This window comes from Kitasatospora sp. NPDC127060, from assembly GCF_042724935.1.
GTDB lineage: Bacteria > Actinomycetota > Actinomycetes > Streptomycetales > Streptomycetaceae > Kitasatospora.
The window spans coordinates 1-53,890 of record NZ_JBHXEG010000040.1; the positions used below are offsets into that span (position 1 = coordinate 1).

Below are 53,890 nucleotides of genomic sequence, written 5' to 3' on the forward strand. Positions count from 1 at the left end.
CCTCCAGCTAGTTAACCGATTCTCTGATTGTGTGGGGCTGCTCTTTTTTTTTATAAGAGACGGTCGTGGCGGCCTACCGGACGCCGCCGCGGCGCCCTCCGGCGTTCGTGCGTCAGTCCTGGTCCGGGATCAGCCCGTGCTCCGTCAGGTACTCCAGCTGGGCCCGCACCGACAGCTCGGCGGCCGGCCAGAGCGCCCGGTCCACGTCGGCGTAGACCCGGGCGACCACCTCGGCGGCCGTCCGGCAACCCGCCTCCACCGCGGTCTCCACCTGGGCGAGCCGGGTGGCCCGGTGGGCCAGGTAGTAGTCGACGGCGCCGAGCGCGTCCGCGAGCACCGGGCCGTGGCCGGGCAGCACCGTCCGCACGCCGTACGCGGAGGCCATCGTGTGCAGGTGGCGCAGCGAGTCCAGGTAGTCCCCGAGCCGGCCGTCGGGGTGGGCGACCATCGTGGTGCCGCGGCCGAGCACGGTGTCCCCGGTGAGGACCGCGCCGTCGTCCGGCAGGTGGAAGGTCAGCGAGTCCGAGGTGTGGCCAGGAGTGGCGACCACCCGGAGGTCGAGGCCGCCGACGTCCAGGCGCTGACCGCCCACCAGGCCCTCGGAGCCCAGCCGGTGCGCTGGGTCCAGGGCCCGCACCTCGCTGCCGGTCAGCTCGGCGAAGCGGGCCGCGCCCTCGGAGTGGTCCGCGTGGCCGTGGGTCAGCAGGGTCAGCGCGATCCGCTTGCCGCGCTCCTCGGCCAGCTCGACCACCCGGCGCAGGTGGCCCTCGTGCAGCGGGCCCGGGTCTATCACCACCGCGAGGTCCGAGCCGGGCTCGGAGAGCAGCCAGGTGTTGGTGCCGTCCAGCGTCATCGGCGACGGGTTCGGCGCCAGCACGCACAACGCCCGGGGAGTCGCCTCGCCGCCGACCACGGCGGCGGGATCGCCCGGCAGGAATCCGCTCATGCTCCTACCTCGCTGCGCTCGATGGTTCGCTCGCTCCGCTCACTCACCGGCCGCGCTCGCCGTCACGGTGCAGGGCCCGCAGGGGCAGGGCCCGGACGAGGGCGCGCTGGGCGACCTCGGTGAACGGGACCGGACCGTCGCAGGCGGGGGAACGGCGGATCAGTCGGCGGGCGGGCAGCTCGGGGGCCGTCCGGCGAGCCACGGCGTTGTGGTCCATCGGGTGTCGGTCCTTCCTGGTCGGCGTTGCCGTGTGACGGCGGAGTGGGATGCGGAGTGGGATGCGCTCGTGGGGGTCAGGATTCCTCGGCGGGGAACTCCCCGTCGATGGTCAGTTCGTCGTACCCGGGCCAGCGGACCGTCATCCGGTCGCCGCGGACCTCGGCCCGGCCCAGCACCGGCTCCAGCACCCGGTCGGCGGCCGCGGCCAGCGCCTCGGCGGCCGACCGGACGTGCGACAGCTCGCGCAGCACCGTCACCGTCGGCGGCAGCATGCCGAACCGGCCCTCCCGGTGGCCCCGGACCGCCTCGGCGGGTGTCAGCCAGGCGACCCGGTCGGCCTCGCCGACCTCCAGGGCCGCGCGCTGGCCGGCCGGCAGGGCGGCCACGAAGAACCAGGTGTCGTAGCGCCGCGCCTCGAACTCCGGGGTGATCCAGCGGGCCCAGCCGCCCAGCAGGTCACTGCGCAGCACCAGGCCGTGGTCCCGCAGGAACTCGGCGAAGGACAGCTCGTGCGCCTCCAGCGCGGCCCGCTCCGCGGACCAGTCGCGCGGCGCGGCGACGCTCCGCGCGTCCGGACCGGCCAGCAGCACGCCGGCCTCCTCGAAGGTCTCCCGCACCGCGGCGCACACCACCGCCCGCGCCGTCCGGGCGTCCACCCCGAGCCGCTGCGCCCACTCCTCGGGCGACGGCCCGGCCCAGCCGGGCTCGACCTCGGCGTCGCGCGGGTCCACCCCGCCGCCCGGGTAGGCGTACATCCCCGCCGCGAAGGCCATCGAGGTGCGACGGCGCAGCAGGTAGGCCTCCGGCCCTTCGGCGCAGTCGCGCAGCAGCACGACCGTCGCGGCGGGCTTGGCCACCGCCGGGGTGAGCAGGCCGGAGTCGACCGCCCGGATCAGGGCGGGCCAACCGGGCGGCATCGGGAGCGTCGTTGCTCGATGGTCCATGCCCGGATGCTAAGCGCACGAAGGCGGGGTTGGACAGGCCCGACCCCGCCTTCGCGATCACACTCAGGCGTTCTTGACGCGCACCTGGATCTCGACCTCGACCGGGGCGTCCAGCGGCAGCACCGCGACGCCGACCGCGCTGCGGGCGTGCACACCGGCCTCGCCCAGCACCTTGCCGAGCAGCTCGCTGGCGCCGTTGATGACGCCGGGCTGGCCGGTGAAGTCGGGGGCGGAGGCGACGAAGCCGACGACCTTCACGACCTGCTCGATCCGGTCCAGGTCGCCGATCACCGACTTCACGGCGGCCAGGGCGTTCAGCGCGCAGGTCTGCGCGAGCTCCTTGGCCTCCTCCGGGGACACCTCGGCGCCGACCTTGCCGGTGCTCGGCAGCTTGCCGCCGACGACCGGCAGCTGGCCGGAGGTGAACACGAACTCACCGGACCGCACGGCCGGCACGTACGCGGCGACCGGGGCGGCCACCGGCGGCAGGGTCAGGCCCAGCTCGGCGAGGAGCGACTCGACCTGGCTCATGCGTTCTTCTCCCGCTTGAAGTAGGCCACCAGCTGCTCCGGGTTCGGGCCGGGCACGACCTGGACGAGCTCCCAGCCGTCCTCGCCGAAGTTGTCCAGGATCTGCTTGGTGGCGTGCACGAGCAGGGGCGCCGTCATGTATTCCCACTTGGTCATGGCCAGACTCTAGACGAGCCGTCCCGACGATCGCCGCCGCCCATCGCCCCGCGTGTGAGGTGGGACACAAAGGGGGCATGATTCAGTCCTGGTACCCCGGGTGCTCCGGGCATCGGGCGTGCTCCCTGGTTACCCTCGCGAGAGGGCATCCTCGTGCGGGGGCACCCCCCGTGGAGGGGCGTCCGCGCGGAGGGGCACCCTCATGGAGGGGCATCCCCTGCGCGATCGGGCACCCCCGGCTGGGGCACCCCCGCGGGAGGGGACGCCCATAGGGACGGAGACGGACGGAGACGCAGCGTGGCACGCACCCCCGGCCAGGCGGCCCGGCGCGACCCCGACTGGGAGGGGGTCCGGCTGCACGTGGTCAGCGGCAAGGGCGGCACCGGGAAGACCACGCTGGCCGCCGCGCTGGCCCTGGCCCTGGCCGCCGAGGGCGGGCGGGTGCTGCTGATCGAGGTCGAGGGGCGGCAGGGCATCGCCGAGCTGTTCGGGATCGCCGCGCTCCCGTACGAGGAGCGCCGGATCGCCTCTGTCTCCCGCCCCCAGTTGGGGCTGCCGGCCGGGGAGGGCGGGCCCGGCGAGGTCCTCGCGCTGGCGATCGACACCGAGCAGGCGCTGCTCGAGTACCTGGAAATGTTCTACAAGCTCGGCCGGGCCGGCAAGGCGCTGCAGAAGGTCGGCTTCGTCGACTTCGCCACCACCATCGCCCCCGGCGTGCGGGACGTCCTGCTCACCGGCAAGGCCTGCGAGGCGGCCCGCCGCAAGGGCCCGGACGGGCGGCGCCGGTACGACGCGGTGGTGATGGACGCCCCGCCGACCGGGCGGATCGCCCGGTTCCTGAACGTCAACTCCGAGGTCGCCGGGCTGGCCCGGATCGGCCCGATACACACCCAGGCGCAGGCGGTGATGCGGGTGCTGCGGTCCCCGGAGACCGCCGTGCACCTGGTCACCCTGCTGGAGGAGATGCCGGTGCAGGAGACGGTCGACGGCATCGCGGAGCTGCGCGAGGCGAAGCTGCCGGTGGGCGGGGTGATGGTCAACATGGTCCGACCGCCGTTGCTGGACGCAGCCGCGGTCGCCGCCGTGGACGGGGACCACCGGGAGGAGGTGGCCCTGGCCCTCGGCGAGGCCGGGCTGGGGGGCCGCTCGCGCAAGGCGGAGACGGTCCGGACGGCGGTGGAGCCACTGCTCGACCCGCTGCTGGAGCAGGCCAGGGAGCACGCCGAGCGGGTCGAGCTGGAGCGCGAACAGCGCGCCGACCTGCAGCAGTTGCGGCTCCCGACGTACGAACTCCCGTTGCTGGGCGAGGGCGTGGACCTCGGCGGGCTGTACCGGCTGGCGGGCGAACTGAAGCGGCAGGGGGCGGCGTGACTCCGGCGAACGGCGGTACGGCTTCAGCGAACGGCGGGACTTCGGCGAAGGGCGGTACGGCTTCGGCGAACGGCGGGGTGCGGGGCACCGGCAGCCGGCTCGCGGTGGACGAGCTGATCGACAGCCCGAAGACCAGGATCATCGTCTGCTGCGGCTCCGGCGGCGTCGGCAAGACCACCACCGCCGCGGCGATCGGCCTGCGGGCCGCCGAACGCGGCCGCAAGGTCGTGGTGCTGACCATCGACCCGGCCCGACGGCTCGCCCAGTCGATGGGCCTGACCGAGCTGGACAACACCCCCCGGGTGGTCAAGGACGTCGCGGGGGACGGCCGGCTCCACGCCATGATGCTCGACATGAAGCGGACCTTCGACGAGGTCGTGCTGGCCCACGCCGAGCCCGAACGGGCCAAGGCGATCATGGAGAACCCCTTCTACCAGTCCCTGTCGGCCGGCTTCGCGGGCACCCAGGAGTACATGGCGATGGAGAAGCTCGGACAGCTGCGCGCCGCCGAGGAGTGGGACCTCATCGTCGTGGACACTCCGCCGTCCCGCTCGGCACTGGACTTCCTGGACGCCCCCAACCGGCTCGGGTCCTTCCTGGACGGCCGGGTGATCCGCATCCTGACCGCGCCGGCCAAGGTCGGCGGCCGCAGCGCGATGCGCTTCCTCAACGCCGGGATGGGCCTGCTCACCGGCGCCCTGGGCAAGATCTTCGGCGCCCAGCTGCTCACCGACGTGCAGACCTTCGTCAGCGCGATGGACTCGATGTTCGGCGGTTTCCGGGAGCGCGCCGACCGCACCTACCAGCTACTGAAGGCGCCCGGCACGGCGTTCCTGGTGGTGGCGGCGCCGGAGCGGGACGCGCTGCGCGAGGCGGCATACTTCGTCGACCGGCTCGCCGCGGACCGGATGCCGCTGGCCGGGCTGGTGCTCAACCGGGTGCACAGCACGGGAGCGCCGCAGCTCACCGCGGAGCGGGCACTGGCGGCCGCCGAGGCGCTGGAGGAGAACGGCTCGGAGCACTCCTCGCCCGAGGCGGAGCTGCTCGCGGCCGGGCTGCTGCGGCTGCACGCCGAGCGGATGCAGATCATGGGGCGCGAGCGGCGCACCCGGGACCGCTTCGTCTCGGTGTACCCGGACGTGCCGATCGTGGAGGTGGCGGCGCTGCCCGGCGACGTGCACGACCTGGACGGTCTGCGGGCCATCGGGGACCGGCTCAACGGCGCGGTGTAGTCCCGGCCGGAGCGGCGCGGCCGGGCTCAGCCCGCCTGGGCGTAGTCCGTCAGTATCACGCCGGTCGCGAGCGACTCCTCGTACTCGGTGCGGGCCGTCTCCAGCAGCCTCCGCCAGGACATGACCGTCGGGCGGCGGCGCAGCAGCGCACGGCGCTCGCGCTCCGTCATCCCGCCCCAGACCCCGAACTCCACCCGGTTGTCCAGCGCGTCCGCGAGGCACTCCGTCCGGACGGGGCAGCCGCTGCACACCGCCTTCGCCCGGTTCTGTGCGGCCCCCTGGACGAACAGTTCGTCCGGATCGCTCGTGCGGCAGGCGGCCTGCGCACTCCAGTCGTCAACCCAGCCCATGCCGGCGCCGTCCTCTCCCGATGATTCGAGGCTCCCCCACGGCGGCAACGGCATATTCACCGTTGCCAGTTGAGGACGTTACGGAAGAAGGAGAACTTGCAACAGCCCCTTCGGGCTCAATCTCGAATGACCCAATCGGACTATGGGTATCGGTCATCTCACTCGTTGGAGTGATCGCAGGTCGCGGGCCTTGCCAGCCGCGAAGTCCCCACTCTCGCCACACGCGTCGTCACGGAGCGCAACCATTCACCCGAACACAACTGGCCTCGACCGCCTCAAAACCCGCACAAGGGCGGGCAATTCGGGCAACTCTCCGCACCCACAAGAGTGAACGATGTTGACGCACCGAAGCTGTCGCAAGCTTGTGACAAGCCTAGGCGAACACCTGCCCCGATGTGCGGGAATCGGGGACGTAGGGTTCTCCTCATGGCACCGAAGCGCCCACAGGCATCCCAGCCCCCAGGCAGTCCCGGAGCTCCGCGCCGGAAGAGCAGCGGATCACCGATGGACCACGTCGGCAACGGCGTGAAGTTCCTGGGCGTCAGCGTGCTCTCCGGAGTCCTGCTGGCGGGCCTCGCCCTGCCGGCCGTCGGCGCCATGGGGCTGACCGCCAAGGACACGGCGGAGAGCTTCCAGAACATCCCCGACGATTTCAAGACGCCGCCGCTCACCCAGGCCACCCAGATCTTCGACGCCAAGGGCGGGCTGATCGCCAAGGTCTACGAGCGCGACCGCACCGTCCTCACCGCCGACCAGATGTCGCCGTACATGCGGAAGGCCCAGGTCGACATCGAGGACGCCCGGTTCTACGAGCACGGCGCCGTCGACCTCAAGGGCATCCTGCGCGCGGTCGGCAAGAACGCCGAGAGCGGTTCCGCCTCCCAGGGCGCGTCCACGCTGACCCAGCAGTACGTGAAGAACGTCAACGTGGAGAAGGCCGGCGACGACCAGGCCGCCGTCCTGGAGGCCCAGCGCAAGACCCTGGGCCGCAAGATCCAGGAGCTCAAGGTCGCGATCAAGCTGGAGGAGGACCTGACCAAGGACCAGATCCTCACCAACTACCTCAACATCACGTTCTACGGCCACCAGGCCTACGGGATCGAGGCCGCGTCCCAGCGCTACTTCAGCAAGAGCAACAAGGACCTGACCATCGCCGAGGCCGCCACCCTGGCCGGGCTGGTCCAGAACCCGTCGCAGTACGACCCGGTGCGCTACCCCGACAACACGATCAAGCGCCGCAACGTCGTCATCGACAAGATGCTCGAGAACAAGCACATCACCGCCGACCAGGCGAAGGAGGCGAAGGCCGCCCCGCTGGGCCTGAAGTACAAGGACCCGCAGAACGGCTGCATCACCGCCCAGGCCGGCATGGGCTTCTTCTGCGACTACGTCCGCCACGTGGTCAAGCAGGACCCGGCCTTCGGCAAGACCGCCGACGACCGGAAGAAGCTGTGGGACACCGGCGGTCTGAACATCTACACCACGCTGGACCCGGACAAGCAGGCCGCCGCCCAGAACGCCGTCACCAAGAAGGTCAACGTGACCGACCAGGTGTCGGCCGCGGCGACCATGATGGAGCCCGGCACCGGCAAGATCCTGGCGATGGCCCAGACCCGCCCGTACGGCCTGGACCCGAACAAGAACCAGACCGTCGTCAACCTCAACGTCGACGCCTCGATGGGCGGCGGCAACGGCTTCCAGACCGGTTCGACCTTCAAGCCGATCCTCGCCGCGGCGGCGCTGGAGGCGGGCATGTCGAACACCCAGTCGTTCCCGTCCGAGAACAAGATCGACTACCCCCAGATGTCGACCTGCAACGGCACCTGGAAGAACACCGACAAGCCCAAGGCCACGGTGAAGAACGAGTCGACCGGCGAGGTCGGTCCGTACGAGCTCAAGCAGGCCATGGCCCTCTCGGTCAACACCTACTTCGTGGAGATGGAGCAGCAGGTCGGCCTCTGCGCGATGAAGCAGATGGCGAACAAGCTGGGCATCACCCAGTCCGCGAAGGGCGACCAGTTCCAGGAGGTGCCCTCGATGGTCCTCGGCACCCTGGAGCTCTCCCCGCTGACCATGGCGAACGTCTACGCGACCTTCGCCGCCCGCGGCAAGTACTGCACCCCGATCGCGATCAACAAGATCACCACGGTGGACGGCAAGGACCTCAAGGTCCCGCAGTCGCAGTGCAACCAGGTCTTCTCCGAGCAGACCGCGGACTCGGTCAACACCGTCCTGCTCAACGTGACCGAGAAGGGCACCGCCGCCGCCCTCGGCCTGGACGACGGCCGCAAGATCGCCGGCAAGACCGGTACCACCGACGAGAAGAAGGCCGCCTGGTTCGACGGCTACACCCCGTCGCTGGCCACCGCGGTCTGGCTCGGCGGCCCGGCCGGCGGCGTCAAGATGAAGAACATCAACATCGGCGGAAAGCACTTCGACGAGGTGTTCGGCGCCGACGGCCCCGGCCCGATCTGGCAGATGGCCATGAACCAGGCGCTCAAGGGCACGCCGCTGGAGCCCATCCAGACCACCAACATCCCGGACCCGCAGCCGGCCGCTCCCCCCGCGGGCGCCACCCCGCCGGCCGACCCCAACGCCCCGCAGCAGCCGGCCGGCCAGAACCCGCCGCCGCCCGCACCGGGCAACGGGAACGGCGGCCCCGGTGGGGTGATAGGAGGAGGGTTCACCCTCCCGCCCGGCATGATCGGCGGGGGCGGGAACGGCAACGGCGGCAAGCACGGCGGCGGCAACGGCTGACCTGACCCGTTCGGTCCTCCGAGCTCGCACGACGACGCTCGCACGGCGACGCTCGCACGGCGAAGGGGCGCCTTCCGGATCTTCCGGGGGCGCCCCTTCGGCGTGTTCACGCGTGCCGCTTCACACGTGCGGCTCAGAGCAGCGCGGCCTTCACCGCGGCAGCCACCCGGCCGCCCTCGGCCAGGCCGTCCACCTTCGGCTTCACCAGCTTCATCACGGCGCCCATCGCCTGCGGGCCGCTCGCCCCGCTCTCGGCCACGGCGGCGGCCACGATCGCGGCCAGCTCCTCGTCCGAGAGCTGCTTCGGCAGGTAGGCCGCCAGCACCTCGCCCTCGGCGCGCTCGCGCGCGGCCTGGTCGACCCGGCCGCCGGTGTCGAAGGCCTCGGCCGCCTCGCGGCGCTTCTTCGCCTCGCGGGTGATCACCTTCAGCACCTCGGCGTCGGACAGCTCGCGCTTCTGCTTGCCCGCCACCTCCTCGCTGGTGACGGCGGACAGCGTGAGCCGGATGGTGGACGAGCGCAGCTCGTCCCGGTCCTTGATGGCAGCCGTGAGGTCCTGGTGCAGCTGATCCTTGAGCGTCGTCATGGCCATGAGTCTCCCACCTGGGACGTTCCGTCGCTTGCCATTAACCTTCGACCTCCACGACCTCCACGACCTCCACTGCTCTGATCCGTAACCACTTATCCTGGTTACGTGACCGATGGAGACGGCGCAGCGGAAGCCCCGACCGGCCTGGTCCTCACCACCCCTGGCGGCAGCCGCTTCCACTTCGACGCCGGTGCCCTCTGCCTCGAACTGCTCACCACCGGCGGCCCCGGCGACCACGCCCCGTACGAGGCGCTGCACCACCCGGCCGACCTCACCGGCTGGCTCCCCCGCTCCCGGCTGCGCCTGCCCGCCGGCACCGTACGGATCACCGCCGAACACCTCGCCGACGCCCGCACCCTGCGCGACGCCCTCTGGCGCCTCGCCGCCGCCCGCGCCCGCGGCCGGACCGGCACCCCCGAGGACCACGCCACCCTCAACCGGACCGCCGCCCACCCCCCGCTCGTCCCCCGGATCGCCCCGGACGGCACCCCCGGCACCCCGCCGCCCGCCGACGGGGCCCAACTGATCTCCACCCTCGCCCGGGACGCCATCGCCCTGCTCACCGGCCCGTACGCGGACCGGATCCGGGAATGCGGCGCCAACGACTGCCGACTGATCTTCGTCGACACCTCCCGGCCCGGACGGCGCCGCTGGTGCTCCATGGAACGCTGCGGCAACCGGCACAAGGTCCGGGCCCTGCGCGCCCGGCGGGAGACCGGGCAGCCCCCGCCCGCGCCGACCCCGGAGACCGCGCCCACGGCGGCCGACCGGCCGTTCACCACCTGATCCACCGTCTGAGAGCATGGGCTGATGCGACCGCTGTACTCCGTTCCCCTCGGTGTCGCCGCCGCCGGCGCCGCCTGCCTCGCCTACTCCGTCGGGTACGAGGTCCGTGCCTTCCGGCTCCGCCGCGTCGAGGTCCCCGTCCTGCCCCACGGCGCCAAGCCCGTCCGGATCCTCCAGGTGTCCGACATCCACATGGTGAGCGGACAGGGCAAGAAGCAGCGCTGGCTGCAGAGCCTGGCCGGGCTACGCCCCGACCTGGTGGTCAACACCGGCGACAACCTCTCCGACCCCCTCGGCGTCCCGGCCACCCTCGACGCGCTCGGACCGCTCATGGACTTCCCAGGCGTATACGTCTTCGGGTCCAACGACTACTACGGCCCCGCCCGCAAGAACCCCGCCCGCTACCTCCAGGCGATGCGCAGCGGCGTCCACGGCATGAACAACCCCGACGGCACCGGCAACCGCGGCATCAGCGGCGCCGTGCACAACCCCTGGGAGAAGCTCCGCGACGGCTTCGACGCGGCCGGCTGGCTCGACCTCACCAACACCCGCGGCCGCCTCACCGTCAACGGCCTCGACCTCGAGTTCACCGGCCTCGACGACCCGCACATCCGCCGCGACCGCTACGCCGAGGTCGCCGGCGGCCCCTCCTCCGACGCCGACCTCTCCCTCGCCGTCGTCCACGCCCCCTACCTGCGCGTCCTCGACGCCTTCACCGCCGACCGCTACCCCCTGATCCTGGCCGGGCACACCCACGGCGGCCAGCTCTGCATCCCCTTCTACGGCGCCCTGGTCACCAACTGCGACCTCGACACCCGCCGCGTCAAGGGCCTCTCCACCCACCAGGCCGGCGGCCACCGCTCCTACCTCCACGTCTCCGCCGGCTGCGGCACCAACCGCTACACCCCGGTCCGCTTCGCCTGCCCCCCGGAAGCCACCCTCCTCACCCTCACCCCCACCCCCCGCTGACCCCCGCCGGACGCCCGCCCGAAACCGGATTTCGTGTCTCGGCGAGCGTCCGGTAGAGTTCTACTCGTCGCGAAGGAGACGGAGCGACAAACAGAAAGACCGGGGTGTGGCGCAGCTTGGTAGCGCGCTTCGTTCGGGACGAAGAGGCCGTGGGTTCAAATCCCGCCACCCCGACCCAGTCCAGAGGGCCTGCCGGAGAAATCCGGTAGGCCCTCTGGCGTTGTGCGTGACCAACTGAGTGACTAAGCCTCAGGGTCCTGGGAGAACAGGTCATCCATGACCGTCGCACCGGTCTGGATCACCGGGCGGATCTGCTTCCGGTAGACCTCTTCCGTGACCGCCGTGCTGGAGTGGCCGACGAGCCGGGAGATCTCCTCCAGGGGCACCCCGCTGTCCGAGAGCAGGGACACGAAGCTGTGGCGCAGCTCACGCGGCGTCCAGTCGGCGGCGTTTACGCCGTCAGCCTTGGCGATGGCGGTGCGGAAGGCCCGGCGGACGTGGGACGGGTCCAGCTCGGTGCCGACGGCGGAGTGGAAGACCAGGTTGTTCTCCTCCCACTTGTCGCCGGCGGCGAGCCGGTCCCAGCCCTGGTCCACCCAGTGATCCCAGAGCGCCTCGACGCAGCGGGCGGGGAGCGCGAGCGTCCGGCGGGACTTGCGGGTCTTGGTGTCCCCGGTGGCCCGGACTGAGCGCCATACGGCGATGTGCGGCGGGATCGGCGGCTTCATGTCGGGCTGGCCCTTGAGGAACACGTGGTCCCAGGTCAGGGCCCGAAGCTCCTCGGTGCGTCCGCCGGTGAGCAGGGACACCACGATGTAGGCGTACATAGAGGTCTTCTCCGCCGCCTTGAGGACGGCTTCGGCCTGAGCGAAGGTCAGCGCCTTCGATGGCCGGCCGGGCTGGCCGGTGGGGACGGAACAGAGCTCGACCACGTTGCGCTTCACCTTGTCCCGGGCCATGGCGCGCTTCACGGCCCGGTTGAGGCAGGAGTGGAGGCCCTGGAGGGTGCGCGTGCTGAGGGTCTTGGCCTTGGTCGCCAACCACCTGTCCACGTCTTCGGCGCTGAGGTCCCGGAGCTTGCGAGCGCCGAGAGCCGAGATCACGTGGGTGCGGCAGAGGATCGTGCAGGTCGTTACCGTCTGGTCGTCGCGGCCGGCGAGTCCATAGGTCAGCCAGTCGTTGACCGCGTTCGCCACCGTGTAGTTGGTGGGTGCGATGGCCAAGCCGTCCTCGAAGTCCCGAAGGACGTCCTTCAACTTGTTCTTGGCCTCGGTCTTGGTCTTGCCGCTCCCCCGCTTCACGATGCGCTTGCCGCTCGGGTCGAAGCCGAGGCTGGCAGTCGCGATCCAGCGCTGGCGCTTCTCATCCCAGTGGAGGCCGCCGTCTCCCCGGCTCCGGCGCTTGGTCACTGGTTCCCCCTGGCTTCGCGCTCCAGGAGCGCTACGTAATCGGTGATGGCAGCCGCAGGGATGCGGCGGGAACGGCCCTCGTTGACGGTGCGAAGGCGTCCGGTGCGGATCAGGTCGTAGATGACCGTGCGGCTCAGATTCAGCACCCCTACGGCGTCCCTGACCCGGTATAGAACCGGCTGAGCCAACGGTCCCTCGGTCGCTGTGGTCACCAGTCCCCCTCTTCTCGCGCGAGTTGTGCGCGCATCTCCTGTCGGTCGGTGGTGTGGCGTTCGTGCAGGTCCCGGGCGATGGTGGCGGCGAGCAGGGACTCGCCCGGGGAGTTTCCGGCGCCGGCGAAGGCCCAGTGGGCGACGACCAAGGTCTCGGCGTCGGGGAGGTCGTCCAGATCGGGGAGGCCGGCGGCGAGGAGGCGTTCGCGGAGTTCGGTGCGGGCTTGTTCGGCGCGGTAGTCGGCGCGGACCTGGCGGAGGGCGCCGAGGGTGGTCGAGTAGGTGGGGGACTTGCTAGAGAAGTGTCCGCGGAAGCCGAGCATGTGCGACCAGTGCGCGAGCAGGCGCCCGGGGTAGTGCTGGTCCAGGTCCCAACAGGCTTCGATCAGGCGGCGGGTGTGGGCGGGCAGGTCGTGCCGGTCGAGTTCGTGGCGTTCCAGGATGCGGCGGTCCACGGTCTCGGTGGTCTCGGCGGACTTGGTGGCGTACTTGGCGATGTAGGAGGCCACAGCCCGCTCCGTGATCTCTCCGTCGGCGAAGGCACCGATCGGGCGGACGTCGACCTGCGTGCCCCACTCCAGGACGCGGGCAGGCTGGTCACCTCCGGCGGCGACGGGGACTCCGGCGCGGCGGGCGGCGGCCCGGATCGCGGCGTCCAGCAGGGCGACGGTGGCCCATGCGGGCGGGGGCGTGTCGGGTCCGCCGGGGCCATCGACGCGGATGACGGCGTGGAAGTGGACGGCGCCGCGGCGCTGGTACTCGGCGACCTTGCCGAACGAGAGCTTCGCCTGCTCCTTGAACTCGTACTGGTACAGCCCGACCATCTTCGCCATGACCCGGAACAGGTAGATCGTGAAGCGGCGCCAGAGGTCGGGGGCGTGGTTGTTCCACAGCACCGCGTGCCCGTACTCGTAGCGGTCCGGGTCGAGCGGCGTGCCCAGCAGGGGCGAGTCGGCGGGGTGGGCGTGGCCGCAGCGGCAGGTGCCCTTGTCGGGCCGGTTGTGGACCGGGCCGAACGAGGGGGCGGTGAGGGTGGCGAAGACCCGGGGGTGGGAGCGGACCGTGGTCGGGACTCCCTTGGTGGTGTCTCCGGCGAGGCCGGCGCGGATCAGGTGGAAGGTGTCCGCGGAGTACGTGCGGGCGCAGGAGGGGCAGCGGGAGGCCCGGCGGTTGCCGCAGGCGACCTTGAGGCGTCCGCCGGGTTCGTGGTCGGTGGAGTAGCGGTGCCAGACGGCGCCGGTCGGGGCGTGGGTGAGGGTGCGGAAGCCCTTGAGGTGCATCGGGTTCGAGCAGCCGCCGGTGCGGCGGAGCTGGTCGTGGAGGCGGGGAAGGTCTCCCCGGGCGGCGAGGCGGGCCAGGTCGGCGAGGGCCAGCCGGTCCGGAATCTGGTGGAGCACGGGGTCATCTCCTGCGGGAGAGGGCCCCGGAGCCGGGCGGTCGAGCGGCTCCGGGGCGAGCGGCTCAGGACGGGTTGGTGGGCTTCTGGTGGCGGTCGATCCACTCTTCGGCGCAGACCTTGTGGACGGGCTTGCCGCGGTCGGAGCGCAGGTTGGTGGGCTTGTCGCAGACTCCGCAGGGCTCGGCCTTGGGGGCCCAGTGCTTGGAGTCACGCCAGTCGAGGAGGGCCATCGGTCAGGCCGCCTTGGCGGTGGTGGCCAGCGGGCGGGCGATGGTGCCGGCGCCGTGGCAGGTCTGGCAGGTGACCGGGACGGTGTCGCGGGAGCCGTCGCGCAGGCGGACGCCGGTGGCGATGGCGACGGAGGCGAAACCGGAGCAGTTCGGGCAGATCCGGCTCTGGGCGTGGTTGTGCTGCGGCATGATGGTGGTCTCCTTCGTGGGCTTCGGTTCGGGAAGGGGTTGCGGCCTCGGGGCGGCGGGATGCTTGGCGGCGTGTTGCCGCCCCGGGGCCGGTCTTGGAATCAGCGGCGGCGGGTCGTGCGGCCGTCGCGCTTGTGCGCGTACATGTCCCGGTCGGCGCAGGCGAGCGCGTCCGTGAGCGAGACGACCGGCAGCTCGGCGACGGGGCAGATGCCCACCGAGGCGGAGGCCGGGAGCGTGAGGCCGGCGTACGGGACCGGCTGGTTGAGGGCCGCGCGCAGTTCGGGCAGCCGCGCGGGGGCGTCCAGGGCGACGACGGCGAACTCGTCTCCGCCGAGGCGGGCGGCGATGCCGGTACGGCCGCACCAGGCGGACAGGCGGTCGGCGGTCGCGGTGAGCACGGCGTCGCCGGCGGCGTGGCCGTAGGTGTCGTTGGTGGCCTTGAAGTCGTCCAGGTCGATCAGCAGTACCGAGGCGCGGTCCGGGTGGTGCTGGGTCAGCCGGTGGGCTCGGGCGGTGAAGCCGTCGCGGGTGTGGAGCCCGGTGAGCGGGTCACGGCGGCTGGTCGCGAGGCGCTGGTTCAGCCAGGCGGCGTGGGTGGTCCATCCGATGAGCGGCACAGCGGCGGCGAAGGCCGTGGGGAGATCCATGGTGGTCCTCCGTGATGGGCGGGCGTGGATGGGGGTTGCGATCTCCGGGGCGGCGGGATGCTGGCGGCGTGTTGGCCGTCCCCGGGGAGGTCAGAGGCCGAGGCGCTGGGCGCGGGCGGCGGCCCGGTCGAGCAGCTGGTGGATGTCGGCCTGTCGGGTGGTGGGGCGGTCGTTGTACTCGTCCGGGGACCGGGCAGGGCGGCCGGTGGCGTGCAGGATCTCCATGACCTGGACGCGGGCGGTGGTGACGGTGGCCGGGGTGCCGTAGCCGTGGGCGAGGACGGCGGCCTGGGCGCCGAGGAGGCAGACGCGGCCGGCGGAGTCCCACATGGAGCCCTGGAGCCAGCCGAAGGCGCCGATGTAGCGGGAGGTGAGCCGCAGGTGGCCGGCGGCGCTCACCGGGACCGGGCGGGCCGGGCGGTGGGTGATCCGGTCGAGGAGCGTGAGCCGGGGCACCGGGTAGCCGGCGTTCCAGGGCTGGAGGGTGGAGCCGAGGGGCGAGATGTACGGGACCGCGGTGCGGGCCGGGGCAGGCAGCGAGGCCAAGTAGGCCTCGATCTCGGCGACGAGGCCGGAGCTGTCGACGGTGACCAGGGGCGGCAGGCGGACGGTGGTCTTCATGGCCAACTCTCCTTTCTCGCTTGCTACTTGTTGGTCTTGTTGACGACGGAGACGCCGTCGCGGGTGGTGTTGTCGATCAGCGGGGCGGCGGAGGTGTCGGCGAGGTAGAAGCCGAGGAGGACGAGGGCGGCGACGGCCCACCAGCGCAGTCGGAGGTGCCGGACGATGAGCCACGCGACGATCGCGAGGACGACGATGAACGGCAGCTGGATGTTCACCAGGTGGGCCTTTCAGACGAGTTCGGCGATGAGGGCCGAGGCGAGCGGGTCTTGGACGCCGAGGCGGGCGCGGAGCGTGGCGGCATCGATCGGGGTGCCGGTGCGGGTGCGGTGGTCGTCGGCGACCTTGCGGGCGTGGTCGAGCAGGAACGCCGGGACCGTGGGGGCCGGGGCCGGGACGGAGGTCATGACCGGCACGGGCACCGGGGTCGGTACCGGGGCGGGGGCCGGTTCGATCGCCGGGACAGCCGCGGGCGGTTCGACGGGCTCCGGCTCGATGAGCGGTTCGGTGATCGGCTCGGCAGCCGGGACGTAGAGCGGCTCGGCGTCCTCGGTCTCGGTGTCGTTCGGTTCGAGTTCCACCACCGGGGTTTCGTCGGCGGGTGCGGTGGTCGAGTGGGCTAGCAGGGTGCCGCCGAGGAAGGCGGCGGCGGGCCAGCCGGCGACCAGGACGCGGAGCCAGGCCGGGGCGTTGCCGAGGTCGAGCAGTCCGGCGGTGCCGACGTTGGCGCCGAGGGAGGCGGCCAGGGCGATGACGAACCAGCACCAGGCGAGTCGGCGGGCGGTGCCGGAGCGCATCCGACGCCAGGCGGCGACGAGCAGCAGGTCCACGGACACCGGGTAGGCCCAGGACTTCCATCCGGCCTGTCCGGCGGCTGCGGCCAGGTCGTGCAGGTGGGCGAAGGACAGAGCGGCGGCAATGACCGCCTGGGCCAGTACGGCATCCAGCTTGGGGAGTCGGCGCATGGCGAGCCCCGTCAGAGCTGGTTCTTGTCGAGGGCGAAGAGCAGGACCGTGCCGCCGGTCAGCTCCGGCCGGCGCTGGGTCAGGTGGGCGATCGCCAGGTTGAACACGTCGGCGCGGGTCATCCCGGGCGTCGGCGTGATGGTGTCCGAGAACGTCGCGCTGGCGGTCCCGTTGTTCGTGGTCCGCTGGATCGTGAGGACGCAGTGGTAGGTGTCCTGCTGCATTGCTGTCTCCTGGAAAGAGCGACCGGGCGGGGCACGGTGGGCGTGCCGCCCGGCCAGCGGTTGGCGTTACGCGGGGGCGGTTCCAGCGCCGAGGCAGTCGAGGCAGGTGGCCTCCTGGTCGGCGATCCGGCGGCGACGCGCGCCCCGGCCGGCGTACACGGTCTCGGTGATCTGGCCAGTGCCCTTGCAGGGCTCGCAGGGCGCGGGCTTCGGCGGCGCGGGGCGCTTGCGGGCGGCCACCGGGGTCACTCGCTGTTGCGCTGGGCGCGGTCGGCGGCGGCCCGGGCTTCGCGGGCGATCTGGGCGGCGTCGTGGTCGTCCGGGTTGGCCGCGGCGATGCGCTCCAGCAGATCGGCCTTCTCGGCGAGCAGCGGGCCGGTGTCGGCCTTGCTGTCGGGGGTGGCCTTGAGGTGACCGAGGAAGGCACCGATCTCGGAGATGGACGGCTTGCGGGACACGGGTGGATCTCCTTCGGATTGAGGCATGGCAGGGGTAGGGACTTGGCGCGAAGCGGTCGCGTCGGCCGGTGGGTGAGGTGCCGCTACTTGCCGAGCGGGACCGGGATCAGGTCCGGCGGTGCCGAGGGCATCGGCGGGATGGTGACAGGGGCAGCGACCTGCGGGCGGAAGGCCGCCAGACGGTCCAGGTCGGGCGTCAGGTGCGCGAACTCGGTGCAGCGCGCGGAGACTTCGGCGAGCGAGCGGTACGGCGTGCGGATCTCGGACCAGAGGCCGGAGGTGTCGCCGGCGACGGCCAGGCCGGGCATGTCCGGGCTGATCTTCGTAGCGGCGACGACGGCGGCGTCGGAGACATCCCCGAGCCCCATCTTCGCGGTCTCCAGGTCGTTGACCCGGTGGACGGTGCGACCGGTGAGCTGGGAGCGGAGCAGGGTCGCGCCCTTGCCCAGCTCCGAGCCGAAGCGCTGGCCCGCGATCTCCAGGAAGATGCCTGCGGCGCGGGCGAGTTGGGCCAGCCGGATGAGCGCCGTCACGAGCTGGTTCCGCCGCTCCTCGTCGGCCTTGCTGGCGACCAGGAAGAGTTCGGCGATTTCGTCCACCAGGACGACGATCGGCACCGGCCGGATCTTCTCCGGCAGGCCCCAGATGTCGGCGGTCACGTCCTCGGCAGCCACCGACCCGGGAACACCCTGGTGGTCACGGATGAGGTCGTACCGGTCGTCCATCTCGACCAGCAGCGCGAGCAGCAGCCCGAGTGCTTCGCCCTGGTCGGTGGCCAGAGCGGACAGCCGCGGTGCGAACGGGCGCTGTTCGACGCCGCGCTTGCAGTCGATGCCGACCAGGGCGACCGGCTGAGGGGCGAGTCCGTGGATCAGGTTCCGGGTGAACATGGACTTGCCGGACTGGTTGGCGCCGAGGTTCAGCCCGTTCGGAGCCTGCCGGTAGTCCCGGTGGTGAACGGTGCCATCGGCCCGTAGTGCGACCGGAACCCGCAGCAGTTCCCGGGACTTGGCTGTGGCCCGACGCGGCATGCGCACGTTGCGTAGTACGTCGAAGCCGACGATCCGCAGCTCCACCACACCGGGCTTGACCTCCGAGACGTGCACCGCGTGGACCTCCCAGGCGTGCCGCAGACGCTCGGCCGCGTTGACCATGTCCTCCGTCTGCTGACCGCGGGCGAGCCTGAAACGGACCCGCAGGCCGGTCGAACTCATCTGCATGCTGCGGATCTTCGGCATTGCGGGCTTCGCCGGCCGGTTGGTGGCGGATGAGGCCATGGCGCGCCAGAACGAAGGCTCTACGGTCAGCCCGCAGGCTTCCATGACGTTCTCGTAGTCGTGCCGGATGCGGTGGATGGTCAGCGGGATTCCGACCGTCGCCCAGTACGTCCGGGGCATCTTGGCCCTGGCGTAGAGGACGCCGGCGCCGGCAGCGGCGGCGGGGGTGCCCAACTCCAGGAGCGCGGCCGTGAGGGCGTCCACGGCGATCAGGCGTTCGCGTTGGCGAGGACCGGGGCGGCGACCGTCACGGCGTCGGCCCGGAAGGCGATCCCGGAGCGCTTCTGGCCGTTGAACTCGCTCTCCCACGGCCGGGCGATCAGCCGGGTCAGCGCCACCAGCATGCCCGGCGCCAGCCCCTCCGGGACACCCGGCTGCGGCACGGTCAGGGACAGGATGTCCGCCTCACCGTTGGCCACGAACGTGACGTCGAGGGTGACCAGCATCGCGCCGGTCTCGGCGTCCACGGCGGGCTCGCCGGTCTGACGGTTCTTGAGCTTCGGGCGGGGCGCCTGGGCGACCATCACCAGCGCGGCGGTCGTGTCGACGGGGATGAAGCGCATGTTCTGGCTCCTTCATCGGGCATCCGGGCGAGTGGACAGCCCGGTGCATCTCCTCTAGCGGAGGTGTTCTCATGCACTCATGTACATGAGCTGATGGATAGAAGAGTGCCCGACTCCTGTACATGAGTCAACACGCCGCGAGAAAGAATCTTGCGACGGGCTGAGAGAGTTGAGCTGGCGTCAGTCCCGCGCGGGGAAGCGGTAATCGAGAACGAACTGGTCAGCGGCCATGACGGTGTCGCAGACCTCCACCACGCGGCCGGCATCGGTGACGGCATCCCGGACGAGGTGGATCACGGGGGAGCCGGGACTCAGCGCCAGCGCGGCCGTCTCGGCCTTGGTGGCGAGCCGGGCCCGAACGGTCTCGGTGAACTCCGCCAAGGTGTGACCGTGCTCCTCCAGCCGTGCGTAGATCCCGCCGCCACCGGGGTTCTCGGCGAAGGTCTCCGGGATGTCCTTCACCACGTCCCACGGCAGGTAGGAGGTCGCTTCCTCGGTCGGCGTTCCGTCGCGGAAGTACCGCCGCTTACGGGCCAGCACCTTCGAGCCGACGGGCACGTTCAGCCGCTCGGCGATCTCCTCCGGGGCGTCGACCGGTCCGACGAAGAGCACGTTCACCGAGGGCTTGCCGCCGGACTGCTCCGTCTCGGCCAGGTAGGCCGCCTTGCCCGCCAGCCGGTGTGCGCGCCGGAAGCGGTCCGAGGACTTGCGCTGCACGGGCGGGCGGGAGCGGACGAAGGAGCCGCGGCCGTGGTGCGTCTCGATCAGCTGTGTCGTGCGCAGCTCCGCGACCGCCTTGCGGACCGTGCCGGACGCTACCCCGTAGCGCTCCATGAGTTCGGCTTCACTTGGGATCGCCGCGCCGGGAGCCAGGACCCCGGACCGGATCTGCGACGCCAGGTCGTCCGCGATCTGCTGGTACTTCGCCTTCGCCGTCGATGCGGCCTCGCCACTCGCCATGGTGCTGAAAGGTCTCCTATTCTCCTGTACATGAGTACCAGGTCCTCGAATCAAGTTTCAATGCCTCTCCACTCCGTGTCCGTGGCCGGAGCGGTGGTGCGTGAGGACGGCCGGATTCTCGCGATCCGGCGGGCCGACAATGGCACCTGGGAGCCGCCCGGCGGGGTGTTGGAGCTCTCGGAGACGGTCGAGGACGGCGTACGCCGCGAGGTGTACGAGGAAACCGGGATCAAGGTCTCGGTGGAGCGGCTCACCGGGGTCTACAAGAACGTGACCCGCGGCATCGTCGCCCTGGTCTTCCGGTGTCACCCCGAGGGCGGCAGCGAGCAGCTGTCGGACGAGTCGACTGCCGTTGCCTGGCTCACCCCGGAGGAGATCGCTGACCGCATGGGCGAGGTCTACGCCGTTCGTCTGCTCGACGCTGTCCGGGGCGACACGGTCCCGCACGTCCGGACGCACGACGGCCGGACGCTCATCGACATGCCGCAGGCGAGCTGAGTCAGCCGGTCTTCCTGCCGTGCTTGCCCAGCTGGCTCCAGACGTGCCGGTGGCGGGCGATGGTGAAGACCCGATCCACCCTGTTCGGGGACAGCATTGCCGGTCGGGACGGCAGCACTGAGGCGACCTGCTCACCGTCGATGACCGTCACTCCCGGCTCCGCGCCGAGCGTGATCTTCTGGGCGCCGACGACGGCGATGACGGGGTGAACGGGGACCTCGAAGCCGCACCACTCGGTGAGCAACTTGGCGGTACGGCTCGCCTCGAACTCCGAGTTCTCCAGGTACGGGAAGCCGTTTCGGTTGACCTTCACCACCTTGTCGCCGACCCACACGGTGGCACCCGGGTGGTGCTTCGAGTTGATCGTGAAGACGCCCGGCGGGCCGATCACCACATGGTCGATGTCGGACCCCGACGGCAGCGGCACCCCGTGAAGGACCTTCCAGCCGGCGGCTTTCAGCGGTTCCAGACGGGCCCCGACGATCTGCTCACCTTCCAGACCGCGAAGCGTGCTCGAATCACCGAGACGCTGGCGTGAGATCTTGGCAGCAAGCCGGACGAGCAGCCCGTACTTCTCCTCGCCCTCGCGTACCAGGCTCTCCAGCCCCGCGCCTGGGAGGTTTCGTGCCAGGTCGTCATCATCTCGCATCGGGGGTAGGAACGGGACCTCTGCCCGAGGCTGCGGCACGGATGTAGGGGCCGGCTTTGGCGGCGGATTCTTCGCTCCTCGGTGCCGAACGGTGCGCGGTGGCACATGACTACCGAAGGACCCGCACCATTCCTCGACCTTGGCCAGTGCGAGAGCCTCGAACTCTGGGACATCGACCGTGACGAGCCCGGTCTTGCAGTCCAGCCAGGCCACCGAATCCCCGCGGGCGCCAGCCTTGTTGACGTAGAGCCGTTCCTTCCCCGGCACTCGCCAAGGCTTGACCACCAGCTCCCTCATTCGTCCCCCTCCGGCACAGCCTCCCTGACCAAGGTCAGCATGCCCACGGACCGATCAGCAGGAACACGGACAGCAGGCCAGCCGAGCCAGTTCAGCCAAAGGCCAGGGCCAGCGGTCCGGGCGAGCGGGGTGTCTATGAGGTCAGGGCATGGGTGCCAGCGCGTGCAGACTCAGGCGGGCGGTGTACGGGATGGGTTAGGGATCAGGGGAGTTGGGGTGAGGGGGTGGAGTTGGAAGGTGGCTGTTACGAGTTTCGCTACTGGTTCAAGGGCGCGCACAGCGCGCCAGCGCGCGGCTCAGCCGCTCGCCGTCGCTCCTGTCTTGCGCCCCGCTTCGGCGGCGGCCGGCCGCGCACGTCGAGCGTGCGGCCGGGAGGGATGGCGAGGTTAGAGCCCGTCGCGGCTGGGGTCGGGCGGCTCCACGGTTTTACCCACCTCCCAGGCTCGGGACCCGAGTCGAGCAAGAACGGGGGGCCACTCGGCCAAATTGCGGTCAGGCCCAAAAGCCCTGACCGAGTCGCAACAGCTTACGGCCCCCCGATCATGCCCGACCCCAAACCAGGCAGGACACCGGCCAAAACCGCTCCACCGCCCGCGTGTTGTGAGCACCCCGGAGCAAACCGCTGCCCACCTTGATCAACCCACGTCTCCCGGACAAGTCGACCCGTGATCCCCTACCCTGGTCATCCACGATCTTGGAGGCGGACGTGACCAGCCAGTACGCAGAGGGAATGCTCCCCGTCGATCCGGAATCAGGCGAGAGTGAAGAAGACGTAATAGAACGCCTGACTGCCGCGCGAGCCAGCGTGTCGGCCACTGACTGGACGATCGAAACAATCGTGGCACAGATGCGAAAGGGCAGGATTGACCTAAACCCTGCATTCCAGCGACGCGCAGCATGGACCAACCCGACAAAGAGTCGATTTGTCGAATCGGCAATTCTGTCATACCCGATCCCGCAGATCGTCCTCGCGGAAAAAACCGATCGCGCCGGCCACTACTTCGTAATTGATGGAAAGCAAAGGCTCCTCGCCCTTCGCCAGTTCTACTCCGGCCAGGGGCAAGAAATTGATGCCGATTTTGAGCCCTTCAAGATCACTGGCACATCAATCCTTGGCAGTGTTCGGGGATTCGACATCAAGAGACTTGAAGATGAACGATCCGACCTGTTTGACGCCTTCGAGAATCACACCATCCGCACGGTAACAATCAAGGGATGGGAGTCCGAAGACTTCCTCTATACGCTATTCTTGCGGCTAAACACGGGAAGCGTTCCACTCTCACCCCAGGAATTGCGCCAAGCTTTGGTTCCGGGAGCCTTCGTCAATTTCGTCGACGAGCAGTCTGGCATCAGTCCCGGCCTTCAGCACCTTCTTGGAAATAAGGGCCCAGACAGGAGGATGATCGATGCCGAAATGCTCGTTCGCTACTTCGGGTTCCAGAATGAGTTCGTCCCCTATAAGGGAAACCTGAAGGATTTTCTGGACAAGACATGCATCTATCTCAACAAGAGCTGGTCATCGAAGTCTGAACTGATCAGGGGGCAACTGTCCGAGATGGAGCGCGCTATCGACGCGGCCCGACAAATCTTCAGCGACTCAGGGGCTTGTCACAAGTGGTCCGGGGTCCGCTGGGAGCGCTCGCTGAACCGCGCGGTGTTCGACGTGCAGATCCACGCCCTCGCAGACGAGCGCGTCAGGGACGCTGCACTGGGCCGAAAGCACGAGGTCTTGAAGGCGTTCAAGGATGTCTGCGTCGAAAATGACAAGTTCATTGCGGCCATCACAAGCACGACGAAGAGCATTGACGCCACCAGTAGTCGCTTTGAAATCTGGGCAAATGCGCTCGGAGCAGTGCTAGGGGTGCCGATCCCTCGGCCTGCCTGCCTCAACAGCTAGGGGGCTCGACTGTGGACCTCCTCGACGAACTGAAGAACGATATAGCCGAGCTGAAGTCTTCATTACTGCCCGATGATGTCCTTCAGGTAAAGGCTCCCGACGACCTAACTCGCCGCCAAGAGCTGCTGATCTCCTCTTTCGTAATTCTCTCACATGCGCACATTGAAGAGTTTATTGAGAACCTCTTCCTTGAATATGTCGAGAATCGAGAAAAAGAGATTACGGACGCGACCGTGCCTCACTGCTTCGTCAAACTGGCACTGCACTTCTCTCCGGACTTGATTGGTCAAGGCGCCGGAAATAAGTTCCCGACACGCCAAATCTGCACGACCGCCAAGAATCTGTATATCTCAAAGGTGATTAATACAAATCACGGACTCAAGGAATCCAATGTAGGAGCCCTCGCCAAGCCGCTCGGAGTCCACGGAGAAAAGCTTTCAAATACGTGCGAGCAGCTCTTTGTCACATTGAATACACTTGGCGGCAAACGGGGCCGCATGGCTCACACTTCATCTCGAAATCAATCTGCTAGCGAAACCGTCTATGCTAGTCAAGCTATCGTTTGGGTCGAAGATGTCATCAACCTAGCGCATCAACTCAACAACTATCTGCGCTCTGGACATTAAGCTCCGGCAGTAGCGCATCGAGCTGCGCTACACCCTGACGCCCCTGCCGGCAGCCGGACCGAGTGTCTTACTGCGCTACAACGGGTGCGCACCTTGGCGGACGGCCACGGACGGTAGGGAACCGTTCTGGCAGGTCAGCGGCGCTACCCGCCGAGGTCAGGCGGGTGCCCAGGTTGCTTCGGGACGAAGAGGCCGTGGGTTCAAATCCCGCCACCCCGACCCAGTTCAGAGGGCCCATCGGAGACATCCGATGGGCCCTCTGACGTTGTGTCCGGAAGAATCCCGGTGACCGGGACGGCGCGCCCCGGCGGTGACGCCCATCACCTGAGCGCCGAAGCCCGCGGCGGGAAGCGGCACCACTTCTCCTACCAGGAGCACCCCGCCCTCGCGCACCTGGCGTACATGACGCTCGACGATGCGGGACGACAGAGGATCTGGCGGGAACCGTGCGGCCAGGCGTTCCGCACCCGGTTCGGCGGACACTCCCGACCTGGTGGTCTGGGCGGTCGACCGCCCAGCACAGACTCCTCAAGGTCACCGGGATGAGCCGCTAGGCGGTGCCGCACGGATCGATGGCTAGCGTCGGCAGGTGGAACCGCAACGGGTCGATGCGCGTTCCGCGATACGAACGTCAACCCCTGGTACATCGGTTCTTGACGCTGAGAGGCCTGGAGCTTTGCCGAACGGAACAGTCCCCACCCCACTCGATGGCTTCGACGGCTTCGGAGCTGTGCCCGGAATAGAAGTAGGGCGCATCTTCGTCAACCGGAGCGCACTCGCCAAGGCCAAGGTGCACCGGCCTTTGCAGGCGGGCATCTGCGGCACGGCCAAGAGCGGGGCCGAGTCCATCGTCGTCTCTGGGGGCTACGAGGACGACCAGGACCACGGCGACTTCATCGTCTACACGGGGCAGGGCGGGCGCAATCCGGATACGGGCCAGCAGGTCAGCGACCAGGAGCTCACACGGGGCAACGCTGCGCTCGTCACCAGCATGACCTTGGGAAGCCCGGTGCGGGTCATCCGCGGCGCAGCAGGCGACCCCCAGTACTCACCGATGACCGGCTACCGCTACGACGGGCTCTTCCGGGTCGACGAGTGTTGGCACGAGAGCGGCCGGGCGAAGTACCGGATCTGGCGCTATCGGTTGGTACGGATCGACCCCGCCCAGGCTCCGGCTCCCAAGCTCACACTCGTGGAGCCCGTTGGCAAGACCAAGCCGACGCGTACGGAAGCGATGATCCAACGGGTGGTGCGCAGCAGCAGAGTTGCGAACTTCGTGAAGACAACGCATGACTTCACCTGTCAGGTGTGTGGGATCCGCCTCCAGACACCGATCGGCGCCTACGCCGAGGCGGCTCACATCCGCGGGCTGGGGCAGCCGCACGACGGTCCCGATGTCACGGGCAACGTGCTGTGCCTCTGTCCGAACCACCACGCCCTGTTCGACTTCGGCATGTTGAGCATCGCGGACGACCTGACGATCACTGACCTCGCAGCCGGCACCACGATCGGGAGACTCCGCGAGGCCGTGAACCATCGGATAGACCGGGATCACCTGGCCTATCACCGGGAGCACTACTCGCCGGGGTGGAAGCACTCTTCAACCGCCTCAGCAGACGATGTCGTCGACACCGAAGACTGAAGACCGACGGGACCGGGGCCTTGTCGAGGGATGCTCGGCAGGGCCCCGAGGCGTGTGCCGGGCGGATCAGAGGGTGGTGGGGAGGGCGGTGCGGGAGGTGATGCCGAGTTTCGGGTAGGCCTTGTAGAGGTGGTGGGCGACGGTGCGGGGGCTGAGGAAGAGCTGGGCGGCGATGTCGCGGTTGGTGAGGCCGGCGGCGGCGAGGCGGGCGATCTGGAGTTCCTGGGGGGTCAGGGGGTTCGGGGTGGTCAGGGGGGTCTGGGCCGGGGCGGGGGTGCCGGTGGCGGAGAGTTCGGTGCGGGCGCGGGTGGACCAAGGGTGGGCGCCGAGGCGGTCGAAGGTTTCCAGGGCGGCCGTGAGGTGGGGGCGGGCGTCGGTGCGGCGGCGGGTGCGGCGGAGCCATTCGCCGTAGAGCAGGGCGGTGCGGGCGTGCTCGAAGGGGCGGTTGGTGGTGACGTGCAGGTCGAGGGCGGCGCGGTAGGCGGGTTCGGCGAGTTCGTCGGGGCCGAGCAGGGCCTGGCAGCGCAGGCGTAGGGCTTCGGCCCAGGGCCGGTCGGCGGCGCGGGTCCAGCGGGCGAAGCGCTCGTAGGGCTCGGCGACGCGGTCCGGGGTGCCGAGCCGGACGGCGGCTTCGACCAGGTCGGGGACGGCGCGGGTGGCGCTGACGTGGTGCCGGTGGGAACCGGTGGTGAGGGCGTGCAGGCGGTCGGCGGCGCCGGCGGCGCGGCCCTGGCCGAGGTCGAGCAGGGCGAGTGCCCAGTGGGCCCAGGGGCGGCCGGCGGCGGGAGCGGCGGTCTGCGGGCCGGTGGTGGCGAGGGCGGCGGTGGCCAGTTCGGTGCAGCGTTCGGTGCGGCCGTCGAGGGCGGCCAGGTAGGCGAGCAGGGCACTGAGTTGGCTGACCCATTGGTGCTGGCCGGTGTCCTGGGCGAGGACGAGCGCCTCGGTGGCGGTGAGTTCGGCGTCGGCGTGGCGGCCGTGGAAGAGTTCGGCCTCGGCGAGGAAGAACTGCAGGGTGGGCATCACTCCGAGGGTGCCCTTGGCGCGGGCTTCGGCAACGAGTTCGCCGCCGAGGTCGACGGTCTCCTCGTCGCGGCCGAGGACGAGGGTGGCGCCGCAGAGTTGGACCAGGTCGGCGGGGCTCTCGGCGCCGGCCCGGCGAGCGGCTTCGACGGCCTCCCGGGCGGGCGGCGGCGGGGTGGCGGTCCGGCCGAGGGCGGGAAGGACCGCGGCGGGCAGGTAGCGGGCCAGCGGGGCGAGGGGGTCGCCGGCGGGCAGCGGGAGGGCGGCGAGCCGGTCGAGGACCTCGGCGACCGGCTCCTCCCCGGCGTACCAGGCGGCGTGGAAGGCCTGGACCAGCATCCGGGCGGCGTGGGCGGGTTCGACGGCCTCGGCGGCCGCGGCGGTGCCATCGGCGGCGAGGGCGAGGGCGGCGTCGGTCAGCAGCCGGTAGGCGGTCGGGTAGGAGCCGCGCCAGAAGTGCGCGGTGGCCCGGACGTGGTCCAGCAGGGCGTGCGCTAGAACGCTGTCGGTACGGGCGGCGGCCTCGTCGGCGAGCGCTTCGGCGCGCTCCAACTCGCCTTCCTCAGTGGCGGCTTCGGCGGCCAGGACGAGCCGGCGGGTGGCGGCGTCGCGGTCGGGGGTGAGCCGGGCGGCGCGTTCGTAGGCGGCCGCGCCGCCGTGACCGCCGCGTCGGCCGGCGCGGATGGCGGTGCGTTCCAGCGCGTCGGCGAGGCCGGCGTCGGGGACGGTCGCGGCGAGGGCGAGGTGCCAGGTGCGGCGGTCGCCGTCGGGCAGTGCCCCGGCGATGGCACGGTGGACGGTCAGCCGCTGGTGGTGCGGGGCTCGTTGGAGGATCGCGGAGCGCAGCAGTGGGTGACGGAAGGCGATCCGGCGGTCGGGGGTGACGGTGACCAGGCCGGATTCCTCGGCAGGGGTGAGGTGTTCGGCACCGACGCCGAGCGCGGCCGCGGCGGGCAGCAGGACGTCCAGCTCGCCGCTCTCCTCGGCGGCGGCGACCAGCAGCAGGGTCTGGGTGACCGGGGGCAGACCGGTGACCTGGCCGTGGAATGCGATCAGCAGACGACTGGTGAGCGGCAGACCGCCCGCGGCGTGGGCCTGCGGTCCGGTGGCGACGGGGAGTTCGGTGAGGGCGAGCGGGTTCCCGGCGGCCTCGGCGAGCAGTCGGTCGCGGACGGCGGCGGGCAGGTCGGGGCCGGCCCGTTCGGTCAGCAGCCGGGTGGCGTCGGTGTCGGCCAGGGCGGCCACCCGTAGTTCGGGCAGGCCGAGCCGGTGGTCAGCGGGGGCGCCGGGTTCGGTGCGGGCGGCGAGCAGCAGGGCGACGCTTTCGGCCTGGAGGCGGCGGGCGGCGAGCAGCAGGGCGTCCAGGGAGGCGCGGTCCAGCCACTGGACGTCGTCGAGCACGCACAGCAGCGGCTGATCGGCGGCGAGTTCGGCGAGCAGTCCGAGGGTGGCGAGGCCGACCAGCAGCCGGTCGGCGGGCGCTCCGCCCGGACCACCCGGACCACCCGGACCGGCCGGAGGCGCGTCGCCGAGTCCGAACGCCGCCTCCAGGGCGCGCCGTTGCGGCCCGGGCAGGGCGTCCAACCGGTCCAGTCCGGGTGCCAGCAGCAGGCTCAGCCCGGCGAAGGGCAGTTCGGCCTCGTACTCGACGCCCGCCGCCCGGATCACCCGGAACGTCCGGCCCGCTCGCGCGACGGCGTCGTCCAGCAGGGCGGTCTTGCCGATCCCCGCCTCGCCCCGGAGCAGCAGCGCTCCGCTGCGGCCGGTCCGTGCCTGTGCCAACAGCCCGTCCACGGCGGCCTGTTCGTGTTCCCTCCCGTACAGCATGCCCCCGACCCTATCGAGCTGGTCGCCGGCGTTCCGGCGCAACGGCCCACCTGAGCCGGACGGATGCCACGGCTGAGCAGGCCCGACGGTTACCGCCTACGTAGGCCGGGCGGGTACCTACGTACCCCCGTACCGATCCGTGACTGATTCGCCCGCCGGCGCCCGTCCGTACCTTTGTGAGCAGCGGGAACGAGCCGCCAACCACCCACCGGAACACGGGAGATGACCATGACCGAGATCACCGCCGCCGCCCTCCAGCAGCTCGCCGAGCGCTACCTGGCGGTCTGGAACGAGACCGACCCGGCCGCCCGTCGCAAGCTGATCGACGAGGTGTGGGCCGAGGACGGCCGCTACACCGACCCGCTGGCCGCCGTGGTCGGCCGGGACGCGATCGACGCGCTGATCGGCGCAGCCCAGGCCCAGTTCCCGGGGCTGCGGTTCACCCTCGGCCCGGTGGACGCGCACCACGACATCGCCCGGTTCACCTGGAACCTCGGGCCGGACGGCGCCGAGCCGGTGGTGATCGGCTTCGACGTGCTGGCGGCCACCCCGGAGGGCCGGATCGGCACCGTGCACGGCTTCCTGGACCGCGTGCCGGGGGTCTGAGCCCTGGACGGACGTCCGGACAAGACGGACGTCCGCGTCAGACAGACGTACGTGTCAGACGGACGGGCACATCGGAGGTGAGACGGACGTACGTGTCAGACGGACGTACGAACAACCCCGGCGTCCGAGCCCCGGCCGGACCGCTCCGGCGGGGCGCCGCACCCCCACGGCGGCGCCCCGCCCGCCCCCTGACAACCCCTGACAGCCCCTGGTAGCCCCGCAGTAGCGCCCCCTGGAGGAGAGCCCGAGATGAGCACCGCCCTGGACACCCGCCGCCGCGTCGCGGCCGCACCGGCGGCACCAGCCGCCCCAGCCGCCCCCAGGGGCCTGCTGCCGGTCGTCCTGACCGCCACCTTCATGACCGCCCTCGACACCTTCGTCGTCAACGTCGCCGTCCCTTCCGTCCAGGCCGACCTGGGCGCGGGCCCGGCGGTCGTCCAGTGGGTGATGGCCGGCTTCGGCCTGGCCCTCGCCGTCGGGCTGGTCACGGCCGGCCGGCTGGGTGACCGTTACGGTCGGCGCCGGGTGTTCGCGCTCGGCCTGGCCCTGTTCACCCTCGCCTCGGCGGGTTGCGGCCTCGCCCCCACCGCCGCCACGCTGGTCGGCGCCCGGGTCGCGCAGGGCCTGGCGGCCGCGCTGATGGGCCCGCAGGTGCTGGCGATCCTGCGGATGGCGTTCGACGGCGCCGCACAGGCCCGGGCTTTCGCCCGGTACGGGCTGACCATGGGCATCGGCGCGGTGTTCGGCCAACTGATCGGCGGGCTGCTGGTCCGTGCGGACCTCTTCGGTCTCGGCTGGCGCAGCTGCTTCCTGATCAACCTGCCGATCGGCCTGGCCGCGCTGGCGGCCGTCCGTCGCTGCCTGCCGGAGTCGCGGGCCCCGCAGCGGCCGGGGCTGGACCCGGTCGGGGTAGTGCTGGTGACCGTCGCGCTGACCACCCTGGTGCTGCCGCTGATCCAGGGCCCGGGCCTCGACTGGCCGCTGTGGACGGTGCTCTGCCTGGCCGCAGCGGCCGTCCTGCTGGTCGCGTTCGCCGTCCACCAGCACCGCGCCACCACCACCGCCGCCACCACCGGCACCACCGCCGCCACCGGCACCACCGCCGCCACCACCACCGACACCACCGCCGCCACCCCGCTGGTCGACACCCGGCTGTTCCGCAGCCGGGCCTTCGGCACCGGGCTGCTCGCCCAGCTGGCCTTCTGGCTCGGCCAGGCCTCGTTCTTCCTGGTCCTCGCCCTGCACCTGCAGCTGGGCCGGGGGTTGGACGCGCTCGGCGCCGGGCTGGTGTTCACCGCGATCGGCCTCGGCTACCTGCTCACCTCGAACGCCACCCACCGGGTCACCGCCCGGCTCGGCGAGCCCCGAACGATCACCGTCGGCGGTCTGCTGATGGCCGTCGGACTGGGCCTGCTCGCCCTCGCCGCGTACGGCGCCGCCGACGGCAGCGTGTGGTGGCTGGCGCCCGGGCTGTTCGTCGACGGCCTCGGCATGGGCCTGGTGATCGCCCCGGTCACCACCGTCGTCCTGGCGGCCGTCGAGCCGCAGCTGGCCGGTGCGGCGGCGGGGGTGGTGGCCACGGTGCAGCAGGTCGGCGGCGCCGTCGGGATCGCGCTGATCGGCCTGGTCTACTACGGCTCCGGCGACCCGACCGCGGCCTTCGGGCGCAGCGTGGCGGTGCTGGCGGTGCTGGAGCTGGTGCTGGTGGGCCTGGTCCGGCTGCTGCCGCGCCGTTCGCCGACGCCCGACCGGCTCGGGGAGTGAACACCTCACCGGCCCGCAGAGGCCAACACCTCACCGGCCCACAGGGGCCAACACCCCGCCGACCCACGAAGGCCATCGCCCCGCGGGCACCGGGGGGAACGCCGCGAGGACGAGGGGCGGGCGGGGGCGAACCCCGCCCGCCCGTTCCGTACCGTCGCCCCGATCGGGTTGGATGGTCGGATGAGCGAGGAGAAGAGCGCCGCACCGGCGTGGGAGCAGCGGTTCAGGGCGGCCCGGGTGTCGCTGCCGGACTGGGCCGAGGACGCCCCCGACCGGGCGCTGTACGTGTCCAACGCGACCGGCACCTACGAGGTCTACGCCTGGGACCGCGCCACCGGCGGCCACCGCCGGGTCACCGACCGCCCGAACGGCACCACCGACGCCGAGCTGTCTCCGGACGGCGACTGGATCTGGTGGTTCGACGACCACGACGGCGACGAGTTCGGCGTCTGGCGCCGCCAGCCCTTCGCGGGCGGCCCGGACGAGGAGGCCGTGCCCGGCCTCGCCGCCTCCTACTCGGCCGGCCTGGCGCTGGGCCGGGACGGCACGGTGGTCGTCGGCCGGTCCACCGACGAGGACGGCACCACCCTGCACCTGCGCCGCCCGGGCGCGGCCGAGCCGGTCGAGATCTACCGGCACGAGGAGTACGGCGGCGTCGGTGACCTCAGCCACGACGCCACCCTGCTCGCCATCGACCACACCGAGCACGGCGACGCGATGCACTCCGCCATCCGGGTGGTCCGGCTCACCGCGGCCGGGGTCGAGACCGTCGCCGAGCTGGACGAGGTCACCGGCCGGGACGAGCCGCGCGGCGTGGCCTGCCTGGGCTTCGCCCCGGTCGACGGCGACACCCGACTGCTGGTCGCCCACCAGCGCACCGGCCGCTGGGAGCCGATGATCTGGGACGTCGCCACCGGCGCCGAGACCGCCCTCCCGCTGCGCGACGAGCGGGGCCGTGAGCTGCCCGGCGACGTCTCCGCGCAGTGGCGCCCGGGCGCCGCGGAGCTGCTGGTCGAGCACGAGTACGAGGCGCGCAGCGAGCTGTTCACGTACTCCCTCGCGGACGGCCGGCTGACCCGCCTGGAGACCCCACGCGGCACCGTCGGCGGCGCCACCGCCCGCCCGGACGGCACCGTCGAGTACCTGTGGTCCTCGGCCGCCGATCCCTCCGCGGTCCGCTCGACGGCCGGCGCGGTCGTGCTGCGGGCGCCCGGCCCGGTGCCGCCCGGCTCCGTCCCGGTCGAGGACGTCTGGGTGGACGGGCCCGGCGGGCGGGTGCACGCCCTGGTGCAGCGCCCGCGGACCGGCCCGGGCCCGTACCCGACGGTCTTCGAGATCCACGGCGGCCCGACCCACCACGACAGCGACTCGTTCGCGGCCGGCCCGGCGGCCTGGCTGGACCACGGCTTCGCGGTGGTCCGGGTCAACTACCGTGGCTCGACCGGCTACGGCCAGGCCTGGACCGACGCGCTGCACGAGCGGATCGGCCTGATCGAGCTGGAGGACATCGCGGCCGTCCGGGAGTGGGCGGTCGCCGACGGCCTGGCCGACCCCGACCGGCTGGTGCTCACCGGCGGCAGCTGGGGCGGCTACCTGACCCTGCTCGGCCTGGGAGTGCAGCCCGACAGCTGGTCGCTGGGCGTGGCCGCGGTGCCGGTGGCGGACTACCACACCGCGTACGCCGACGAGATGGAGGCGCTGAAGTCGCTGGACCGCACGCTCTTCGGCGGCACCCCGGAGGAGGTGCCGGAGCGCTTCACCGCCTCCTCGCCGCTGACCTACGTCGAGCAGGTGCGGGTGCCGGTGTACATCAGCGCCGGGGTCAACGACCCGCGCTGCCCGATCCGGCAGATCGAGAACTACGTCGAGCGGCTGGAGCAGCTCGACAAGCCGCACGAGGTGTACCGGTACGACGCCGGGCACGGCTCGCTGGTGGTGGAGGAGCGGATCAGGCAGCTGCGGCTGGAGATCGACTTCGTCCGGCGTCACCTCGGCCTTCCGGACGGCAGCACCGGAGGCGCTGGGTGAGACGTCTGCTGACGCTCGCGGGGGCGGCGGTGGCCGGGGTGCTGGTGCTCAGCGGCTGCTCGGGCTCGCACGGTGACGAAGGGGCCTGCCCGCCACCCCCGGCTTCGATTGCGCCCAGGCTCACGTCCGCCCCCGCCCCCGCCCCCGTGCCCGTGCCCGCGTCCACGTCCTTGCCCACGCCCGCGCCCACCGGCTCGGCGACCAAGGCGAGCGCGCTGGGGGCCGGGTCGTCGGTGGTCCGGGCGGAGTTCGCGCCGGGCGCGACCGAGCCGGGTGCGGACGAGGACGTCGCCGAGCGCAGCGGGTCGCACGGCGGCTCGCACGGCGGGAGCGGCTCCACAGGGTCGTCCGGTTCCAAGGGCTCCGGGTCCAAGGGCTCGTCCGGGTCATCCGGCTCAAGCGGGTCAAGCGGGACGAGCGGGTCGAGCGGCGGCGGCACCACGCACCACCACATCGACCACTACGGCACGACGGTCGGCACCGGCGGCCGCGGTCACTGCCGCGGCGGGAGCGAGCCGGCGGGCGACGACATGGCCTCGCCGTTCGGTGACGACCCGAGCCCGGCGGCCACGTCGCACTCCCCCACCGCGCCCGCGGCGCAGTCCCCCGCCGCACCCACGGCCCAGGGGCCGGCCGCGACGCCGACCAAGCCGGCGCCCACGCCGCCTCCGGCAGGCAAGCCGGCCCGGTAGCCGGGGTCAGTCCAGGACCGGGTCCAGTCCCAGGGCCCGGTCCTGCGCCGCTTCCGCCGCCTGGCGCATCAGCCGGAACCACATGAAGATCACGAAGCCCGCGAAGACGAACCACTCCAGGGTGTAGCCCAGGTTCTGGAACGCCCGCAGGGTGAGCCCGTCGCCGCCCTGCGGCTGCACGGTCGGTACCGCGGTCAACCCGGCGGGCACCTGGTCTGCGGCCACCCAGCCGTCGTACCAGCCGTCGTACGCCAGCACGTTCAGCAGCGAGGCCCGGTTGATCATGCCGAGCTGTCCGGCGGGCAGGCCGCCCGCCACCGCGCCGTTGCTGCCCACCGCCTCGTTGGCCTGCAGCCGCCCGGTCACCGTGACCTGCCCGGTGGGCGCGGCCTCGACGGCGGAGGCGGCACCGGGGGCGGCACCGGGGGCGGCACCGGGGGCGGTCCCGGACGGGTCGCCGGCCGCCCAGCCCCGCACCACGGCGACGGCGTGTCCGTCGGCGGTGCGTAGCGGGGTGAGCACGTAGTAGCCCTGCTTGCCGTCCAACACCCGGTTGGGGACGAGGAGTTGGTGCTCGGTGTCGTAGCTCCCGGTCACCGTGACGGGCTTGCCGACGGTCTCCGTGGTCACCTGCGGGGTGGCCGGGCCGAGCAGTGCGTCGATCGGCCGGGCTTCACCCGAAGCGGTGAGCGACTGCTTGGTCTCCTGGTGGGTGGAGACGCGGTCCTCGAACCGGCCGAGCTGCCAGGAGCCCAACCAGACGCAGACCGCCACAGCCGCCACGGCCAGGGCGGTGCCGCCCAGCCAGCGCGGAGTCAGGAGGAACCGGTACACACCCCCCACGGTAACCACTCCTCACACCGGGCCGGACCACAGGGTCCGCCGCAGCGGGCCGCTCAGCCCGTCGCGGGCGCCCCGGTGGACTGGGGCGCGGAGCCGCCCGCCGGCTGCACCCCGCCCCGGTAGAGGGTGCCCCCGCAGTCGACCGGCAGCGAGGCGGTGGCGGCCACCGGACTGCCGGGGGCCGGGGTGTGGGCGATGGTGGCGGTGGCCGGCCCGCCGGTGGGCCCGCTGCTCGGGGTGGCCGTCGGGCTGGGCGCCGAGGTGGGTGCGGAGGTGGGCGAGGAGCTGGCCTGCGGGTTGCCGCTGGGCGCGGCCGAGGCGCCGCCGGCCGGGGCGGCGCCGGAGGAGCCGCGCGGGGCCTGGGTGGTCAGCGAGGCCTGGTTGACGCTGTTGGTCGGCGCGGTGGTGGCGCCGCCGGAGCTGCCGCAGCCCTGGTCCGGGATCCACGCGAACGGCACCCGGTACCCGGTCTGGGGTGCGAGCACCGGGGGTTCGGCGTCCATCGCGGGCAGGCTGACGGCCGGGTCGCCGGGGGTGTGGTCGGCGGTGCGGACCCGGTTGCGGTCGGTGCCGTTGACCCCGGTGACGGCCACCGCGCCGGGCCCGCCGAGGCGGCAGCTGTGCCCGGAGACGTTGTACACGGTGAAGGAGCCGTAGATCCGGCCCTGGGAGTCCGCCGGGCCTAGCTGCGAGGCGCCCTGCCCGAGGTCCGTCCGGGTGCACAGCGGGACGATCCCGCCGTCCGCGGTGCCGGTGGCACCGGTGGGGGTGGCGGCGCCGGGGCGGGTGGTATCCGCGCCGGGGCTGGGTGAGGCGGTGCCGGAGGCCGTCGCGGGGCCGCTGCTCTGGCCGCCGGGGCCCGGGTGCGTGCCGGTGCCGGTGGTGCCGCCGCCGACGGCGCTGCCGCCGGGGGCCGCGAGGGTGGCGCCGTCGGCGTCCGCCGAGCCGGGCCCGCCGGAGAGCCCCAGGTGGTCGCCCTCGTGCAGGACGGGCAGGGCGATCGCGACCGCCAGGGCCAGCGCCGCCGCTCCGGTCCAGGCCCCGCGCCGGGCGGCCCGCCGCCGGGGTACGGCCTGCCGGATCCGGGGCAGGGCGCCGACCCCGGGTTGGATCCCGTCCACCGCGTGGTGCATGAGCCGGCGCAGCGCCCGTTCCTCGGCGGAGAGGTCCGGGAGGTCGTCGTCGGCGGGCCACTGCCTGGTGCCGTCAGCCATGTCCGGCCTCCATCTGGATCCGGAGGGCGGCGAGTCCGCGCGAGCCGTACGCCTTCACCGAACCGAGTGAGATGCCCAGGGTCTCGGCGACCTGCGCCTCCGTCATGTCCACGAAGTAACGCAGCACCAGAACCTCCCGCTGACGGCGTTGCAGACCCTTCAGCGCGGCCTTCAGCTGGTCGCGCTCCAAGGCATCGTAGGCACCTTCTTCTGCACTGGCCATGTCAGGCATCGGCTTCTGCAGCAGGCGCAGGCCGAGGATCCGGCGTCGCAGCGTGGAGCGCGACAGGTTGACCACCGTCTGTCGCAGGTAGGCCAGGGTCTTCTCGGGCTCGCGCACCCGGCGCCGGGCGGCGTGCACCCGGATGAAGGCCTCCTGCACGACGTCCTCACAGGTGGAGAGGTCGTCCAGGAGCAGCGCGGCGAGCCGCAGCAGGGAGCGGTAGTGCGCCTGGTAGGTCTCGGTGAGCAGGTCCTCGCTGGTACCCGCGTCGGTACCGGCACCGGAGTCCGCCGCACCGGGTGCGGCCGCGGTCATCTGGTCGTCTTCCGGCCTACTCGCAACCCACGGAGTGCGCGACGGGAACACCACCACGGCTCTCGCCGGGATGCCCGCCGTTCCCCCCACCATCACGTTCGCCACGCCCGTTGGACACTCGATCCCCTGTCATGGTTGCCCAGCCCGGGGGCCATTCTTCCGCATCGGCGGAAGAGGCCTCCAGGGGATTCCCACGGGATTCCGGACAGATTGTGTCGAGGAGCGGACACAGGTCCGGACATCCTCGGGCACAAAGGGCCCTCCGGCACCGGCTGATGACGGACCCTGGACCTCCCCCGCCGTCAGCTCATCCCGTCTCAGGACCGCCCGCGGACCGCCCTCGTTCCGTCCCCGGACCGCTCCCCAGAGCGTCCCCGGACCGCCCTCAGCCAGTGCCCGACCGCTCCCGGGCCGCCCTCAGACCGCCGGAACGGTCAGCTCGCCGGCCACCAGCTCGGCGATCTGCAGCAGGTTGAGCGCGGCCCCCTTGCGCAGGTTGTCACCACAGAGGAAGAGGTCGAGCGCATCCGGTTCGTCCAGCGCCCGGCGCACCCGCCCGACCCAGACCGGGTCGGTGCCGACCACGTCGTTCGGGGTGGGGAACTCCCCGGCCGCCGGGTCGTCGTAGAGGACCACCCCGGGCGTCTCGCGCAGGATGTCCTGCGCGTGCTCCTGGCTGACCTCGCGTTCGAAGCGGGCGTGCACGGCCAGCGCGTGGGTGCGGACCACCGGGATGCGCACGCAGGTCGCGGAGACCCGCAGCGCGGGCAGACCGAGGACCTTGCGGGACTCGTCGCGCAGCCCGAGCTCCTGGGCGGACCAACCGCCCTCGCGCAGGCCGCCGGTCCAGGGCACGGCGTTGAGGGCGAGCGGGGCCGCGAACGGCCTCTCGTCGGCGATCACCGCGCGCAGGTCACCGGTCTGCCGGCCGACCTCGGTGCCGGCCACCAGCGCGGTCTGCTCGCGCAGCGCCGCGGTGCCGGCCCGGCCCTCGCCGCTGGCGGCCTGGTAGGTGGCGACCACGAGCTGCTCCAGCCCGTACTCGGCGTGCAGCGCGCCGACCGCCGCGACCAGCGCCAGCGTGGGGCCGGCCGGACTGGCCACGATGCCGCGCGGCCGGATGCGCAGCGCGGCCGCGTTGACCTCGGGGACGACCAGCGGGACGTCCCCGGCGGTACGGAAGGCGGCCGAGTCGTCGACCACCACGATGCCCTTGGCCGCCGCGATCGGCGCCCACTGGGCGGACACCTCGTCGGGGACGGCGAACACGGCGACGTCGATCCCCGCGAAGGCCTCCTCGGTCAGCGGGACGACCGGGACCGGCTCCCCGCGCACCACCGGCGTGCGGCCGGCCGAGCGCGGGGAGGCGATCAGCCGGACCTCGCCCCAGACGTCCTGCCTGAGCGAGAGCAGGCCGAGCAGCACCTCGCCGACCGCGCCGGTGGCGCCGACGACGGCGAGGTTCGGACGCCGGGTCACCGCCCGGTGCCCCCGCCCGGCTGCCGGGTCATCGACCGGTGCCGCCGTAGACGACGGCCTCGTCGCTCTCGCTGTCCAGACCGAAGGCGCTGTGCACGGCGCGGACCGCCTCCGGCACGTCGTCGGCGCGGGTGACCACCGAGATGCGGATCTCCGAGGTGGAGATCAGCTCGATGTTGACGCCCGCGGCGGACAGCGCCTCGAAGAAGTTCGCCGTGACGCCCGGATTGGAGCGCATGCCGGCGCCGACCAGCGAGATCTTGCCGATCGCGTCGTCGTAGCGCAGCGACTCGTAGCCGATGCCCTCCTTGACCCGGCCGAGCGCGTCGATGGCCTTCTGGCCCTCGGTCTTCGGCAGGGTGAAGGAGATGTCGGTCAGGCCGGTCGAGGCGGCGGAGACGTTCTGCACCACCATGTCGATGTTGACCTCGGCATCGGCGATGGCACGGAAGATGCGCGCGGCCTCGCCCGGCTTGTCGGGCACGCCGACGACCGTGACCTTGGCCTCGGAGGTGTCGTGGGCGACCCCGGAGATGATGGCCTGCTCCATCTCGCCCCCTTCGGGCTTGTTCGGGTTGTCGTTGCTGACGATCGTCCCGGGAAGACCCGAGAAGGACGAGCGTACGTGAATCGGGATGTTGTAGCGGCGGGCGTACTCCACACAGCGGTCGAGCAGCACCTTGGAACCGGACGAGGCCAGCTCCAGCATGTCCTCGTAGGCGATCCAGTCGATCTTGCGGGCCTTCTTCACCACGCGCGGGTCGGCGGTGAACACGCCGTCCACGTCGGTGTAGATCTCGCAGACCTCGGCCCTGAGCGCGGCGGCCAGCGCGACGGCGGTGGTGTCCGAGCCGCCGCGGCCCAGCGTGGTGATGTCCTTGCTGCTCTGGGACACGCCCTGGAAGCCGGCCACGATCGCGATGTTGCCCTCGTCCAGGGCGGTCCGGATGCGGCCCGGCGTCACGTCGATGATGCGCGCCTTGTTGTGGACGGAGTCGGTGATGACACCGGCCTGACTGCCCGTGAAGGACTGGGCCTCGTGCCCGAGGGATTTGATCGCCATGGCCAGCAGCGCCATGGAGATGCGCTCTCCAGCGGTCAGCAGCATGTCGAACTCACGGCCGGCAGGAAGCGGTGACACCTGCTCCGCGAGTTCGATGAGCTCGTCCGTCGTGTCGCCCATCGCGGACACCACGACGACGACCTCATGGCCGGCCTTCTTGGCGTCAACGATTCGACGGGCAACGCGCTTGATGCCTTCGGCATCCGCAACGGATGAGCCGCCGTACTTCTGCACGACAAGGCCCACGTGCGCTCCTCGACTAGTGTCGTTTTCCGGGGGCTCCAAGCCCCCGTACCCCCGGGGGAAAGGGGGGTGCGGTCCGCGCCAGTCTACCGAGCAGGGGTGCTCTGACCGGCGCTTTCCATATGATGAGACGGCCGTTTCAGCACGTGGGCGGTGGTACGGGCGGTGCCACCGGCAGGTCTGCGGGGCGTCCGGCGCCGCTCCGAAGAATCCTCGGACGAATGCCCGCTGCCGCGGCCGGATTTCTCTTCCGGGCGGATTGCTGAGGCATTCGTCACAATCGCCGAACGCCCGGGACCGTGGTCGGTCCAGGGCGTTCGGGGCGGCGGGCCTGCGGCCGTCGGGCCGCGGATCAGCGGCCGAGGCCGAGCTCGGCCGCCATCAGGTCGCCCGCCTGCTGCTCCAGCTGCTCGTCGGTGAGCCCGTCGTCGTCGATGTCCGCGCCGTCCGGCGCCGCACCGATCGGGCTGTCCAGCCGGACGTGGGCGATCAGCGACTGCAGCGCCCGCAGCACCGCCGTGCAGGTCGTGCCCCAGTTGGAGAGGTACGAGAACTGCCACCACCACAGCGCCTCGCTGACCCGGCCCTCGCGGTAGTGGGTCAGACCGTGCTGGAGCTCGCTGACCACGCCCGCCAGGTCGTCCGAGATCCGGAAGGCGTTCGGCTTCTCCGGCGGGCCGTACGGGTCGAAGACCTCGTGGTAGACGTCGATCGGCGCGAGCAGCCCGGCGAGGCGCTCACGCAGCTGCTCGCCGTCCGGCTCCGGGCCGGCGTCGGGCTCGAAGCGGTCCTCCGGGACGACGTCCTCGATGGCGCCCAGCCGGCCGCCGGCCAGCAGCAGCTGCGAGACCTCCAGGAGCAGCAGCGAGACCGCGCTGCCCGGTTCGTCGCCCTTGGCGACCTCGGTGACGGCGAGCACGAAGCTCTCCACCGAGTCGGCGATCTGCACGGCGAAGTCGTCCGGCTCGGAGCCGCGGCCGTGGGTGTGCGGGGCGTGGCCCTCCGGCTCCGGATGGGGCTGCGGGCCGTGGGGCTGCTGGTTGATCGTCCGGTCAGACATCGAGCAGTCGTCTCCCTTCGAAGGCGCGGCCGAGGGTGACCTCGTCCGCGTACTCCAAGTCCCCGCCGACGGGCAGTCCGCTCGCCAGCCGGGTCACCTTCAGGCCCATCGGCTTGCAGAGCCGGGCCAGGTAGGTGGCGGTCGCCTCCCCCTCCAGGTTGGGGTCGGTGGCCAGGATCAGCTCGGTGACCGTACCGTCCGCGAGGCGCGCGAGCAGCTCGCGGATGCGCAGGTCGTCCGGGCCGACGCCCTCGATGGGGCTGATCGCGCCGCCCAGCACGTGGTAGCGACCGCGGAACTCACGGGTGCGCTCGATGGCGACGACGTCCTTGGGCTCCTCGACCACGCAGATGACGCCGAGGTCGCGGCGCGGGTCCAGGCAGACCCGGCACTGCTCGGCCTCCGCGACGTTGCCGCAGACCGCGCAGAAGCGGACCTTGTCCTTGACCTCCAGCAGCGCGTGCGCCAGGCGGCGCACGTCGACCGGGTCGGACTGCAGCACGTGGAAGGCGATCCGCTGGGCGCTCTTGGGCCCGACGCCGGGCAGCCTGCCCAGTTCGTCGATCAGGTCCTGAACCACGCCCTCGTACACGTCGCGCCTTCCCTCGGATGGTCGGTGGTGCTCCGGTGCCATCATCCAACGAATCGGGCGTCGGACACACCGGCCGACGCCCGACTCCCATCGAAATCACATGGATCCGTCGTCTGAACTTCAGATCCATTCAGACCCAGAAGTGAACTCCAGACCTAGAACGGCAGGCCGGGGATGCCGCCGCCCATGCCCTGGGTGAGCGGACCCATCCGCTCGGCCTGCATCTTCTGGGCCGCCTGGCTGGCGTCCCGGACGGCCGCCAGGATCAGGTCGGCCAGGGTCTCGGTGTCCTCCGGGTCGACCGCGGCCGGGGCGATGGTCAGCGCCACCAGCTCACCCGAACCCGTCACCGTCGCCTCGACCAGACCGCCGCCGGCCGTACCGTTCACCTTCGCCTCGGCCAGCTCCTGCTGGGCCTTCGCGAGCTCCTGCTGCATCTTCTGCGCCTGCTTGAGCAGCTGCTGCATGTTGGGCTGACCACCACCGGGGAACACGGCTCACTCCTTGCTGTCACACGGTTCGTCGTTCGTCGCCGTCGAGCCTACGGGCCCGGGGCCCGCTCAGTTGCCGCGGTGGTGGATCTCCTCCAGCACCGTGGCGCCCAGCTCGCGGATGATCAGCTCCTGGCCGGAGAACGCCTCCTCGTTGAGGTCCGGGTCGTCCTCCTCCGGGATGTCGTCCTCCGGGGCCACCGACTGCACCGGGCGGGCCGGGGGCGCCTGCGGCGGCGGGGCCTGCACCGGCGCGGGAGCCGGGGCCCGCGGCGACGGCTGCGGCGGCGCCTGGACCGGGGCCGGAGCCTGCACCTGCACCGGGGCGGGGGCGGCCACCGGCGGCGCGACGGCCGCCGGACGCGCCGGGGCACCCCAGCCGCCACCGGCCGGGGCGGCCGCGGCCGGTGCCGCACCGGCACCGGCACCCGGGTTTCCGGACGGGTCGACGATGCACTCGATCCGCCAGTCCACGCCCAGCGCGTCGGACAGCGCCTGGCGCAGCACGTCGTCGCTGTTGCTGCCGACGAAGCTGTCCCGGGCGCCCGCGTTGATGAACGAGACCTGGAGCGTGCTGCCGTCGAACCCGGCCACCTGGCCGTTCTGGCTCAGCAGGATCCAGGTGAAGCGGCGGCGGTTCTTCACCGCCTCCAGGATCTGCGGCCACAGCTGCCGGACCTGCCCGGCGCCCTGCTGCGCGGCCGCGGACGGCTGGCCGCCGGGGGCCGGGGCCTGCTGGACCGGCGGCGGGGGCGGAGTGGGAGCGGGCTGGGCGGCAGCCTGCGGCTGAGGGGTGGGTACGGCGGTGGCGGTGGCAGCGGCAGGAGCGGGCGCGGGGGCCGGGGCACCGCCGACGGGCGGGAAGCTGCGCGGGATCGGCCAGGCGCCCGGGGCGGACCCGGCGGAGACCGGGGGCGCGGGGGCCTGTGCGGGCGCCTGTACGGAGGCGGGCGCCGCTGCGACCGGCGCGGCGACGGGCGCGGGCGCCGGGGCGGGCACCTCCGCCGGCGGGGCCATCGGGGCCGCCATCCCGGCCGGTGCCATCCCGGCCGGCGCGGCGAATCCGCCCGCGGCCGCCCGGCGCTCCAGCTTGTCCAGGCGCGCCTGCAGCGACAGCTCGTCGCTGTACGCGCCCGGCAGCATCACCCGGGCGCAGATCAGCTCCAGCTGGAGCCGCGGCGCCGCGTTGCCGCGCATCTCGGTCAGCCCGGTGTTGACGAGGTCGGCGGCCCGGCTCAGCTCGGCCGCGCCGAACGCGTCCGCCTGCGCCTGCATCACCGCGACCCGGTCGGCCGGGGCATCGATCAGCCCCTTCTCCCCCGCCTCCGGCACGGTGGCGAGGATCACCAGGTCGCGCAGCCGCTCCAGCAGGTCGGTGACGAAGCGGCGCGGGTCGTGCCCGCCCTCGACCACCCGGTCGATCACCTGGAACACCGTCGCCCCGTCGTGCGCGGCGAAGGCGTCCACCACCTCGTCCAGCAGCGCCGAGTCGGTGTACCCGAGCAGCGCCGTCGCCATCTGGTAGGTGACGCCGCCCTCGGCGGCACCGGCCAGCAGCTGGTCCATGACCGACATCGAGTCACGCACCGAGCCCGCACCGGCCCGCACCACCAGCGGGAACACCGAGTCCTCGACCTGGATGCCCTCGCGGCCGCAGACGTCCGCCAGGTAGTCGCGCAGCGTGCCCGGCGGGACCAGCCGGAACGGGTAGTGGTGGGTGCGGGACCGGATCGTCCCGATCACCTTCTCCGGCTCGGTGGTCGCGAAGATGAACTTGAGGTGCTCCGGCGGCTCCTCCACCACCTTGAGCAGCGCGTTGAACCCGGCCGAGGTCACCATGTGCGCCTCGTCCAGGATGAAGATCTTGTACCGGCTGTGCACCGGCGCGAAGAAGGCCCGCTCGCGCAGCTCGCGCGCGTCGTCCACACCACCGTGCGAGGCGGCGTCGATCTCGATCACGTCGATCGAGCCGGGCCCGCCGGTCGCGAGGTCCTGACAGGACTGGCACTCCCCGCAGGGCGTCGGCGTCGGCCCCTGTTCGCAGTTCAGGCAGCGGGCCAGGATGCGTGCGCTCGTCGTCTTGCCACAGCCACGCGGCCCGCTGAACAGGTAGGCGTGGTTGACCCTGTTGTTGCGCAGGGCCTGCTGGAGCGGAGCGGTCACGTGCTCCTGCCCGATGACCTCCGCGAAGGTCTCGGGGCGGTAGCGGCGGTACAGGGCTAGGGACACACCACCGACGATATCGGGACGGGCCGACAAACGCGGCACCCCTTCGCCCCGGGCCCGCAGGCCCCGGGAACGCGAAGACCCCCCGTGCACCCGCCAGAGCCCTCCTACCCTTGCTGCCTTCCGGCCCTGGGGGGGTTCAGAGAGATGACGCCACACGAGGGGCTGACCCCCACACTACCGGATCCCGGCCCCCACGATCCACAGGCCACCCCCGCTCTCCTGCCTGCGGGATAGCTGGTCGCGAGCACCCCGAAACATGTACTAAGCTCTCCCACGGAGGATTCGCCTAGAGGCCTAGGGCGCACGCTTGGAAAGCGTGTTGGGGGCAACCCCTCACGAGTTCGAATCTCGTATCCTCCGCCTTTGCCCAGTAGGGCAGTTGAAGGCCCGGACCGCCCAACGGTCCGGGCCTTCGTCATACGCGTGGTCTCAGTTTTGGTCTCAGTTGGTCCGACCTGTTCTCACCGCGCGGACATCGATGGCTTCACGGAGTCGGTGTGACGGTGAGCAAACCGGTGGCGCGGTCTGCGGTGAGGACGCCGAGGATGTAGCCGTCCTCGTCGACGACTGGCCAGACCGCCAGGTGCTTGATCCGCATCGTGAGCACGGCCAGGGCGAGGCCCATGGTCGGCCAGGCGAACGGGCCTCGCTGGTGCGAGGTGACGCGGATCGTGGCCAGCTCGGGGTATCAGGAGCGGGCCAGGAACGGGTGGAGCCCGGTGCGGGTGACCGCGCCCTCGCACCGGCCGTCGTGGTCGCGGACGAGCAGGTACTCGGTGTCGGCGCCGCGGAAGATGTCGTTGGCCTGGTCGACGGTGGTGTCGTCGGTTATCTGGTAGTCGCAGGGGTCCATGGCGTCGGCGACTGTGAGGCCGTGGCCGGGCCGTACCGGCTGCGGGGAGTGAGTGGTCACGGTGTTCACCGTTCCCGTCTCCGGCTGCCCGCGGGGGCGGCCGGGCTGTCCTTCACTCAGAACGAGGCCGGAACGGGTACCGGGATGCGGGACGCCCTGGATGTCCCCGACGCTACTCCGATGGCGGGCGGCCCGGAGAAGACCGCTGCGGAGTAGCGTGGGAGGCAGACAACCGAGGACATTCCGCACGCCGGCATCAGCGTCGACGTCGCCCTGGGTCTTGATGGGTCCCTCGTGGACCGGACGGGCGGCTTCGCATGATGCCGATTCCTTTCCCCTCCTCTTCCTCTTCCGGGCCGTGGACGGTGCCCGGCGCCCCTCTGTTGCCTCGCCTGGTGCTGGAGCCGACGATGTCGCGGGAGGGCGTCTTCGACGGAGCCTGGTGGCCCCGCTCGAACCATGTCCTCGCCGAACTGCCGGACCTGATCACCGCGCTCGGCGCCCACTTCGGGCGCATCGTCCGGGTCGGCCTCGACACCACGGCCTGGAACGGCGTGCCCCGATCTGTGGCGGCGAACGGCCTGACGGTCAGGATCAACTGGTTCACCGGCAGCGACGCGACGATCAGCGTCACCCGGGGATTCCAGGACCACTTCCTGCTCCTGGTGGTACCGCCCGGCACCACGTCGGCGACGGCGGCCTCGGCGATGGCCGGAGCTTCAGCAACCGGGAACCACACTCCGGCGGCAGAACTCCTGCTCGGCTGAACACCTCGGAACCACCGGGTGCCGGAGCACTGCGGCCGCCCGAAAGCTCCGGGCGGAGACCCCCGCCACCGCGACGACACCGCGTCCGGGCCGAACCCGGAGTAGCCTGGACATCACCGAAGGCACTTCGCATGCCGGCACCGGATACTGGCGTCGTCTCCGGCGAACGGCAATTCCGGACCCGACCTCGCGGGCAGGGCCCGGGGACAGGTCCTTGATCATGACCACGACCCTCGATCGTGCGACGACGCCCGCCGCCCCGGATTCCTCGGCACGGCTCGCCCTCGCGCCCAGTGGCGTGCGGCCCGGCCGTCTGGACGGTGCCTGGTGGCCCCGCTCGCGTGATCTTCTTCTCGAACTCCCTGCCCTGGCCGCCGAGATCGACGAGCGGTGGGGCCGGGTCACCCGGATCACCGTGAACCCCGCGCAGTGGCCCGTCATCCCCCGGCGGATCCCGGTCGCCGGGCACACCGTCCACGCGGGCTGGTTCACCACCGAGCAGGACGAGCACACGATCGCGGTCTTCTCGTACGCTCCGCGCCGGCTGAACCTGCTGGTCGTCCCGCCGGAGACGGGTGCCATCGATGCCGCCCGGCTGATGGCCGAAGCCGCGAGCCCCGCGAACACCACGGCCGCGAGCGGTCTCCTCGCCGTTGAGACGGGCGGGGGCGCACAGCGGCAGAGGCCCGGTTCCGACTTCCTGCCCTCGGCCGTCGTCCCCTCCGACAATGCAGGTGAGGCCGGCAGACGGGCGGATGTCGCCCGCCACCGGTCCGCCTCCTGGCCGGTGGCCACGTAGCGACGGAACGAATGGCGCCCGCTACGGCCGCGTGGCCGGGTGTGTCACTCGCGTGACCACTCGGCTTCGGCCTGGGGCGGGCCCGCGATGTCGGCCCCGTCCCAGAGGCGGATCCTGATCGCCCGGGGGCCGGGCGCGGGCCGGGAGAGCGTGCGCACGAACACGTCCCGCAGGTGGTTGGCCGCCTGCTGGGACGGCCCGTCGTACTCCAGCGGATCCTGCAGGGAGGTGCCATCCCCCCGGGACCAGCGGCCGTCGTCGTCCTGCGTCTCCAGAACCCATCGGTAGTGCCGCATCCTGGTCTCCCGTGCCGACGTTCCCGCCCAGTACTCGGCGCCGTCAGTACTCGGCGCCGCTTCGCAGGTAGTTGCCCACGACCTGGAGCCACGCCCCGGGGCCGAAGCAGACCTCGATCCGGTACGGCGTGTCCTCGAAGACCCGCAGGACTCGCAGCGCGCCGCTCGGATGCAGGTCGTACTCGAAGGTGACGCCGTCCGCGCCGTCCTCGTACTGCAGGTCCAGCGGCCCCTTCGACGGTTCCGCCGGCGCCCGGGCCTCGGCCGAGAGTTTCACGTAGACGGACATCTCCGCGTTCCGCCTTTCCTGTCTGCCCGAGGAGCCCGGCCCGCGAGCCCGGCGCTCAGGACGCTTCGCCCGGCGGCTCGGAGCCGATGCCGGTGGTGATGAGGATCTGCCGCGCGGAGTCGGTTCCGCCGGCCTCGACCGCGCGTGCCATCGCGGCCAGGGCCGCCTCGCGGCTCGCCTGCGGGGGGACGACAAGCAGGCTGAAGTGATCGTGGTCGCCCCGTGTGACGATCACCGTGTCGTCGCCGACCGGGTACCGGTCGATGTGCACCGACCGGCCGTCTACGACCAGCCGGGCCGGGACGTCGTCCCAGGCTTCAGCGTCCAGCCCGACGCTCGCCACAGGGCCGAGGTGTTCGGTCAACGCCCTGATCAGACCGGACAGTTCGGCTTCGACATCCCGTGAACGCGGCCACCACGCGCCGTCGAGCACCCCCTCGCGCGACCGGGTGGTCTCCAGGCGCAACAGGACTGTCCCCGGCTTCGCGGCCTGCCGGAACCGGTCCGGCAGAAGTCCCGGGCGCGCGGCACCGGTTTCGTCCGACATGGCTCGCCACCTGTTCCGTGGACGCACGCCGACCCCGCCGAGCGAGAGCCGACAGTCGGGGGGCGGCGGCTCGGGCCGCCCCGATATCCCCACGGTACTCCGCCCGCACCGCACCGACCCGGCGCGGTACGAGAGCCGGCCCGGCGTGGTCCCTCTCAGCGCCACTCGATCAGGAACAGGGTGGCGTCATCGCTCGTGCGGCCGCCCCGCTTCTCCCTCAGGACGTGGGAGAGCGCGCGCACCACGGCCCGCACTCCGGCCTGCGACCGCTCGACGCGGTTGACCCAGTCGATGAGCTGTTCCTCCCCGAACTGCTCCCCGCCGGGCTCGCGCTCCTCGACCAGGCCGTCGGTGAAGCACAGGACCCGGTCACCGTGCCGCAGCGCCGACTCGCTGATCACCGGCTGCTCGCCGCCGAACCCGACCGGCAGGGTGGTGGCACTCTCCAGCCGCTCGACGACGACGTGGTCGCGGATCAGCAACGGCCGGGGATGACCGGCGTTGACCCACTGAAGGTGGCCGGTCCCGGTGTCCAGCCGCATCATCTGCGCGGTGACGAAGTGGTCGGGGCCGAACTGCTCGGCGATGGCCCGGTCCATGAACGCGTAGATTTCGGCCAGCCCGATGTCGGCGCGCCGGGCATGGCGGTACGCGCCGATGGCTACGGTCGCCATGGTCGCGGCGTCCAGCCCGTGGCCCATCGCGTCGATCGTGGCGACGTGCAGCACATCGTCGTTGAGCGCGTAGTCGAAGCTGTCGCCGGCCACCTGGTAGGCAGGCTCGAGGATGCCCGCCACCGCGACCCGCGGGACGGTCATCGACAGCGGCGGCAGCAGCGACCACTGGATCTCCGCCGCCACGCTCATCGGTTCCAGGCGCCGGGCCTGGAAGATCCGGTCGGTGTAGCCGCTCTTGGTCACCAGCAGGTCCGCGACCATGCCGGCGAACCGGCGGAGCAGCCGCCGGTCGTCGTCATCGACGCGACCCAGCGTGAGGGCCAGCACCCCCACCTCGTCGCCGCCGTCCAGCAGCGGCAGGTACACCCGCACCCCGCCTGACAGCGGCGCCTCGACGGGGACACCGCTCAGAAAGGCCGCGCCGGCGGGCGAGCCGTCGATCGGCACCGGCTCCCCGCCGACCAGCCCCTGACCGGGCAGCGGCACCAGGGCCAGCTGACCGTAGTCCTGCAGCAGGAGCACCGGATCTCGGCCGCCGATCCTCGCCGCCGCTTCGGCGACCAACGGACCGATGAGCCGGGGCGGCAGCTCATGGGCCTGATCGAGCAGCGCACCCAGCAAGTACTCGCCCAAACCCTCCACCCGGCCCGGTCGGCCCTCGCCATCGCTGCTCACCGCCGCATCCTCCCTGCCACGCACCATCGGCGCGGGCGCGATCAACCCCCGAGGCCCCGGCGCGGTTCGCCGAACCGGTCCTTCCATTACGCCCGACGGCAGCGCGTTGCGCCCCCGGTCATGACCTCGGGCTGCCCCGCAGCACGGCCGACAGCGGTTGCAGTTCTGGTTGCATTCACCCCCGTCCGGCCCCGTTCAGAGATCGACTGACGGATCGCTCCGCCGCAGGTCAGGACTGACGCGGACCTCTTCGGACAGCCGGACGAACAGTTGGAAAGCGTGTTGGGGGCAACCCCTCACGAGTTCGAATCTCGTATCCTCCGCCGGCAGAAGGCCCGGACCGCATCACGTGGTCCGGGCCTTCGTCATTTCCCCTTCTCCCACAGTCGCCCCTCGACCATCTCGGCGGCCCACCGGGGCAACGGCGTGGTGCGCGACATGGAGCTTGTCCCCCAGAGTTGCCAAGCATCGTCCCGCTCCTGTGTGAGTGAGTACGCGAAGGCCCCGACCAGCATCTGCTGGCGGCCGGGGCCCATGGACTTGGCTCGTCAGGTGCTCTCGACAGGTCCGCTTCGGAGCATGCTCACTGATCCGATCAGTTGGGATCTCTCCAACTGGCCCAGCACGTCGTCGAACGTGACCGGCTCCCGTCGCCGACTACCCGCAATCTCCATGACGCAGCCGTAGACCACACGGTCGTCCAGGTCGATCGAGCGTGTCAGATAGTTCGTGTAAGTCCGTGATCTGGGAGGCTGGCCTGGGCCCGGCTGAGGGCTCTGGCCGGCCGGAACGGACAGGACATGAGCGAGAAGGAAGGGCCGGTCGTCGAGCCGGTCGATGAGCGGTTGGTGGACGAGGTCGTCGAGCGGCTGATGGACCGCGCGGACGCCTCGGGTGCGGCCCTGCTGGGCGAGGGCGGGCTGCTGACCCAGGTCACCCGGGCGGTGCTGGAGCGGGCCCTGGACGCGGAGATGACCGAGCACCTGGGCTACGAGAAGCACGATCCGGCCGGCCGTGGCTCGGGCAACAGCCGCAACGGGACGTCGCCGAAGACCGTGCTGACCGATGTCGGGGCGGTGACGGTCGCGGTGCCCAGGGACCGCAACGGCGAGTTCGAGCCCCGGCTGATCCCGAAGAACGCGCGGCGCCTGGCCGGCTTCAACGAGCGGATCCTGTCGCTGTACGCGCGCGGGATGTCGGTGCGCGACATCCGCTCCCACCTCGCCCAGATCTACGGGGTCGAGGTCAGCGCCGACCTGATCAGCAAGGTCACCGACGCTGTGACGGACGAGCTGGCCGCCTGGCAGAACCGGCCGCTGGACTCCGTGTGGCCGATCGTCTACATCGACGCCCTGTGGGTGAAGATCCGCTCCGGATCGGTGAGTTCGAAGCCCGTCTACCTGGCGGTCGGGGTGGACATGGACGGCCGCAAGGACGTCCTGGGCCTGTGGGTCGGCTCCGAGGGCGAGGGTGCCACCGCCTGGATGACGGTGCTGACCGAACTGCGCAACCGCGGCATCGAGGACGTGTGCATCGTCTGCTGCGACGGCCTGAAGGGGCTGCCGGACGCGGTGACGGCCACCTGGCCGCGGGCGACGGTGCAGACCTGCGTGATCCACCTGATCCGCGCCTCGCTGCGGCTGTCCTCGGGCAGGGACCACCCCGCACTGGTGCCGGCGCTGCGGGCGATCTACAGCGCGCCCACCGAACAGGCGGCAGAGCGGGCCTTGGACGAACTGGCCACCTCCGAGCTGGGCGAACGCTACCCGGCCGTGGTCCGCACCTGGAGGGCGGCCTGGAGCGAGTTCACGCCCTACCTCGCGTTCCCGCCCGCGATAAGGAGGGTCGTGTACTCCACGAACATGGTCGAGTCGATGAACTCCCGACTGCGGAAGGCCACCCGCAACCGCGGCCACTTCCCCTCGGAACAGGCCGCGTTGAAGGTGCTCTACCTCGCGGTGCGGGAGCAGATCACTCCCAGGGCCCGCGACATCAACCACGTCGCCGCACACTGGAAGGAGGCGCTGAACCAGTTCTCACTCTTCTTCGAGAACCGGCTCAGCATCCAATAGCTACAAGGCACTTACACGAGATCGCTTACACGCCCGGTCGATCAAGTCCATGACGAAGTCGTCGGCGGTCTTCTGCTCGATGCCCCACTCCGCCACGTACTCGGACGGGAAATCCTTGCTGTTGTCGGTGACGATCACTTGCGCGCCGGCCCTGATCGCCGCCGCGAGGACGTGACGGTCGTTCGGATCGGGGAGCTTGAGCCCGTCGATCAGAGGCTCGTAGCCGGTGACGATGCAGTCCCGCACAGCTGCGTTCATGCGGCGCCGCAGCTCCGCACGCTTCTCGTCGTCTCCGATGTCGTTGCGGCGGAGTGCGGCTTCCACCTCGTCGAGGATCTGCTCGGTCCACTTGGCTTGGACGATCCCGTGCCGAGCCAGACGGATGAGCAGATCCCGCACCGTGTTCGGGTAGAGCACGTTCGAGTCGTACAGAACGATGAAGGCCATGTCAGAGCAGCCCCAGCTCCTCATCGAGGGCCGTGAGCGAGTCGGCTGCGTCCTTACGTTCGCGGTCGTCTCTCCGCTTGTACTCCATGACATCGTTGAACTTGATGCGCCGATGGCGCCCGACCCGTTCGAAGGGGATGTCTCCCTTCTCCAGGAGACCGATCAGGTAGGGCCTGGAAACGTTGAGCATGTCGGCGGCGACCTGGGTGGACACGATGGCATTGACTGGCATGATCTGCACGCCTTGCCCGTTCGCCAGGGCGGCGAGCATGGCGGCGAACATCTCGACCGTGGGGCGCGGCAGCACAAGAGGATCGTCGGTGCCGACCTCACCGACGATGGTGATGTCTGCGGTGGCGTCCGTGTTGTGCGCGAGGTAGTCACGGACCCTACGCAGCGCCCGTTCGGCGCTTTGCGCGTCCACGGTGCCCGGCGCGATCTTCCGGCCTTCTGTGGCGGTTGCCATAGTCGAACCTCCTAGCTTCCCAGCGTAGTCGCAGCATCCGAAGTATTCGAAGTATTCGCAACATCTTCCCGGGTAACGATTCGGCGAACCGCTGGCTACTGTCGGTTCACTCGATCAGGGGAGCGATGGCTACCCCGGGCCACGCCACTCTGGTCGGGCTGCAGCCGACGGATGACCGGACCGATACCTGCGACAGGGCGGACGCCGCTCCCCGAGCGCCGCCTGCACGCTTGGTCTCAGTTCTGGTCTCGTTCCCCCCGTCCAGCCGGGTCCAGCCACTGCCCAGCGGTTCACTCCGCCGCAGGTCAGGACTGACGCGGACCTCTTCGGACAGCCGGACGAACAGTTGGAAAGCGTGTTGGGGGCAACCCCTCACGAGTTCGAATCTCGTATCCTCCGCCGGCAGAAGGCCCGGACCGCATCACGTGGTCCGGGCCTTCGTCGTTCCGTGATCCCTCTAGCCGCAGCGCCGGGTCCGGCTCGCGCGGCGTCAGCTGGCCTTGAAGGCGATCTGCTGCCCCGCCTGTCCGTGCGACGGGCTACCGTCTGGGCGGCAAGGCCAGGCCGATGTTCAAGGGATCAATCCTGTTGAGGCACCGACCGGCCAGCCATCCGTTCTCCTACTGCGAGGTTGAGCCCCCGATGCCGCTTGCTGCCCCTGATGTGGTGCGCCTGTTCACGGCCGGCAGTTCGTACGACTGCAGCCACGGCATGACGGCCACAGTGATTGCACTGCCCGAGACCGCCCTCGCTCTGCCCTCGGGCAAGGTCGCGGCCTGCGATCCGTTCATTGGACTCGGCGACGACCTGGATCCCTTCACCGCTGAAGTGGAGCCGGGCACCCACCCGGTCGTTCTCTCGGTCGTCGGGATCGCCCGAGGCGAAGTCCGCGAGGTCGTGGATGAGCGTGTCGCCGCCGCCTGGCTGCAGGTGAGCGACAAGCCGACCGTGGAGTGGACACTGGCCCTGAGCGACGGCCAAGCCCTCGGCGACCTCGGCGACACGGAGTTCTTCGGCTACGGCGTCGACGCGGGGACCGGCTGTTTCGTCGATGCCGCTGCCGGCGCCCCTCTTGGCGACCTGCTCGCTGAGAACTACGAGCTCCTGGAGACGGCCCTGTTCGGCGAGGGGAACTCCATGGTGCGCGCGCCGGCTGTTCTCACTGACCCGGGGAGCGGCCACAGCCTCGTCGCTTTCTCTTCGGGTTGGGGCGACGGCCACTACCCGACGTGGGTCGGCCGAAGCATCGACGGAACGATCACCGGCTTCGTGACGGAGTTCTTCGTGGTGCCGCAGCCGGGCCGCAGCCCCGTCGACGAGTAGCACCAACGCCAGATCTTGGCCACGACGAGCACCACCGCGCCGGAGGTGCGCAAGCGGTGGTGCTCCCGCTTGGACGCGGCCTCCAGAACGGTGATCCGCGCGTGCAAGCGGGCGATGTCGTCCGCTTCGTCGCCCATCGACGCAGACCGGTCCGGTCCCGGCGGGACAGCGCTGCCTGCGGCCCCCTGTACGGGCGGCTGCTCGGACGCGCCTTCCGGGTGCTGACCACGGGCGTCTTCGGAACGGTTCGGATCGGACGGTGGCCGCCGCGCTGTCGACGAGCACGGAGGGTGAGGAGCCGTGTCCCGCACCGGACGAGGCCGTGTGGACCTTCGATGCGGTCCATGCGGCCCACGGCTGGCCGAACGACCCGGTCCTACGGTGGACGCAGAGCCTCTTTCCGAGTCCTTCCCGTCAACCGAGCTTCCCGGGTGGTCGCAATGGAAGACGACGGCCTCCTCCGCACCAGAACCGACCTGTGCCAGGACACCGCATCGGTGTCGTTGGAAGGCGAGCTCGACATCGCCACGGCACCGCTCGTGGGCGAGGCCGTCGCCCGGGCCCTCGCGGAACGTCCACACCGGCTGGACCTCGATGTCGCGGCCCTCACCTTCTGCGACGCCGCCGGTGTGCGCGCCCTCGTCCGAACCCGCCGGGCCTGCCACGCTCGCGACACGCAGTTCCGCCTCGTCGGCGTCCGGCCGAAGCTCCGCCGGATCCTCGCCCTTCTCCGCGTCCCCGAACTCCTGACGGCTCCACCGGGGCCGGTCGGAAGCCCGGCGGGCGCCGTTCCCCCAGAACCCGTCCGAACCGGAGTCCTGTCGCCCTGTCCCAGCTCCGCGGCCGGGCGGCTGTTACCGAAGGAGTCCATGTCATGACCAGCAGCACGACCGACGCGGCCCGGGCCGTCCGGGTCCCCGAACACCGTCCCTTCGCGACCGGCTGGACCGTCTTCGCCGCCATCATGCTGGTCGTCGGCGGCACCATGGCGATCTTCCAAGGAATCGCCGGCATCGCCAAGGACAACCTGATCGTCATCACCCGGCACTACGTGTACTCGATGAGCACCACGGGGTGGGGGTGGCTCCACCTGATCCTCGGGGTCGTCGTCGTCCTGGCGGGCGTGGCGCTGTTCAGCGGCGCCGTTTGGGCCCGTGTCACCGGTGTGGTGGTCGCCGGACTGGCGATGATCGCCAACTTCCTGTGGCTGCCCTACTACCCCTTCTGGGCGGTCGTCCTGATCGCGATCGACGCCTTCGTCATCTGGGCGCTGTGCGCCGGAACGACCAGAAGGGAGGCCTGACGGCCCCGAGAACGGCCGTCCCGGCCCTTGAAGGCACGGTCGGCCCGGCTCCCCGGTCCCTCCGGGGAGCCG

60 protein-coding genes, 2 tRNA genes and 1 other RNA gene are annotated in these 53,890 nt (G+C 71.3%); 21 read left to right on the forward strand and 42 right to left on the reverse strand.

Annotated features, from left to right (window positions below):
- Positions 1 to 112 precede the first annotated feature (112 nt).
- The 5 genes from ACFWIS_RS21880 to ACFWIS_RS21900 form a co-directional block, all read right to left on the reverse strand.
- The gene (locus tag ACFWIS_RS21880) at positions 113 to 946 is read right to left on the reverse strand and encodes an MBL fold metallo-hydrolase (RefSeq protein ID WP_380451304.1); all 834 of its coding nucleotides are present in this window, start codon (positions 944 to 946) and stop codon (positions 113 to 115) included.
- Between the two features lie 43 nt (positions 947 to 989).
- Complete coding sequence (locus ACFWIS_RS21885; RefSeq protein ID WP_380451302.1) at positions 990 to 1,163, reverse strand: hypothetical protein; 174 nt, start codon at positions 1,161 to 1,163, stop codon at positions 990 to 992.
- Positions 1,164 to 1,239: 76 nt separating this feature from the next.
- Positions 1,240 to 2,109, reverse strand: a complete 870-nt coding sequence (locus ACFWIS_RS21890) for an NUDIX hydrolase (RefSeq protein WP_380451300.1) — start codon at positions 2,107 to 2,109, stop codon at positions 1,240 to 1,242.
- A 63-nt stretch (positions 2,110 to 2,172) separates the two neighbouring features.
- The gene (locus tag ACFWIS_RS21895) at positions 2,173 to 2,640 is read right to left on the reverse strand and encodes a RidA family protein (protein ID WP_380451298.1); all 468 of its coding nucleotides are present in this window, start codon (positions 2,638 to 2,640) and stop codon (positions 2,173 to 2,175) included.
- Positions 2,637 to 2,795 carry a DUF4177 domain-containing protein gene (locus tag ACFWIS_RS21900; RefSeq protein ID WP_094743074.1) on the reverse strand — a complete coding sequence of 53 codons (159 nt, stop codon included), beginning with the start codon at positions 2,793 to 2,795 and terminating at the stop codon, positions 2,637 to 2,639. Before ACFWIS_RS21900 ends, ACFWIS_RS21895 begins: the two co-directional genes overlap by 4 nt.
- Positions 2,796 to 3,092: 297 nt before the next feature.
- Between ACFWIS_RS21900 and ACFWIS_RS21905 the strand changes: the two genes are divergently transcribed.
- On the forward strand, positions 3,093 to 4,166 hold the full coding sequence (locus ACFWIS_RS21905; protein WP_380451296.1) for an ArsA-related P-loop ATPase: 1,074 nt from the start codon (positions 3,093 to 3,095) through the stop codon (positions 4,164 to 4,166).
- Between the two features lie 77 nt (positions 4,167 to 4,243).
- Positions 4,244 to 5,398, forward strand: coding sequence for an ArsA family ATPase (locus ACFWIS_RS21910; protein WP_380451437.1), 1,155 nt, complete (start codon positions 4,244 to 4,246; stop codon positions 5,396 to 5,398).
- Positions 5,399 to 5,424: 26 nt separating this feature from the next.
- On the opposite strand, the gene ACFWIS_RS21915 is transcribed toward ACFWIS_RS21910, so the two are convergent.
- A complete protein-coding gene (locus ACFWIS_RS21915; protein WP_033333275.1) occupies positions 5,425 to 5,748 on the reverse strand; it encodes a WhiB family transcriptional regulator in 324 nt (107 codons plus the stop codon).
- A 504-nt stretch (positions 5,749 to 6,252) separates the two neighbouring features.
- Here ACFWIS_RS21915 and ACFWIS_RS21920 point away from each other — a divergent pair.
- The gene (locus ACFWIS_RS21920) at positions 6,253 to 8,505 is read left to right on the forward strand and encodes a transglycosylase domain-containing protein (protein ID WP_380451294.1); all 2,253 of its coding nucleotides are present in this window, start codon (positions 6,253 to 6,255) and stop codon (positions 8,503 to 8,505) included.
- Positions 8,506 to 8,638: 133 nt separating this feature from the next.
- Here the strand turns inward: ACFWIS_RS21920 and ACFWIS_RS21925 are convergent, their stop codons facing one another.
- Positions 8,639 to 9,091, reverse strand: a complete 453-nt coding sequence (locus tag ACFWIS_RS21925; protein ID WP_380451292.1) for a GatB/YqeY domain-containing protein — start codon at positions 9,089 to 9,091, stop codon at positions 8,639 to 8,641.
- Positions 9,092 to 9,199: 108 nt separating this feature from the next.
- Here ACFWIS_RS21925 and ACFWIS_RS21930 point away from each other — a divergent pair, with 108 nt between their 5' ends.
- The 3 genes from ACFWIS_RS21930 (at position 9,200) to ACFWIS_RS21940 (ending at position 11,023) form a co-directional block, all read left to right on the forward strand.
- Positions 9,200 to 9,880, forward strand: coding sequence for a CGNR zinc finger domain-containing protein (locus ACFWIS_RS21930; RefSeq protein ID WP_380451290.1), 681 nt, complete (start codon positions 9,200 to 9,202; stop codon positions 9,878 to 9,880).
- Between the two features lie 24 nt (positions 9,881 to 9,904).
- Positions 9,905 to 10,849: a metallophosphoesterase gene (locus ACFWIS_RS21935; RefSeq protein ID WP_380451288.1), complete on the forward strand. Its 945-nt coding sequence runs from the start codon at positions 9,905 to 9,907 to the stop codon at positions 10,847 to 10,849.
- A 100-nt stretch (positions 10,850 to 10,949) separates the two neighbouring features.
- Positions 10,950 to 11,023 (forward strand) — tRNA-Pro (locus ACFWIS_RS21940).
- Between the two features lie 68 nt (positions 11,024 to 11,091).
- Here the strand turns inward: ACFWIS_RS21940 and xerC are convergent.
- The 15 genes from xerC to ACFWIS_RS22015 all read right to left on the reverse strand — a co-directional run bounded on the left by xerC (position 11,092) and on the right by ACFWIS_RS22015 (position 20,006).
- Positions 11,092 to 12,258: a tyrosine recombinase XerC gene (xerC, locus tag ACFWIS_RS21945; RefSeq protein ID WP_380451286.1), complete on the reverse strand. Its 1,167-nt coding sequence runs from the start codon at positions 12,256 to 12,258 to the stop codon at positions 11,092 to 11,094.
- Entirely contained in the window at positions 12,255 to 12,470 is a 216-nt protein-coding gene (locus ACFWIS_RS21950; RefSeq protein WP_380451284.1) for a helix-turn-helix domain-containing protein, read from the reverse strand. Before ACFWIS_RS21950 ends, xerC begins: the two co-directional genes overlap by 4 nt.
- Positions 12,467 to 13,867: a replication initiator protein RepSA gene (gene repSA / locus ACFWIS_RS21955; RefSeq protein WP_380451282.1), complete on the reverse strand. Its 1,401-nt coding sequence runs from the start codon at positions 13,865 to 13,867 to the stop codon at positions 12,467 to 12,469. Before repSA ends, ACFWIS_RS21950 begins: the two co-directional genes overlap by 4 nt.
- 64 nt (positions 13,868 to 13,931) lie before the next feature.
- Positions 13,932 to 14,099, reverse strand: coding sequence for a hypothetical protein (locus ACFWIS_RS21960; protein WP_380451280.1), 168 nt, complete (start codon positions 14,097 to 14,099; stop codon positions 13,932 to 13,934).
- Between the two features lie 3 nt (positions 14,100 to 14,102).
- Positions 14,103 to 14,288, reverse strand: a complete 186-nt coding sequence (locus tag ACFWIS_RS21965; protein WP_380451278.1) for a hypothetical protein — start codon at positions 14,286 to 14,288, stop codon at positions 14,103 to 14,105.
- 101 nt (positions 14,289 to 14,389) lie between these two features.
- On the reverse strand, positions 14,390 to 14,938 hold the full coding sequence (locus tag ACFWIS_RS21970) for a GGDEF domain-containing protein (RefSeq protein WP_380451276.1): 549 nt from the start codon (positions 14,936 to 14,938) through the stop codon (positions 14,390 to 14,392).
- 90 nt (positions 14,939 to 15,028) lie between these two features.
- Positions 15,029 to 15,559 carry a hypothetical protein gene (locus ACFWIS_RS21975; protein ID WP_380451274.1) on the reverse strand — a complete coding sequence of 177 codons (531 nt, stop codon included), beginning with the start codon at positions 15,557 to 15,559 and terminating at the stop codon, positions 15,029 to 15,031.
- 23 nt (positions 15,560 to 15,582) lie between these two features.
- Complete coding sequence (locus ACFWIS_RS21980) at positions 15,583 to 15,777, reverse strand: hypothetical protein (protein WP_188304109.1); 195 nt, start codon at positions 15,775 to 15,777, stop codon at positions 15,583 to 15,585.
- 12 nt (positions 15,778 to 15,789) lie between these two features.
- Positions 15,790 to 16,524: a DUF2637 domain-containing protein gene (locus ACFWIS_RS21985; protein ID WP_380451272.1), complete on the reverse strand. Its 735-nt coding sequence runs from the start codon at positions 16,522 to 16,524 to the stop codon at positions 15,790 to 15,792.
- An 11-nt stretch (positions 16,525 to 16,535) separates the two neighbouring features.
- Complete coding sequence (locus ACFWIS_RS21990; RefSeq protein WP_380451270.1) at positions 16,536 to 16,748, reverse strand: hypothetical protein; 213 nt, start codon at positions 16,746 to 16,748, stop codon at positions 16,536 to 16,538.
- 66 nt (positions 16,749 to 16,814) lie between these two features.
- On the reverse strand, positions 16,815 to 16,988 hold the full coding sequence (locus ACFWIS_RS21995) for a hypothetical protein (RefSeq protein ID WP_380451268.1): 174 nt from the start codon (positions 16,986 to 16,988) through the stop codon (positions 16,815 to 16,817).
- A gap of 5 nt (positions 16,989 to 16,993) precedes the next feature.
- Positions 16,994 to 17,206 (reverse strand): hypothetical protein, encoded by a 213-nt coding sequence (locus tag ACFWIS_RS22000; protein ID WP_380451266.1) that lies wholly within the window; start codon positions 17,204 to 17,206, stop codon positions 16,994 to 16,996.
- A gap of 83 nt (positions 17,207 to 17,289) precedes the next feature.
- Positions 17,290 to 18,687, reverse strand: coding sequence for an FtsK/SpoIIIE domain-containing protein (locus ACFWIS_RS22005; protein WP_380451264.1), 1,398 nt, complete (start codon positions 18,685 to 18,687; stop codon positions 17,290 to 17,292).
- Between the two features lie 5 nt (positions 18,688 to 18,692).
- Entirely contained in the window at positions 18,693 to 19,046 is a 354-nt protein-coding gene (locus ACFWIS_RS22010; protein WP_380451262.1) for a hypothetical protein, read from the reverse strand.
- A 180-nt stretch (positions 19,047 to 19,226) separates the two neighbouring features.
- A complete protein-coding gene (locus ACFWIS_RS22015) occupies positions 19,227 to 20,006 on the reverse strand; it encodes a GntR family transcriptional regulator (protein ID WP_380451261.1) in 780 nt (259 codons plus the stop codon).
- A gap of 18 nt (positions 20,007 to 20,024) precedes the next feature.
- Between ACFWIS_RS22015 and ACFWIS_RS22020 the strand changes: the two genes are divergently transcribed.
- Positions 20,025 to 20,504 carry an NUDIX hydrolase gene (locus tag ACFWIS_RS22020; protein ID WP_380451435.1) on the forward strand — a complete coding sequence of 160 codons (480 nt, stop codon included), beginning with the start codon at positions 20,025 to 20,027 and terminating at the stop codon, positions 20,502 to 20,504.
- 1 nt (position 20,505) lies between these two features.
- Here ACFWIS_RS22020 and ACFWIS_RS22025 read toward each other — a convergent pair whose 3' ends face one another.
- Positions 20,506 to 21,450, reverse strand: coding sequence for a nuclease-related domain-containing protein (locus ACFWIS_RS22025; RefSeq protein WP_380451259.1), 945 nt, complete (start codon positions 21,448 to 21,450; stop codon positions 20,506 to 20,508).
- Between the two features lie 706 nt (positions 21,451 to 22,156).
- Between ACFWIS_RS22025 and ACFWIS_RS22030 the strand changes: the two genes are divergently transcribed.
- The 3 genes from ACFWIS_RS22030 to ACFWIS_RS22040 all read left to right on the forward strand — a co-directional run bounded on the left by ACFWIS_RS22030 (position 22,157) and on the right by ACFWIS_RS22040 (position 25,615).
- Complete coding sequence (locus tag ACFWIS_RS22030; RefSeq protein ID WP_380451257.1) at positions 22,157 to 23,347, forward strand: DUF262 domain-containing protein; 1,191 nt, start codon at positions 22,157 to 22,159, stop codon at positions 23,345 to 23,347.
- An 11-nt stretch (positions 23,348 to 23,358) separates the two neighbouring features.
- Positions 23,359 to 23,973, forward strand: coding sequence for a HEPN domain-containing protein (locus ACFWIS_RS22035; RefSeq protein WP_380451255.1), 615 nt, complete (start codon positions 23,359 to 23,361; stop codon positions 23,971 to 23,973).
- Between the two features lie 676 nt (positions 23,974 to 24,649).
- Positions 24,650 to 25,615, forward strand: coding sequence for a YDG/SRA domain-containing protein (locus ACFWIS_RS22040; protein WP_380451253.1), 966 nt, complete (start codon positions 24,650 to 24,652; stop codon positions 25,613 to 25,615).
- Positions 25,616 to 25,681: 66 nt separating this feature from the next.
- Here ACFWIS_RS22040 and ACFWIS_RS22045 read toward each other — a convergent pair whose 3' ends face one another.
- The gene (locus ACFWIS_RS22045) at positions 25,682 to 28,462 is read right to left on the reverse strand and encodes an ATP-binding protein (RefSeq protein WP_380451251.1); all 2,781 of its coding nucleotides are present in this window, start codon (positions 28,460 to 28,462) and stop codon (positions 25,682 to 25,684) included.
- A gap of 228 nt (positions 28,463 to 28,690) precedes the next feature.
- On the opposite strand from ACFWIS_RS22045, the gene ACFWIS_RS22050 reads away from it, so the two are divergent.
- The 4 genes from ACFWIS_RS22050 (at position 28,691) to ACFWIS_RS22065 (ending at position 33,552) form a co-directional block, all read left to right on the forward strand.
- Entirely contained in the window at positions 28,691 to 29,068 is a 378-nt protein-coding gene (locus ACFWIS_RS22050; RefSeq protein ID WP_380451249.1) for a nuclear transport factor 2 family protein, read from the forward strand.
- 249 nt (positions 29,069 to 29,317) lie between these two features.
- Positions 29,318 to 30,832, forward strand: a complete 1,515-nt coding sequence (locus ACFWIS_RS22055) for an MFS transporter (protein WP_380451247.1) — start codon at positions 29,318 to 29,320, stop codon at positions 30,830 to 30,832.
- 180 nt (positions 30,833 to 31,012) lie between these two features.
- Positions 31,013 to 32,860 carry a S9 family peptidase gene (locus tag ACFWIS_RS22060; RefSeq protein ID WP_380451245.1) on the forward strand — a complete coding sequence of 616 codons (1,848 nt, stop codon included), beginning with the start codon at positions 31,013 to 31,015 and terminating at the stop codon, positions 32,858 to 32,860.
- Positions 32,857 to 33,552 carry a hypothetical protein gene (locus tag ACFWIS_RS22065; protein WP_380451243.1) on the forward strand — a complete coding sequence of 232 codons (696 nt, stop codon included), beginning with the start codon at positions 32,857 to 32,859 and terminating at the stop codon, positions 33,550 to 33,552. Before ACFWIS_RS22060 ends, ACFWIS_RS22065 begins: the two co-directional genes overlap by 4 nt.
- A gap of 6 nt (positions 33,553 to 33,558) precedes the next feature.
- Here ACFWIS_RS22065 and ACFWIS_RS22070 read toward each other — a convergent pair whose 3' ends face one another.
- The 10 genes from ACFWIS_RS22070 to ffs form a co-directional block, all read right to left on the reverse strand.
- Positions 33,559 to 34,386 carry an SURF1 family protein gene (locus ACFWIS_RS22070; protein WP_380451242.1) on the reverse strand — a complete coding sequence of 276 codons (828 nt, stop codon included), beginning with the start codon at positions 34,384 to 34,386 and terminating at the stop codon, positions 33,559 to 33,561.
- 62 nt (positions 34,387 to 34,448) lie between these two features.
- Entirely contained in the window at positions 34,449 to 35,609 is a 1,161-nt protein-coding gene (locus ACFWIS_RS22075) for a hypothetical protein (protein WP_380451240.1), read from the reverse strand.
- Entirely contained in the window at positions 35,602 to 36,147 is a 546-nt protein-coding gene (locus tag ACFWIS_RS22080; protein ID WP_380451238.1) for a SigE family RNA polymerase sigma factor, read from the reverse strand. Before ACFWIS_RS22080 ends, ACFWIS_RS22075 begins: the two co-directional genes overlap by 8 nt.
- Before the next feature lie 417 nt (positions 36,148 to 36,564).
- Positions 36,565 to 37,626 carry an aspartate-semialdehyde dehydrogenase gene (locus ACFWIS_RS22085; protein ID WP_380451236.1) on the reverse strand — a complete coding sequence of 354 codons (1,062 nt, stop codon included), beginning with the start codon at positions 37,624 to 37,626 and terminating at the stop codon, positions 36,565 to 36,567.
- 28 nt (positions 37,627 to 37,654) lie between these two features.
- On the reverse strand, positions 37,655 to 38,935 hold the full coding sequence (locus ACFWIS_RS22090; RefSeq protein ID WP_188307118.1) for an aspartate kinase: 1,281 nt from the start codon (positions 38,933 to 38,935) through the stop codon (positions 37,655 to 37,657).
- 349 nt (positions 38,936 to 39,284) lie between these two features.
- Positions 39,285 to 39,992: a DUF5063 domain-containing protein gene (locus ACFWIS_RS22095; RefSeq protein WP_380451234.1), complete on the reverse strand. Its 708-nt coding sequence runs from the start codon at positions 39,990 to 39,992 to the stop codon at positions 39,285 to 39,287.
- Positions 39,985 to 40,584 carry a recombination mediator RecR gene (gene recR / locus ACFWIS_RS22100; protein ID WP_188307117.1) on the reverse strand — a complete coding sequence of 200 codons (600 nt, stop codon included), beginning with the start codon at positions 40,582 to 40,584 and terminating at the stop codon, positions 39,985 to 39,987. The genes ACFWIS_RS22095 and recR overlap by 8 nt, the downstream gene beginning before the upstream one ends.
- A 155-nt stretch (positions 40,585 to 40,739) precedes the next feature.
- Positions 40,740 to 41,078: a YbaB/EbfC family nucleoid-associated protein gene (locus ACFWIS_RS22105; RefSeq protein WP_380451232.1), complete on the reverse strand. Its 339-nt coding sequence runs from the start codon at positions 41,076 to 41,078 to the stop codon at positions 40,740 to 40,742.
- 66 nt (positions 41,079 to 41,144) lie between these two features.
- Complete coding sequence (locus ACFWIS_RS22110) at positions 41,145 to 43,304, reverse strand: DNA polymerase III subunit gamma and tau (protein WP_380451230.1); 2,160 nt, start codon at positions 43,302 to 43,304, stop codon at positions 41,145 to 41,147.
- A 70-nt stretch (positions 43,305 to 43,374) separates the two neighbouring features.
- Positions 43,375 to 43,471: signal recognition particle sRNA small type (gene ffs / locus ACFWIS_RS22115), an RNA gene on the reverse strand.
- A 108-nt stretch (positions 43,472 to 43,579) separates the two neighbouring features.
- Here ffs and ACFWIS_RS22120 point away from each other — a divergent pair.
- Positions 43,580 to 43,664 (forward strand) — tRNA-Ser (locus ACFWIS_RS22120).
- A gap of 124 nt (positions 43,665 to 43,788) precedes the next feature.
- Here ACFWIS_RS22120 and ACFWIS_RS22125 read toward each other — a convergent pair.
- Together ACFWIS_RS22125 and ACFWIS_RS22130 are read right to left on the reverse strand one after the other, a co-directional pair.
- Positions 43,789 to 43,929, reverse strand: a complete 141-nt coding sequence (locus ACFWIS_RS22125; protein WP_380451228.1) for a hypothetical protein — start codon at positions 43,927 to 43,929, stop codon at positions 43,789 to 43,791.
- 63 nt (positions 43,930 to 43,992) lie between these two features.
- Complete coding sequence (locus ACFWIS_RS22130; protein ID WP_380451227.1) at positions 43,993 to 44,217, reverse strand: CBS domain-containing protein; 225 nt, start codon at positions 44,215 to 44,217, stop codon at positions 43,993 to 43,995.
- A gap of 335 nt (positions 44,218 to 44,552) precedes the next feature.
- Here ACFWIS_RS22130 and ACFWIS_RS22135 point away from each other — a divergent pair, with 335 nt between their 5' ends.
- Both ACFWIS_RS22135 and ACFWIS_RS22140 read left to right on the forward strand, forming a co-directional pair.
- Positions 44,553 to 44,924, forward strand: a complete 372-nt coding sequence (locus ACFWIS_RS22135; RefSeq protein ID WP_380451225.1) for a DUF5994 family protein — start codon at positions 44,553 to 44,555, stop codon at positions 44,922 to 44,924.
- A gap of 220 nt (positions 44,925 to 45,144) precedes the next feature.
- Positions 45,145 to 45,723 (forward strand): DUF5994 family protein, encoded by a 579-nt coding sequence (locus ACFWIS_RS22140; RefSeq protein WP_380451223.1) that lies wholly within the window; start codon positions 45,145 to 45,147, stop codon positions 45,721 to 45,723.
- 44 nt (positions 45,724 to 45,767) lie between these two features.
- On the opposite strand, the gene ACFWIS_RS22145 is transcribed toward ACFWIS_RS22140, so the two are convergent.
- From ACFWIS_RS22145 to ACFWIS_RS22160, 4 genes are all read right to left on the reverse strand, one after another.
- A complete protein-coding gene (locus ACFWIS_RS22145) occupies positions 45,768 to 46,019 on the reverse strand; it encodes a hypothetical protein (protein ID WP_380451221.1) in 252 nt (83 codons plus the stop codon).
- Between the two features lie 43 nt (positions 46,020 to 46,062).
- Positions 46,063 to 46,308, reverse strand: coding sequence for a hypothetical protein (locus ACFWIS_RS22150; RefSeq protein ID WP_380451219.1), 246 nt, complete (start codon positions 46,306 to 46,308; stop codon positions 46,063 to 46,065).
- A gap of 55 nt (positions 46,309 to 46,363) precedes the next feature.
- Positions 46,364 to 46,855: a DUF5994 family protein gene (locus ACFWIS_RS22155; protein WP_380451217.1), complete on the reverse strand. Its 492-nt coding sequence runs from the start codon at positions 46,853 to 46,855 to the stop codon at positions 46,364 to 46,366.
- Positions 46,856 to 47,010: 155 nt separating this feature from the next.
- Positions 47,011 to 48,234 (reverse strand): PP2C family protein-serine/threonine phosphatase, encoded by a 1,224-nt coding sequence (locus ACFWIS_RS22160; protein ID WP_380451215.1) that lies wholly within the window; start codon positions 48,232 to 48,234, stop codon positions 47,011 to 47,013.
- A gap of 773 nt (positions 48,235 to 49,007) precedes the next feature.
- Between ACFWIS_RS22160 and ACFWIS_RS22165 the strand changes: the two genes are divergently transcribed.
- Positions 49,008 to 50,279 (forward strand): IS256 family transposase, encoded by a 1,272-nt coding sequence (locus ACFWIS_RS22165; protein ID WP_380451213.1) that lies wholly within the window; start codon positions 49,008 to 49,010, stop codon positions 50,277 to 50,279.
- On the opposite strand, the gene ACFWIS_RS22170 is transcribed toward ACFWIS_RS22165, so the two are convergent.
- Together ACFWIS_RS22170 and ACFWIS_RS22175 are read right to left on the reverse strand one after the other, a co-directional pair.
- Positions 50,280 to 50,726 (reverse strand): putative toxin-antitoxin system toxin component, PIN family, encoded by a 447-nt coding sequence (locus ACFWIS_RS22170; protein ID WP_380451211.1) that lies wholly within the window; start codon positions 50,724 to 50,726, stop codon positions 50,280 to 50,282.
- A gap of 1 nt (position 50,727) precedes the next feature.
- A complete protein-coding gene (locus tag ACFWIS_RS22175; protein ID WP_380451209.1) occupies positions 50,728 to 51,192 on the reverse strand; it encodes a helix-turn-helix domain-containing protein in 465 nt (154 codons plus the stop codon).
- Positions 51,193 to 51,834: 642 nt separating this feature from the next.
- Between ACFWIS_RS22175 and ACFWIS_RS22180 the strand changes: the two genes are divergently transcribed.
- The 3 genes from ACFWIS_RS22180 to ACFWIS_RS22190 all read left to right on the forward strand — a co-directional run bounded on the left by ACFWIS_RS22180 (position 51,835) and on the right by ACFWIS_RS22190 (position 53,818).
- The gene (locus ACFWIS_RS22180) at positions 51,835 to 52,515 is read left to right on the forward strand and encodes a DUF4241 domain-containing protein (protein ID WP_380451207.1); all 681 of its coding nucleotides are present in this window, start codon (positions 51,835 to 51,837) and stop codon (positions 52,513 to 52,515) included.
- Positions 52,516 to 52,955: 440 nt separating this feature from the next.
- Complete coding sequence (locus ACFWIS_RS22185) at positions 52,956 to 53,393, forward strand: STAS domain-containing protein (protein WP_380523966.1); 438 nt, start codon at positions 52,956 to 52,958, stop codon at positions 53,391 to 53,393.
- Complete coding sequence (locus ACFWIS_RS22190; RefSeq protein WP_380451203.1) at positions 53,390 to 53,818, forward strand: hypothetical protein; 429 nt, start codon at positions 53,390 to 53,392, stop codon at positions 53,816 to 53,818. The genes ACFWIS_RS22185 and ACFWIS_RS22190 overlap by 4 nt, the downstream gene beginning before the upstream one ends.
- The last annotated feature ends 72 nt before the right edge of the window (positions 53,819 to 53,890 follow it).

Excerpts from the sequence above, each read along its gene's own strand:
- ACFWIS_RS22150 (WP_380451219.1), bottom strand. The coding sequence starts at position 46,308 with ATGTCCGTCTACGTGAAACTCTCGGCCGAGGCCCGGGCGCCGGCGGAA.
- ACFWIS_RS22080 (WP_380451238.1), bottom strand. The coding sequence starts at position 36,147 with ATGACCGCGGCCGCACCCGGTGCGGCGGACTCCGGTGCCGGTACCGAC.
- ACFWIS_RS22050 (WP_380451249.1), top strand. The coding sequence starts at position 28,691 with ATGACCGAGATCACCGCCGCCGCCCTCCAGCAGCTCGCCGAGCGCTAC.
- ACFWIS_RS21965 (WP_380451278.1), bottom strand. The coding sequence starts at position 14,288 with ATGCCGCAGCACAACCACGCCCAGAGCCGGATCTGCCCGAACTGCTCC.
- ACFWIS_RS22170 (WP_380451211.1), bottom strand. The coding sequence starts at position 50,726 with ATGGCCTTCATCGTTCTGTACGACTCGAACGTGCTCTACCCGAACACG.
- ACFWIS_RS22075 (WP_380451240.1), bottom strand. The coding sequence starts at position 35,609 with ATGGCTGACGGCACCAGGCAGTGGCCCGCCGACGACGACCTCCCGGAC.
- ACFWIS_RS21895 (WP_380451298.1), bottom strand. The coding sequence starts at position 2,640 with ATGAGCCAGGTCGAGTCGCTCCTCGCCGAGCTGGGCCTGACCCTGCCG.
- ACFWIS_RS21880 (WP_380451304.1), bottom strand. The coding sequence starts at position 946 with ATGAGCGGATTCCTGCCGGGCGATCCCGCCGCCGTGGTCGGCGGCGAG.
- ACFWIS_RS21990 (WP_380451270.1), bottom strand. The coding sequence starts at position 16,748 with ATGCAGCAGGACACCTACCACTGCGTCCTCACGATCCAGCGGACCACG.
- ACFWIS_RS21925 (WP_380451292.1), bottom strand. The coding sequence starts at position 9,091 with ATGACGACGCTCAAGGATCAGCTGCACCAGGACCTCACGGCTGCCATC.
- ACFWIS_RS22025 (WP_380451259.1), bottom strand. The coding sequence starts at position 21,450 with ATGAGGGAGCTGGTGGTCAAGCCTTGGCGAGTGCCGGGGAAGGAACGG.
- ACFWIS_RS22155 (WP_380451217.1), bottom strand. The coding sequence starts at position 46,855 with ATGTCGGACGAAACCGGTGCCGCGCGCCCGGGACTTCTGCCGGACCGG.
- ACFWIS_RS21975 (WP_380451274.1), bottom strand. The coding sequence starts at position 15,559 with ATGAAGACCACCGTCCGCCTGCCGCCCCTGGTCACCGTCGACAGCTCC.
- ACFWIS_RS22165 (WP_380451213.1), top strand. The coding sequence starts at position 49,008 with ATGAGCGAGAAGGAAGGGCCGGTCGTCGAGCCGGTCGATGAGCGGTTG.
- ACFWIS_RS22180 (WP_380451207.1), top strand. The coding sequence starts at position 51,835 with ATGCCGCTTGCTGCCCCTGATGTGGTGCGCCTGTTCACGGCCGGCAGT.
- ACFWIS_RS22010 (WP_380451262.1), bottom strand. The coding sequence starts at position 19,046 with ATGCGCTTCATCCCCGTCGACACGACCGCCGCGCTGGTGATGGTCGCC.
- ACFWIS_RS21920 (WP_380451294.1), top strand. The coding sequence starts at position 6,253 with ATGGACCACGTCGGCAACGGCGTGAAGTTCCTGGGCGTCAGCGTGCTC.
- ACFWIS_RS22185 (WP_380523966.1), top strand. The coding sequence starts at position 52,956 with ATGGAAGACGACGGCCTCCTCCGCACCAGAACCGACCTGTGCCAGGAC.
- ACFWIS_RS22175 (WP_380451209.1), bottom strand. The coding sequence starts at position 51,192 with ATGGCAACCGCCACAGAAGGCCGGAAGATCGCGCCGGGCACCGTGGAC.
- ACFWIS_RS21960 (WP_380451280.1), bottom strand. The coding sequence starts at position 14,099 with ATGGCCCTCCTCGACTGGCGTGACTCCAAGCACTGGGCCCCCAAGGCC.
- ACFWIS_RS22190 (WP_380451203.1), top strand. The coding sequence starts at position 53,390 with ATGACCAGCAGCACGACCGACGCGGCCCGGGCCGTCCGGGTCCCCGAA.
- ACFWIS_RS21890 (WP_380451300.1), bottom strand. The coding sequence starts at position 2,109 with ATGGACCATCGAGCAACGACGCTCCCGATGCCGCCCGGTTGGCCCGCC.
- ACFWIS_RS22140 (WP_380451223.1), top strand. The coding sequence starts at position 45,145 with ATGACCACGACCCTCGATCGTGCGACGACGCCCGCCGCCCCGGATTCC.
- ACFWIS_RS21970 (WP_380451276.1), bottom strand. The coding sequence starts at position 14,938 with ATGGATCTCCCCACGGCCTTCGCCGCCGCTGTGCCGCTCATCGGATGG.
- ACFWIS_RS22160 (WP_380451215.1), bottom strand. The coding sequence starts at position 48,234 with ATGGTGCGTGGCAGGGAGGATGCGGCGGTGAGCAGCGATGGCGAGGGC.
- ACFWIS_RS22145 (WP_380451221.1), bottom strand. The coding sequence starts at position 46,019 with ATGCGGCACTACCGATGGGTTCTGGAGACGCAGGACGACGACGGCCGC.
- ACFWIS_RS22095 (WP_380451234.1), bottom strand. The coding sequence starts at position 39,992 with ATGTCTGACCGGACGATCAACCAGCAGCCCCACGGCCCGCAGCCCCAT.
- ACFWIS_RS22015 (WP_380451261.1), bottom strand. The coding sequence starts at position 20,006 with ATGGCGAGTGGCGAGGCCGCATCGACGGCGAAGGCGAAGTACCAGCAG.
- ACFWIS_RS21915 (WP_033333275.1), bottom strand. The coding sequence starts at position 5,748 with ATGGGCTGGGTTGACGACTGGAGTGCGCAGGCCGCCTGCCGCACGAGC.
- ACFWIS_RS22045 (WP_380451251.1), bottom strand. The coding sequence starts at position 28,462 with ATGCTGTACGGGAGGGAACACGAACAGGCCGCCGTGGACGGGCTGTTG.
- ACFWIS_RS21985 (WP_380451272.1), bottom strand. The coding sequence starts at position 16,524 with ATGCGCCGACTCCCCAAGCTGGATGCCGTACTGGCCCAGGCGGTCATT.
- ACFWIS_RS22060 (WP_380451245.1), top strand. The coding sequence starts at position 31,013 with ATGAGCGAGGAGAAGAGCGCCGCACCGGCGTGGGAGCAGCGGTTCAGG.
- ACFWIS_RS21885 (WP_380451302.1), bottom strand. The coding sequence starts at position 1,163 with ATGGACCACAACGCCGTGGCTCGCCGGACGGCCCCCGAGCTGCCCGCC.
- ACFWIS_RS21900 (WP_094743074.1), bottom strand. The coding sequence starts at position 2,795 with ATGACCAAGTGGGAATACATGACGGCGCCCCTGCTCGTGCACGCCACC.
- ACFWIS_RS22055 (WP_380451247.1), top strand. The coding sequence starts at position 29,318 with ATGAGCACCGCCCTGGACACCCGCCGCCGCGTCGCGGCCGCACCGGCG.
- ACFWIS_RS21935 (WP_380451288.1), top strand. The coding sequence starts at position 9,905 with ATGCGACCGCTGTACTCCGTTCCCCTCGGTGTCGCCGCCGCCGGCGCC.
- ACFWIS_RS22125 (WP_380451228.1), bottom strand. The coding sequence starts at position 43,929 with ATGGGCCTCGCCCTGGCCGTGCTCACGATGCGGATCAAGCACCTGGCG.